Source organism: Yoonia sp. SS1-5 (assembly GCF_038443705.2).
Taxonomy (GTDB): domain Bacteria; phylum Pseudomonadota; class Alphaproteobacteria; order Rhodobacterales; family Rhodobacteraceae; genus Yoonia; species Yoonia rhodophyticola.
In genome coordinates, this window is sequence record NZ_CP151767.2 from 2160722 (window position 1) to 2217703 (window position 56982).

A 56982-nucleotide genomic window follows, 5' to 3' on the forward strand; every position below is an offset into this window, starting at 1 on the left:
TTGTTTGATCACGACCAGCCCATCGTGGGCTTTGATCTGCGCGGGGGCGAAGGCGGGTTCGCTACACTTGGGTTCCTGACACGGGACGGGACCGTCATTGATACCCATATCGTTGGGCCATTGGCCGAGAAATCCTATGCCTTTGCCCGCCGTGACCAGCAGGCTGATATCGCGGGGCTGATCATTACCAACGAAGATCCCGACGGCATCGCACTGGATACCGTATCTTTTGAATCGGTTGATCAATCGAGCTAGGGGCAGGACCCGTCCGTGCCAGGCAAACGCTAGGGTCAGTACCCATTCATTCCATGTCGCCAGCGCAGATTTCACGAAATGTCAGTGGTTCGGGACGCGCCGGCCATAGTTGCTCTACGGACAAGCGGCCCGCGCCGCTGAGATGAAGTGAAATCCGCGCCCAAAGGGTTTGGCCGATTTTGCCCGTGAGCAGCGTTACATCCCCTTGCAATAGAACCACTATTACGGCGGGGCTGCGCCTCGTCACAACCAAAATCAGTCAAACTGGCGACATGGAATGAATGGGTCCGGACCCTAACCTGCTTCCGCAATCACCCGGTCAAACATGGCGCATACCTCGTTCAGGTCGCCGGTTCCACTTTGAATCGCGTTCATCATGTCTTCGATTTCCTGCGAAATCACCTGAACCCGATCTGCGTCGCGTTCACCGATGGTCCGCAGCGCGGTGACCATCTCGGCTGACCTGTCCTGAATGACGGTGGGCGAGCATGCCTGCTGCGCCTGTACGCCAGTTCCCAGACCCAGCGCCATCACGCAAATCATTGCACTTCTTTTCATTTTTTTATTCCTGCTCTTGTTGTGCGGGATGGCTAGAAATCGACGGCCAGCCCTTTTTTTTCCCAATCACCATATCGTACCGGTTCCGGCCCGTCGCGCCCACCCAGTTCAACTGGAAGCGCGGCGCTGGCGGCGGTTTTGCGCCGCTCCTCGGCCTCGGCCAATGCCCGTTTGGCAGCGTCGGGAATGTCGTTTTTCTCATCGCTCATCGCGGCTGTCCTTGTGCGCTTATGCCCTTGTGATATACGCCCGCCCCAGCCACGTTCAAGGGATAGCATCATGCGCACAACCGGCCTGCCCGCCCGCAAAGCGGCCCATTCCCTGCTGATGCAGATCACAACAGAAGGCCGGTTGATGGCCGAACTGATCACCGCCGGCGCCCTGTCTGATCTGGCACCTGAGGACCGCGCCCGCGCCCAGCGTCTGGCGGCAGACACATTGCGCGGGCTGGATCGGGCGGACCGGATGCTGAAACCCTACCTGAAAAAGGCCCCGCCACCCCATGTGATGAACGCGCTGCGGCTAGGCACGACCGAACTTTGCGCGGGTGAGGCCGCCCATGGCGTGGTGAATGCGATTGTGGAAATCGTCAGCCGCAACAAACGAACCCAATCCATGAAGGGCCTGACAAACGCCGTCCTGCGCAAAATCGCCGCCGAAGGACCCGAGGGTTGGAACGCCCGCGCCGTCCCCCTTCTGCCGGGTTGGCTGCGACAGCCCTTGGTCGCCGCCTGGGGACGACAGACGGTCAGCGCAATGGAGGCCGCCCATTTCGCCAGCGCGCCGCTTGATCTGACGGCCAAGGCTGACCCGGACGCCGTCGCAAAGGCAACCGGTGGGGTCGTGCTGCCAAACGGTTCGATCCGGGTTGCGGATGCAGGGCAGGTATCGGAATTGGCGGGCTATGCCGATGGGTCATGGTGGGTACAGGACGCAGCCGCCGCCATGCCCGTCAAAATGCTGGGCGATGTGGCCGGGTTGAATATCGTCGATCTCTGCGCCGCGCCGGGCGGGAAGACGATGCAACTTGCCGCAGGTGGGGCGCAGGTCACGGCTGTCGATCTGTCCAAGCGCCGGATGGCGCGGGTTGCCGAGAACCTGCAGCGCACAGGCCTGCAGGCAGAATTGGTCGTCGCCGATGCGCTGGCATTTGACAGCGGACAAAGGGATGTCGTTGTGCTGGACGCGCCTTGCTCTGCCACCGGCACGATCCGGCGGCATCCCGACCTGCCCTACGCCAAGGACGGCGCGGAATTCGGGGATCTGATGGCACTGCAGGAACAGATGATCGACCATGCGGTTGGGCTGATCAAACCGGGTGGGCGGCTGTTGTATTGCACCTGTTCACTGTTGCCCGACGAAGGCGAGGTTCAGGTTGAAGACGCGCTGGCGCGGCATGCTAACCTGACCGTCGAAAGGGACGCCATCACGGGGCCCGGTATCGCGCCCGACTGGGTGACCGACGACGGGGGCCTGCGGCTGCGCCCCGACTACTGGTCTGATCAGGGTGGCATGGATGGGTTCTATATCGCGGTGCTGCGAAAGGCCGCGTGACTTGGCAGCCGACCTTTCTTATGTTTCCGCACAGGCAGAACAGGCAAGGGTGTGACGGCAGTGGCGCAACCAAACACATGGCACGCCCGCAGGGTCAATTTCATGAACCGGTTTCATGCCCGGCGCGCCGCCCGCCGCAAGGTCGATACCGCTTTCGCCATCCCGCCAGAGCCGCGCACAATCGGGCGCGTCGCCCGCGGGCGCCAATTGGTCGACGGGAAATTTCTGTTCTCGGGTCTGCTGGTCGAAGAGCCGGGCAGATCCATCTGGGACGTGGCCCCGCACCGATCTGATATCGGCAGGGAAATCCAAGGCTGCACCTGGCTGGATGATCTTGCAGCGATCGGCACTGAACCTGCCCGCGCATTGGCCCAGAGTTGGGTTTTTGATTGGATCACCCGCTATGGCGATGGCCGGGATGCGGGCTGGACCCCTGATCTGACCGGTCGACGCCTGATGCGGTGGATCAATCATGGCCCGTTTATCCTGCGTCGGCAGGATGAGGCCCAGCGGAAACGCTTTTTCACCAGCCTTGGTCAGCAAAGCCTTTTTCTGGCGCGCAGATGGCACACCGCCCCCGAGGGGCTGCCACGGCTCGAAGCGCAGGCCGGGGCTATTCACGCGGCATTGTTGCTCAACGGTATGGACGAACATGCCGACCGCCCCCTGGCTGCGATGCAACGGGATTGCGACATTCTGGTTGATGCGGATGGGGCCATTGCGAACCGCAATCCCGAAGACTTGCTGCAGCTATTCAGCCTTTTGGTCTGGACGACCCAGTCACTGGAACTGACCAGTCGCGCCGTGCCGGACATATTGACCGGCGCGATTGATCGGATTGCGCCAACCTTGCGCGCGCTGCGCCATACCGATGGCGGGCTCGCACGGTTTCATGGTGGTGGACGTGGGCCCGAAGGGCGGCTTGACGCCGCGCTGATGGCATCCAAAGCACGCCCGCTGGACAAGACCAAGCGACATATGGGGTATCTGCGGCTGGCCTTTGGACGGACAAGTCTGCTCGTTGATGCCGCCCAACCACCAACGGGACAGGCATCGGCCAATGCGCATGCAAGCACATTGGCGCTGGAACTGACATCGGGTCGCAGGCCCGTTATCGTCAATTGTGGGCCGGGCGCACTGTTTGGCGGGGATTGGCAACGCGCCAGCCGCGCAACGCCAAGCCACTCGACACTTGGGATCGACGGGGCGTCATCATCGGATTTGCAGGTCCAGCTTGGCGGTGCGGCCGGCACAGAACTGCTGGCCAAGGTACCTGCAAATGTCACGTGCGAATTTCCCAACGGCCACCGGCAACGGCGGGTGGAGTTGTCGCATGACGGGTATGTCCAGACCCACGGCATGTCCCATGGACGCATGCTGGATCTGTCATTCGACGGGCGCAAACTGCAGGGCGAAGATATTCTTGCCGCACTGGACGAGGTCGACAAGGCCCGGTTCGACGATGTGCTGGGCCGGTCAGGCGGGGAAGGGATCGCATTCTCGCTGCGGTTTCACCTGCATCCGGATGTCGCGCCCACATTTGACGCGGCCCGCCAAGAGATCGCCATTACCCTGCCGTCAGGCGAAGAATGGAGCTTTCATCACGATCAGACCGCAAAACTGGCCCTCGCGCCGTCGGTTTATCTGGAAAATGGCAGATTAAAGCCGCGACAGACGCAACAGGTGGTTTTATCCGGGCGCGCTTTGTCCTATGCGACGTCCGTCCGGTGGTCATTTACCAAGGTTCGCGACGCCTCTGACGGTGGTCGGGACCTTCTGCAAGAGGATCTGCTGGACGCGATTGACTGACCTCTTTGGGGAGATGGAATGACCAACCTCGCACCACTGCGCCGCGCGCTACTTTCTGTGTCTGACAAAACGGGGCTGGTTGATCTGGCCCGCGCCCTCGCGGAACGCGGGGTGGAATTGCTGTCCACCGGCGGATCGGCGCAGGCGCTGCGCGATGCTGGTCTGGATGTGCGCGACGTTGCTGACGTCACCGGATTTCCCGAAATGATGGACGGGCGGGTCAAGACGCTGCACCCGGTGGTCCATGGTGGCTTGCTTGCCCGCCGGGATATTGCCGCACATCGCGACGCAATGGCGGAACATGACATTGGCCCCATCGACCTGCTGGTCGTCAATCTTTACCCGTTCGAGGAAACCGTCGCCAAGGGCGGCACATTCGATGCATGTATCGAGAATATTGATATCGGCGGGCCTGCGATGATCCGCTCTGCGGCGAAAAACCACGCCTTTGTGACGGTTGTCACCGATGTGGAAGACTATGGCGATGTGATCGCATCGCTTGATGCAAATGACGGGCAAACAACCCTGGCGCTGCGGCAGCGTCTTGCCCAGACAGCCTATGCCCGCACAGCCGCCTATGACACAGCCGTCAGCACATGGATGGCAGGCGCAGTTGGGGCTGATACCCCGCGCCGCCGGTCATTCAGCGCGACATTCAAGCAAACCATGCGCTACGGCGAAAACAGCCATCAACGCGCAGCATTCTACACCGATGGAACCGGACGGCGCGGCGTTGCAACCGCCATTCAGCATCAGGGCAAAGAGCTGTCTTACAACAACATCAACGACACAGATGCCGCATTCGAGCTGGTCGCGGAATTCGACCCGGTGGACGGACCGGCCGTTGCAATCATCAAACACGCCAACCCTTGTGGGGTGGCACGCGGCGCCACATTGACCGAGGCGTACCGCAATGCGTTTGATTGTGATCGCACCAGTGCCTTTGGCGGCATCGTGGCGCTGAACCAGCCGCTGGACGAGGACACCGCCAAGGCCATTGTCGAGATCTTTACCGAGGTCGTGATCGCGCCGGGCGCATCGGCCGAGGCCCGTGCCGTCTTTGCGGCAAAAAAGAACCTGCGATTGCTGACCACTGATGGGCTGCCGGACCCAAGCGCGCCCGCCACGACCTATCGGCAGGTGGCCGGGGGTGTGCTGGTTCAGGACAAGGACACCGGATATGTGGGCATGAACGACCTGCGGGTTGTGACAAAGAAGACGCCCACCAACGCACAGATGGCCGATCTACTTTTCGCATGGAAAGTGGCCAAACACGTCAAATCCAACGCCATCGTCTACGTCAAGGACAAGGCAACCGTCGGGGTGGGTGCCGGGCAGATGTCGCGCCTGGACAGTGCCTTGATCGCCGCCAAAAAGGCAGAGCGTATGGCAGAGGCAATGGGGTTGCCCCAACCGCTGACGATCGGATCGGCCGTCGCCTCGGACGCGTTCTTTCCCTTTGCCGATGGATTGATGGAGGCCGCCGCAGCCGGTGCAACCTGCGTCATTCAACCTGGCGGCTCGATGCGTGATGACGAAGTCATCGCCGCCGCAGATGAGGCCGGCATCGCCATGGTCTTTACCGGCATGCGCCATTTCAAGCACTAGGTCGGCTGGCCAAGGCCGCCCCGACCCCGCAAAGATAGGAGATCATTCTTGCGTCTGACGTTCTGGACTGCCTTCTGGGTCTTCATGCTTGACCAGATTACCAAATATTATGTCGTTCACTGGCTGGGGCTGATCAACGATGCCGACGGCCGGATCGAGGTGCTTCCGCCTTTTCTGGAATTCCGGATGGCGTGGAACCGGGGGGTCAATTTCGGGCTGTTTTCGGATTTCGACATGCGCTGGGTTCTGATCGGCGTGGCCTTTGCGATCACATTGGGGGTGCTGTGGTGGCTGCAGCGAACCGGCGGCACCAAATGGGTATATATCGCGGCCGGCTTTCTGGTTGGCGGGGCCATGGGCAACGTCATCGACCGGCTGCTTTACGGGGCAGTTGCGGATTTTTTGAACATGTCCTGCTGCGGGATCAACAACCCTTATGCGTTCAACGTCGCCGATATCGCGATCTTTATCGGTGCGATTGGGCTGGCCTTTCTGGCTGATGACGGAAAAGGGAAAAGCACCCGCAAGAAGAGCGCGTGACCTCCCCGCACCTATCGGCTAAAGAAACAGGACGAGTTTTGAAGGAACTGCCTTGATGCGTGCGATCATTGTGTTTGGTCTGGCTTTAAGCCTGCTGGGAGCATGTGGAAATACGGACCGGCCATTGCGCGACCTGCAGGCGGCTGGCGGCGGCCCCGATGAATTTGCGGTGATCCCGCAGCGCCCGCTGGCCATTCCGACCACCGCCGCGCTGCCGCAGCCAACACCGGGCGGGACCAACCGGGCAGACCCGACACCCAAGGCAGATGCGATTGCAGCACTTGGCGGCGCTGCCAGCTTGCAGATTGCGGGCGGCGTTCCGGTGCAGGATCAAGGGCTGATCGCGCATACCAGCCGCTACGGGGTCGAACCGGGTATCCGTGCGACACTTGCCGCCGCGGACGAGGCCCGGTTGAACCGCAGACGGGCCACCAATGTATTCAACCCGCTGGGACGCGACCGCTATTTCGCGGCTTATGCAGGGCAGGTATTGGATGCCCCGGCCGAATTGGCCCGGTTGCGCGCGGCCGGTGTTGCGGTGTCGCAGGGACCAACCCCGCAGTAACGAAACTCACATCCACGTAAGTGCGGTTGAACCCGGGTCTTTCGGACGTAGGTTGATACCCAACGCAACCGGGAAAGAGCCTTCATGAAACGACTTCTTGCCGCGCTGGCCATTACGTTTACCCCCCTGAGCCTCTGGGCCGAGGATGTCACGACCTTCACCCTTGATAACGGGATGGAAGTTGTGGTGATCGAGGATCATCGCGCACCCGTCGTGGTGCATATGGTGTGGTATCGGGTGGGATCCGCGGATGAACCGGTTGGCGCCTCCGGCGTGGCGCATTTTCTGGAACATCTGTTGTTCAAACAAACCGACATTCTGGAGGCGGGCGAGTTTTCGGCCACGGTCGCGGCCAATGGCGGCAGCGACAACGCCTTCACCAGCTACGACTACACCGCGTATTTCCAGCGCATCGCCGCAGACCGGCTTGAACTGATGATGCAGATGGAAAGCAACCGGATGAACAATCTGGCGATTACGGCCGATGATATCGAAACCGAACGCAACGTGGTTCTGGAAGAACGCAACCAACGCACTGAAAACAACCCAAACGCACTGGCCCGCGAACAATTCCGCGCGGCGCTTTATCAAAACCACCGCTACGGCGTCCCCATCATCGGATGGAAGCATGAAATGGAGCAGCTGGCGCTAGAGGACGCGCTGGACTTTTACGATCTCTATTATTCGCCAAACAATGCGATCCTTGTGGTTGCGGGCGATGTCGAACCCGACGACGTCAAAGCACTTGCCGAAAAATATTACGGCCCAATCCCGGCAGAACCACAATTGCCCGAGCGCGTGCGCCCCGAAGAACCGCCGCAACGGGCCGAACGTCGGATCACATATGTCGACCCGCGGGTCAGCAACCCCTATGTCACGCGCAGCTATCTGGCACCCGAACGGGACCCCGGCGCGCAGGAAGACGCCGCAGCGCTGGTTTATCTGGCAGAGTTGCTGGGTGGGTCACCCTTTACCTCTGATCTGGGGCGGGCCTTGCAGTTCGACACGCAGACGGCTGTCTATACAAACGCCTCCTATGATGGCAGTTCGCTTGATGACACGTCCTTTTCGGTTGCCGTTGTACCTGCTGCGGGGGTCTCCCTATCCGCGGCCGAGGCGGCAATGGATCAGGTCATCGCCGACTTTATTGCAAACCCTATTGATCCGACCCGGTTGGAATCAATCCGGATGCAGTTGCGCGCCTCCGAGGTTTACGCGCTGGACAATGTGCAGGGTCTGGCGCGGCGCTATGGCACCGCATTGACGCAAAGCCTGACAGTCGAAGACGTGCAGGCCTGGCCGGATATCCTGCAGGCGGTCACCGAAGACGACATCAAGGCCGTTGCGCGCAAAGTATTCAACCGTGACCAGTCGGTAACCGGCTGGGTTGTCGCCACGCAGGAGGACGCATCATGATGCGACGTTTTCTGACCATCCTTTGCCTGACATTCACCGCGACCGCGGCCTTTGCAGAAATCGACATCAAGGAAGTCACCTCGCCCGGTGGCATCGACGCCTGGGTCGTTGAGGAACCCAGTATCCCGTTTGTGTCCATCGAAATCCGTTTTCGCGGCAGCGCATCGCTTGATCTGCCGGGCAAACGGGGTGCGACGAACCTGATGACCGGTCTGATCGAGGAAGGATCCGGCGACATGACCGCGCAGGAATTCCAGACCGCGCGCGAGGCATTGGCCGCGCGGTTCAGCTTCCGCGCGTTTGATGATACTTTGTCGATCTCGGCACGGTTCCTGACCGAAAATCAGGACGATGCGCTTGCCCTGCTGCGCCAGGCGCTGACAGCGCCCACATTCGAGCAGGACGCGCTGGACCGGGTCCGCGCGCAGGTGATCAGCGGCATCGCAAGTGACGAAAAGGACCCCAATGACATTGCAAACGCGGCTTTTGACGCGGCCGCATTTGGCGATCACCCCTATGGCAGCAGCCTCAACGGGACAGTTGACAGTGTAAACGCGCTGACGACAGAGGATATGTTCGTCGCGCATCGCAACGCGCTAACCCGCGACAGGCTGTTCGTATCCGTCGTTGGCGATGTCACCGCCGCCGAGGTGGGGCCGATGCTTGATGATCTGCTGGGCGCGTTACCGGCAACGGGCCCGGACCTGCCACCCGATGTCGATTTCGGCCTGTCCGGTGGCGTGACCGTCATCGACTACGACACCCCCCAATCTGTGGCCCTGTTTGGGCAGAAAGGTCTGAAACGCGATGATGAAGACTTTTTCGCGGCCTACATCCTCAATCAGGTGCTTGGGGCCGGCGGGTTCGAGTCGCGGCTGATGAACGAAGTCCGCGAAAAGCGTGGCCTGACCTATGGCATCCGCACGTTTCTTGTCCCGAAATTTCATACAGAGATGCTTTTGGGCTCGGTCGCCTCCTCGAACGCCACAATTGCCGAGGCGATTGAGGTAACCCGGGCGGAATGGGCGCGCATGGCAGAGAATGGCCTGACAGCCGAGGAACTGGCGACGGCCAAGACTTTTCTGACCGGCGAATACCCGTTGCGATTTGACGGCAATAGCGAGATTGCAGAGATCATGGTTGGCATGCAGATGATCGGATTGCCGCCTGAATATGTGGTGAACCGGAATGATTATGTCGAGGCGGTCACCCTGGATGATGTGAACCGGGTTGCGGCCGCGCTTTTGCAGCCGGATGACCTTCATTTCGTTGTGGTCGGCAAACCCGAAGGGTTGGACAGCACACAATAAGCCTCAGACTGTGGCCTCTTGGGCGGGCGACATGCCCGCCTTCAAGTCCCTGTCACGCTGCCCACGATCCCACGCCAGCACCGCCTGCACGGTTTGTGCCAGCGGGCGGGTCCACAGCCCGGCCTGTTGCGCCTTGGTGGTGGATACATTCAGCATATGCGCCAGCGCCGGTGCGTCCGGCACAATGAATGGCAGATCGGTCCAATGCCGCATCCCGGCATTCGTAAAGACGGCAAGCGGCTTGTATTGAATATCAACCGCTCGGCCAGTCGCAGCGCAGATGGTTTCCAACATCTTTTGCATGGTCATCGGCTGGCCTGTCAGGTGAAAGGCGCCGGTTTGCCCCTGTTCGGCAAGCCGGACCAGAAACGCACCGGCATCATTCACGTCGATCAATTGGATATCCCGATCCGGGGGGCCGGGCACGGCAAGCGGCCCGTCCTGATCACACCGCCTGACCCACCAGGTAAATCGGTCGGTGTAATCCTCTGGCCCGACGATCAACCCCAAACGGATCAATGCACAATTCCCCTCACTCCCCTCCTCCGCCGCAATCTCGCAAGACCGTTTGAGCCGCCCGTAGGACGCCCCATAGGGATCAGCGACGCAGCGCAAGGCAGGCTCAACCGCTGCGGCGAGGTCCAGATCATCCTGCGTTGCGGCGGATGCCGTTGCGGTTTCGTCAAACTGCGCAACCGACATATCATCATAAACCGAGATGGATGAGACAAAGACATATCGCACCGGTCCGGTCGCTTGCAGCAGCCGGGCAACCATATCAGGCGCATAGCCGCAGGTGTCGATCACGGCATCGAATTGGCCCCTAAGGTCCGGCACATCGCTTGTGCGGTCTGCGATCAGGGCTTGCGCACTGGTGGCCACATTCCGCCCGCTGCGCGTCATCACGGTCACCTGATGACCGCCAGCCACAGCGGCCCGCGCGGTTGCGCTACCCAGAAACCCGGTGCCGCCAACAATGAGTATCCGCATATTGTTCTCCCTATCTATGTAAGTATGTACTTACATAGATAGGCAGTCAAACTCGTTTTCCTGCTCGCAGAATCGCGGATTGTCATGCTATAACTTGTGGCATGATCACAGCTGACCCCCAGATAAAGCCTCGCCCCCTCATCCGGCAACTGGATGAGGCTGCCATAAACCGGATCGCCGCGGGCGAGGTATTGGAACGCCCGGCCTCTGCCGTCAAAGAGCTGGTCGAGAATGCCATTGATGCCGGCGCCACCCGGATCGAGGTTGTGATCGCCGATGGGGGCAAGACGCTGATCCGGGTCACTGATGATGGTTGCGGCATTTCGGCAGAGGATCTGCCATTGGCGCTATCCCGACATGCGACGTCGAAAATTGATGGCTCTGACCTGCTGAATATCAATTCCTTCGGGTTCCGGGGCGAGGCATTGCCATCGCTAGGGGCCGTTGGGCGGTTGCGCATCACCAGCCGGGTCAGTGGGGCGGATGCGGCCTGCATCAATGTTGCTGGCGGACAGGTCAGCGCGGTCAAGCCTGCGGCACTGACAACCGGCACCGTGGTTGAATTGCGCGATATCTTCTATGCCACACCCGCCCGTTTGAAATTCCTGCGCACGGATCGGGCCGAGGCACAGGCAATCGGCGACGTGGTCAAGCGCCTTGCCATGGCCGAGCCATTTATCAGCTTTATCTTGCGCGATGCGACAGGGGGTGACAGCCGAGTAGTCTTTCGGACCGACGCCGAAACAGGGGATTTGTTTGACGCGCTGCACGGTCGCCTTCGGCGGGTTCTGGGCAAGGATTTCGCGGAAAACGCGCTTGCCATTGATATGGAACGCGATGGATTTCACCTGACAGGATATGCAGCACTGCCCACATATTCGCGCGGCGCTGCCATCGCCCAGTTTCTATTCGTCAATGGCCGACCGGTCAGGGACAAGATGCTGCTGGGGGCCTTGCGGGCGGCTTATATGGATGTTCTGTCGCGGGACCGGCATCCGGTGGCCGCACTCTTCGTCACCTGCGATCCCACACTTGTTGATGTCAACGTACACCCGGCCAAGGCCGAGGTTCGGTTTAGGGAACCCGGGGTTGTTCGGGGTCTGATCGTGTCCGGCCTGCGCCATGCGCTGGCGGATGCCGGGCATCGGGCCTCAACAACTGTGGCCACAGCGACCCTGGGCGCAATGACGCCAGAGACTACGACACCGCGCAACTATCAGATGGAGCGGCCCAGCTTCAGCGCAATGTCAATGACGTTCCAGGCACAGGCCCCCGGTTTCGCCGAGGTCCCATCAGCCAGAATAGAGCCAGAGGCACCCGCCCCAACCAATCATCTGCCGCTTGGGGCCGCCCGCGCGCAGGTGCATGAGAACTATATCATCGCACAGACCGAAACCGGGATCGTGATTGTCGATCAGCACGCCGCACATGAACGGCTGGTCTATGAAAAGCTGAAACAGCAAATGACCGAAAACGGCGTTGCGGCCCAGGCGTTGCTGATCCCCGAAATCGTCGAACTATCGGCCACTGAAATTGCTCAACTGATGGAGATTGCAGACGACCTTGGGCGCTTGGGACTGACGCTGGAACCTTTTGGCGGAACAGCCATCGCTGTCCGCGAGACCCCCGCCATTCTGGGCGAGGTGAATGCCGCAAATATGTTGCGCGATATTCTGGACGAATTGGCCGATCAGGGGCACAGCGCCAGCCTGCAATCCAAGATCGAGGCGATCCTCAGCCGCGTGTCCTGCCATGGGTCCATTCGGTCAGGCCGCCGGATGCAGGGGGACGAGATGAATGCACTTTTGCGCGAGATGGAGGCGACGCCGCTATCGGGCCAGTGCAACCATGGCCGCCCAACCTATGTCGAACTCAAGCTGGCTGATATCGAGCGGCTGTTTGGCCGCACATGATCCAGATTGGCGAACAAAGCTTTGCGCTTGATGATCCCATGGTGATCGCGGCGTTGATCGGGGCAGTTTGCGTGCTGTTGATCTTGGTGCTGCTGATCATGACGGTCCGCCGTGCGGGCCGGTCTACAGATGCCGTGCAATATGTTGCCGGGCAGGTCGGACGCCTTGCACAGGATGTTCAGGCCCTTGGACAAGGACAACACCAGCTTGCCGGCAACATCCAGACCGTCAGCGACGCGCAAGCCAACGCGCAAATCCATGTGGTGCAGACGATGGAAACGCGACTGGCAGCAGTACAGGCGCAAATGGCGGAAAAACTGGCTGATAATGCGCTGCGGTCCGCCCGGTCACTGTCCGAGATGCAGGAACGGATGAAGGATACGCTGACTGGCTCCTCTGAAAAGACCACCAAAAGCCTGACTGCGTTGCAGGAACGCCTGGCCACGATCGACAAGGCGCAAACCAATATCGAAAAGCTGTCGGGTGATGTGCTGTCGCTGCAGGATATCTTGTCGAACAAGCAAACGCGGGGCGCATTTGGGGAAATCCAGTTGCAGGATATCGTGTCCAAGGCACTGCCGGCAGACAGCTTTACCTGGCAGGCAACGCTGTCGAACAACAAGCGGGCTGATTGCCTCATCCATTTGCCAAACCCGCCCGGACCCATTGTGATTGACGCCAAATTCCCGCTTGAGGCCTACGAGGCGCTTGTCACTGCAGACAGCAAAGCCGACAAGGACCGGGCCGCCACAGCGCTGGGTCAGGCTGTCCGCACCCATATCAAGAAGATTTCCGAAAGCTACCTGATCGAAGGTGAAACGGCGGATGGGGCATTGATGTTCCTACCGTCCGAGGCTGTCTATGCAGAACTACACAGCCGCCTGGCGCACATCGTCAGGGAAGGGTTTGCGGCCCGTGTCTGGATCGTGTCGCCCACCACCTGCATGGCCACGCTCAACACAATGCGGGCGATCCTGAAAGATGCCCGCATGCGTGAACAGACCGGCGCCATCCGCAAGGAACTGGCCCTGCTGGGCGGTGATGTGGACCGGTTGGTGACGCGGGTCGGCAATCTTGACCGGCATTTTGGACAGGCCGCCAAGGATATCGAGGATATCAAGATATCAGCTGAAAAGGCAGGCAAACGGGCGCATCGTCTTGATCAGTTCGACTTTGAAGAACTCGCCGCGGACGAGCCTGCCAAGGTGGTCCCACTGTCACAGCCCCGCAATTCGCAAAGCTAATCTGGCCCGGGTTATTGCGCCCCCCCCGGGGTGAGCCAAAGAAAAGGCCCCGACGCATGCGCCGGGGCCTTTGAATGCATTTCGGAAGGTTGCGATTACTCGGCAGCTTCTTCCTTGGCGATTTCCTTGCCGGTCTCCTGATCAACCATTTTCATGGCCAAACGGACCTTGCCGCGATCGTCAAAGCCCAGCAGTTTGACCCAGACTTCCTGACCTTCTTTGAGGACATCGGAAGGATGGTTCAGGCGGCGGTTTTCAATTTGGGACACGTGGACCAACCCGTCGCGCTTGCCAAAGAAGTTCACGAATGCCCCAAAGTCGACCAGCTTCACAACTGTGCCTTTGTAGATCACGCCTTCTTCGGGCTCGGCCACGATGGAATGGATCATGTCATAGGCTTTCTTGATCGCTTCGGCATCGTTAGAGGCCAGTTTGATCACGCCGTCATCATTGATGTCGACCTTGGCACCTGATGTTTCCACGATTTCGCGGATGACCTTACCACCGGACCCAATGACTTCCCGGATCTTGTCGGTCGGGATTTGCATCGTTTCGATCTTGGGCGCGTGGACACTGAATTCCTGTGCGCCAGTCAGGGCTTTGCCCATCTCGCCGAGGATATGCAGACGGCCAGCCTTGGCCTGATCCAATGCTTTGGACATGATCTCGGGCGTGATGCCTGCGATCTTGATGTCCATCTGCAAGGACGTAATACCATTTTCGGTACCCGCGACTTTGAAATCCATGTCGCCAAGGTGATCCTCATCACCCAGAATGTCAGACAGGATCGCGTAGTCGCCATCATCTTCCATCACAAGACCCATGGCCACACCAGCAACCGGGGCTTTCAACGGCACACCGGCATCCATCATGGACAAGGACCCACCGCAGACAGACGCCATTGAAGACGAGCCGTTTGATTCAGTGATCTCGGACACAACGCGGATGGTGTAGGGGAAGTCCGTTGCTGCTGGCAAAACCGCTTGCAGCGCACGCCAGGCCAATTTACCGTGACCAATCTCACGACGGCCAGGGCCGGATACACGACCAACTTCACCCACAGAATATGGCGGGAAGTTATAATGCAGCATGAAGTTTGACTTATACATGCCGGTCAGCGCGTCGATCATCTGCTCATCGTCGCCGGTGCCCAATGTGGTCACAACCAGACCTTGGGTTTCACCGCGTGTGAACAGGGCGGAACCGTGGGTTCGTGGCAAGATGCCAGTCTCAGAGACGATAGGGCGAATAGTGTCGAGCGCACGCCCGTCAATCCGCTTGCCGTTCTTAACCACATCGCCGCGCAGCACTGCTGATTCCAGCTTTTTCAAAGCGGCACCAAGGTTGCCGTCTTCCTGCTGTTCTTCGGTCAGGGCCTCAACAATGGCGGCCTTGGCGTCAGCGACTGCGGCAGTACGTTCCTGCTTGTCGGTGATCGCGTAAGCTGCACGCATTTTGTCCTCGCCGGCGGCTTTCACAGCGGCTGACAGCTCGGAATAATCAACAGGCTGGAAGTCAAATGGCTCTTTCGCGCATTCCTCGGCCAGATCAATGATCAGGTCGATGACCGGCTGAATGGCATCATGGGCGAATGTCACCGCGCCGAGCATTTCTTCCTCGGTCAGCTCATAAGCTTCTGATTCCACCATCATCACGGCGTCTTTGGTGCCGGCGACAACAAGGTCCAAACGCTGCTCTGGGTTCAGGCGCAGGTTATGCATGTCGTCGATTTCCGGGTTCAGCACATAGTCGCCATCGACAAAGCCGACGCGGCAGGCCGCAATCGGACCCATGAATGGGGCGCCAGAAATGGTCAGAGCTGCAGACGCCGCGATCATCGCGACCATATCAGGATCGTTGACCAGATCGTGGGACAGAACCGTACACATCACCAGCACTTCATTTTTGAAGCCGGGGACGAACAGGGGGCGGATCGGACGGTCAATCAGGCGCGCCGTTAGCGTCTCTTTTTCAGTTGGACGCGCTTCGCGCTTGAAAAAGCCGCCTGGGACTTTCCCGGCAGCATAGTATTTCTCTTGGTAGTGGACGGTCAGCGGAAAGAAGTCCTGACCGGGTTTCTGGGCGCGTGCGAATGTCACGTTGGCCATGACGCTGGTTTCGCCCAGCGTTGCGATGACAGAGCCATCGGCTTGGCGGGCAACCTTGCCCGTTTCCAGTGTGAGCGTTTCTTCGCCCCACTGCATCGATTTTTTCACTTCGTTGAACATCTATGTTTTCCTAGTTGGCCGTGCTGGCCTTTTGCGTAGGGGGCGTATTCCCCCTCATTCCGGTATCTTCTTTGTCAGGCGCTGGAATGCGGGCGCCGGCTTCTCAAGATTTGCGGGCAATATCTTAGATTTGTGGTTTTGGAAAGAGGCCAGCGCGGGTCATCTTTTGGTCGTGGCACCCGTCAAACTGCGAACGAGAACGCCTGGTCTTCACGATGTTGCGTGGCGTGCCGTAGGACGACGTCCCAATCCATGTTCGGGGCAGCCATCGTTCCGACAAATAGAATGGTTGCTGCGCCGATCTCGTGCGCAGAACATGATCAGGGAAATCCACAAAAGTCTGTCAAAGTGACAGATCCGCAACCGACCAGCAGACATTACGCGGCAAAGTCAGAAGCGATTTGCGAATATATGCTGCAGATCAGCTATCAAGAAGATCTTATCGCGTGTGCGCTGGCATCCTTCGATCTACGTGATGTCAGGACCCAGGTGAGAGGACTGGTTCAGCCACCACGCAATGGCAGCGCGACTTATCCACTTGCAACCGTTGCGGGTTGAAATTCATGCGGGTGCTGGCAGTGCCGCGTCCGTCGCAGCACAACGCAGCCTCTACAAACGCCAATCTTGATCTTATACGGCGGTCTTGAACGGCGCCGCGTGTAAGTCGAGACTGTCGTGATCCCCAAACCGGGCCAGATCATGCCCTATTTCGATGTCGAATTCATCGATCTGTTCGGTCATCCGGGTCACATTCTGGGTCAGCAGGCGATTGGCCGCAGTAACATCTTCCACCATGCCCGCGTTTTGCTGCGTGACGGCGTCAAGCTGGCTCACGCTGGTATTCACCTCTGACAGCGCCGTCGACTGCTCGGAAGAGCTGGCCGCAATGCCACTGACACTGTCGGTAATCGTGCCAACGCTTGCGATGATCTTTTTCAGCTCTTCGCCCGCGCCATTCACAAGCGCGACGCCGCCTGCGACATGTGCCGCACTTTGCGATATCAGATTCTTGATTTCGCCTGCCGCCTCTTGCGACCTATGCGCCAATCCGCGCACCTCTGATGCAACAACAGCAAACCCGCGTCCTGCATCACCGGCGCGCGCCGCCTCAACCCCGGCATTCAAAGCAAGCAGATTTGTCTGGAAGGAAATATCGTCGATAACGGAAATGATCTTTGATATCTCTGCAGATGATTTTTCGATCTGATCCATCGCCTTGATGGATTTACCGACAACTTCTTCGCTACTTTCTGCAGATACCTTTGTTTCGGCGGCCATGCGCTCTGCCTGCGCCGCACCCTCGGCAGAGGATTTCACCGTGACGGTCAATTCCTCAAGTGCAGCGGCTGTTTCTTCCAGCGTCGCGGCCTGCCCCGCTGTCCGGCTGGACAATTCATCAGAGGATTGGCTGACCTGCGCAATAATTTTTGTAACGTCTGATGACACGGCGGCCATCGTCCGGATCGTCCCACTGAGCCTGTCCGCCGCCCCATTGAACGACCGGTTGATGGCATCAATATCGGGGATACCACAATCCGCAAGCCGATGGTTCAGTTTACCGTCGCGCAGCGCATCAAGCCCGCTGCCGACCCGTTCAACCGCCTCTCGGCGGTCGGTGATATCAACCGCAAGTTTAAGGACACGCAGCACCTTGCCATCGGCATCCAGAATTGGGCCGTAAGACCCCTGAATCCAGATCACATCACCATTTTTCTTGATGCGCGGATACTGATCGGTAAAGAACTCCCCCGCGCTTAGTCTGTGCCAGAAATCCTTGTACGCCTCGGTATCAACCGTATCGGCGCCTACAAACATCGCGTGATGACGACCCGCGATCTCATCCAGCGAATATCCGAACGCATCCAGAAAATTGTCATTTGCGGTAATGATTGTGCCATCCGTCTCGAATTGGATGACGGCCTGCGTCCGATACAACATCTCCTCCAACGGAGATCGGGCATTTGGGTCGTTATGTCGGCTGGATTTCTTTCCCGAAAAAAACATGCTTTCTGCGCCCGCTATTGTGCTTCCAACGCGGTTCTAGGCCAAGTTCCTTGATATTCTATTGATACCCACCGCCGCGATCGCCTGGCACATGTTCAAAAAAAACACCCATGCCGCATGGCATGAGTGTTTTCGATGCACACCGTCACAATGGCGGCGCGTATGTCGTTATGTGAGTTAGCGGCGCAATCCAAGGCGTTTGATCAGGTCCTGATAACGGGCCTCATCCTTGGCGCGGGTGTAGTCCAGCAGTTTGCGGCGCTGTGCCACCATCTTCAACAGACCACGGCGACCGTGGTTGTCTTTCTTATGGGTCTTGAAATGCTCTGTCAGCGTCGCGATGCGCGAGGACAGGATTGCAACCTGTACTTCGGGGGAGCCGGTATCACCATCCTTGGTGCCGTATTCCTTGATCACGCGTGCTTTTTCTTCAGCAGTAATCGACATCGGGGTCTCCTTCGTGGTTTGTGTGGATGGCGCAGGCCGGGATGTCGTCCAGCAAGGCCCATGGAGGGTCTGGCAGATCAGATTCTCTGCGCAGTGGGCTGCGTTTAATAGCGACCGCCAAAAAAGAAAAGCCTTATGATGCGTTCAGGCTGATTTTCGTAAGATCAAGTTCCGTGAGATTGGCAAATGTGGCGACAGGCTCACCATCTGCCAACAGCACCAGACCTGCATCGGACAATGCGGTTGTGAGGCTGGGTGGTCTGTCCCCCTCATAGTCGACTTCGATACTGTCCTGTTGCGGGTCAAAATCCGCAACCATCGCATCTGCACCAGCGAGAAAGTCGAAATGATCCGCGCCACTGCCCCCATGATAGTGATCGCCGATGCCACCAATCAGAATGTCATCGCCTGCCGCGCCATTCAGAAAATCAACATCATCGTCGCCACGGTCAATGATCGTATCGTTTCCGGATCCGGCATGAATGGTATCGGCACCAGCCCCACCAATCAGCATATCGTCCCCGCGGGACCCCAACAACGCGTCATCACCATTGCCACCAATGATCAGATCATCGCCCTCGCCGCCATTCAGCAAGTCGTCGCCCGCCCCGCCAATCAGCTGGTCGTCACCGACATGACCGTTCAGTATATCATTCCCGTCACCACCATTGAGCAGATCGTCGCCGCGCCCGCCTTGCAGCGTGTCGTCGCCAGCACCCGTTGAAATATCATCATCACCATCTTCGCCATGAACATAATCATCGCCAGCGCCGGTCCGTATGATGTCATCGCCCTCACCGGAAAAGATGACCTCATCACCTTCGGCGCTGTCCAACAACTCGTCCAGCGGCACGACCTCGGTATCAGGCTCCTGCGGTGCGTCATCCTTTGCGTCCGACGATATCTTTTCATCCGCCTCGGCATCATCTGCCGTGAACATGATCGCGGAAAGGGCAACACCCATCAGTCCAAAAATCGCAAGCATTCTACAACACCACAGTTAAACGCATGGCCCCAACCGGCACCGGGGCGGAGTATACCACGCACTGTCTAAAGAAACCGTGTCTAACTCGGGGTTTGGTTAATGTGCCAGAGAATGGGCTGCTGTGCGTAGGTGACATAAAGCGGATGTCTGGGATGCCCGGCCTTGGTCAGCCCAAGAACATGAACAGGGCGGCCCAGCGCCCGCAAAAGACCGGCGACGGCAGGACCGCGACCCATATGGGCGCCATGTGTGCCCCAGGCCGCCAGGATCATATCCGCACCAGCAACCGCATCGCGAATGGATTGGTCATTTTCCGGCCCGACAGGGTCGGCAGCGCGGCGCATTTGTCGGGGGTCCGTCTCACGCCAGGCAAAAATATTCACGGCCTGAAATGCACCAAAACCCAATTGGGTGGCACGCCGCTGGCAGCGCTCGATTGTGGGGTCGTTGTCAATCTCGGTCGCGCGGGACGGGTTCAGCATGATATAAAGCAACTGCTGGCCTGCTGGGTCCCAGCGGCGGGTCAACGCATAGCGATACCGTTGGCAATCAGAATAGGTCGCGACGGATGAGGTGGTACCATCATGGTGTGTGCGGGTGATCATATCGGCGCCACGGCGTAGGATGGATCAAGATCCATCCTAGGTTACGAAAACACGGGTTGGTTGCATCTCACCGCCACGATAGGTGCCAACCGCAACGGCACGGCCGTCGTAAGAGGCCCAGACCTCGTCACCAAATTCCACCCCTGCCGCCACAACCGGGGCGGGGTTTCCGTTGCGCAGCTTTGCAACGCTTTCCGCCAGACACCGGACTTCGGGCAGATCGGCAAGGCCGACCTCCAAAGGTTGCAGATAGGCATCAAGGGCGGGATCTTTGGCCTGCTGTTCAACCGTGGCAAGGTCGATGCCCTCCGAGGCAACAAAGGGGCCGGACCATATTCGGCGCAATGTCACAACATGGCCGCAACAGCCCAGTGCGGCACCCAGATCGCGGGCGATTGAGCGCACATACCCGCCCTTGCCACAGGTCATTTCAAGAACAACATGATCGGGATCCGGACGATCAACCAATAGCAGTTCTTCCACCCAGAGCGGGCGGGCGGCAAGCGCCATGTCCTCACCCTCGCGGGCCTTTTTATAGGCGCGTTCACCATCGACCTTCACCGCCGAAAACTGTGGGGGAACCTGCATGATATCGCCCACGAAACCGGCAAGGGCGGCCTTGATCGCCGCGTCATCCGGGCGCAGATCGCTGGTGGCGATAACAGTGCCTTCCGCGTCATCGGTATTGGTGGCCTGCCCCAGACGAACGGTAAAGACATAGGCTTTCAAGGCGTCGGTGATATAGGGGACAGTCTTGGTGGCCTCGCCCAGCGCAACAGCCAACACCCCGGTCGCCTCGGGATCCAGCGTGCCCGCATGACCGGCCTTTTTGGCATCAAAGGCCCATTTGATCTTGTTGACGACGGCAGTCGACGTCATCCCCGCTGGTTTATCCACAACCAACCAGCCAGAAATATCGCGACCTTTGCGCTTGCGTGCCATTGACGTGCCTCTCTGCAAAACCTCGGGGTTGCTAGTCCCCGGCACGCGGCGGGTCAAGCACCACAATCAGGTGACCGACATCGCATGAGCGGCCTTAGGGTCAGGACCCTTCAATTCCACGCCGCCAGCGCTGACTTCACGAAATATCAGCGGTTTGGGACGCGCAGACCATAGTTGTTCTACGGACAAGCGGCCCACGCCGCTGAGATGAAGTGAAATCCGCGCCCAAGGGGTTTGACTGATTTCGGCCGTGATCAGCGTTACATCCCCTTGAAATAGAACCACTATTGCGGCGGGGCTGCGCCTCGTCACGACCAAAATCAGTCAAACTGGCGACGTGGAATTGAAGGGTCCTGACCCTCAGGGCATCCCATGCCAGACAAGTTCCAACCGGATGCCGCCGGGTTCGGTAAAGATCATGTGCTTGCGCGGGCCCTTGCCCATGAATTCAGGCATGAACGCGACGATAACCCCCGGTGTCCGGGAAATCCTGTCGGCCAGATCCATCAGGACCTGTTCTGTGGGGACACTCATCGCCAGATGATGCAATCCGATATGGGCGCGCCTGTCGAAATCGGCAGCGCCCGGATCGGTCTGCCACAGTGTCAGCCGCAATGCGCCATCAGTCACCGTCGTGCGGGGATAGCCCGGATCGCGGGCGGTCTCTGTCCAGCCAAGCACGTCCACAAAGAACCCGGTTGTCTCGTCAAGATCACGTACAGCCAGACCAAGATGGTTCAAGCCTTCTGTTTCAGCCATGCTGCACCCCCCGCCAGAAGATAACCTTGTCATCGCCGGGCGCCCAAAAGTCACGAATGCAGCCCTGTTGTTCAAAACCTTGCGCCAGATAGAATGCGCGGGGGCCCTCAAACGCAGCGGCACCGGACGTCTCGGCGATCAGAACACGCTGTCCCTTGCCCTGCAGGTCGCCCAGAAGTGCGGTCGTCAACGCGCCGCCGCACCCCGTCCCTTGCTGATCTGGGGCAACGGCGATCGCCAGCATGTTCCAGCTGCCGTCGGCAAATTGCGCAGGCACGGCATAGCAAAAGCCCACCGGCGTTTCATCAACAAACGCGGTCAGCCACAGATCGAGGCTGTCAGGGTCGGACAGAAACGGCGCGATCATATCTGCCAGCATCTCGGCGGGAAACAGGGCGGTCTGGTCAAGAACCGCGCACAGATCGGGAAGATCAGCAGCTTGTGTCGGGCGAACGGACATGTGCCTCATGTGCTCTCCAGAACTTCGAGGAATGCTTCACCAAACCGTTCGGCATATTTGTCGCCAAGAAGGCGGCTGAGGTGATCTATATCGGTCGCCGGAAGCCTGGCCACTTTCGCGATCAGCGAGGCCGAGCAACTCATGGGTTTGTCCGCACCATGTGGTCCACGGCTGAGCCGGGCCTGCGCCTCAAGCAGCTTGTCGTAGATCTGCGCCTCATTGCGGCCAGCCAACTTGCGGCGGGCCGGGTGAATGTCGTCAACAGCGCCTGCAATCACCTCGAGAAAGGCGCGTCCGTAGCTTTCAAGCTTTTTCGCACCCACACCGCCGATATTCGCCATCTCATCCAGATTGGCAGGGCGTTTCTCGGCCATCTCGATCAGGGTGCGATCGTTGAAAATAATATAGGCTGGCGCATTTGCCTGCTCTGCCAGATAGCGGCGCTTGGCCTTGAGGGCGGACAAGAGCGGCGCATCCTCTTCACTGACCAGCATGCGCACCTGCGGGCCGGATTTTGCGGCGCGGATCGTATCACGACGCAGGCTGATCGTGGCCTCACCGCGCAGGATCGGACGGGCCGCCGGGGTCATCCGCAAGGCGCCGTGCCGTTCGCGATCCGGACGGACAAGATCATGACCCATCATCTGCCGGAAAATCGCCTGCCACTGGCGTTTGTCATAATCCGTGCCAACACCAAAGGTGGGCAGCGCGTCATGCCCGCGCTGCTGGATCTTGTCGGTCATATTGCCCAGCAGAATATCAATCAGGTGACCTGCGCCAAACCACTCCTCTGTCCGCAGGGCTGCCGATAGGGCCATGCGGACCGGGGTTGTGCCGTCAAACACCTCGGCCGGCTTGTCACAAAGATCGCATTTGCCGCAGGGGCCGGGCGTCTCGCCAAAATATTCCAACAGGTTCTGCCGGCGGCAATGCAACGCCTCTGCCAGACCCAACAATGCGTTCAGGCGGCCATGATCAGCAGCCCGACGCTCTGCAGGGGCAAGCCCCTCGTCGATTTGCTGGCGGCGATAGCGAATGTCATCCGGGCCAAACAGGGTCAGGGTTTCGGCAGGTGCGCCATCGCGACCAGCGCGACCAATCTCTTGATAATAGGCCTCGATTGATTTGGGCAGGTCCGCATGGGCCACCCAGCGAATGTCGGGCTTGTCGATCCCCATCCCGAACGCAATCGTCGCACAAACGATCAGCCCGTCCTCTTGCTGAAAACGGCGTTCGACATCGCGCCTGTCCTCGGCGTCCATCCCGCCGTGATAGTGGCAGGCCGAATGCCCGGCCTCACCCAAAGCGCGGGCGAGCGTTTCGGTCTTCGCACGCGTGCCGCAATAGACAATGCCGGACTGTCCCTTGCGGGCCGCCGCAAAGTTCAGGATCTGATTGCGCGGGCCATCCTTGACCGCAAAGGCCAGATGAATGTTGGGCCGGTCGAAACCCTGCAGAAAAGTGGCCGGGGACTGGCCCGCAAATAGCTTTTGGACAATCTCGGCGCGGGTTTCGGCGTCAGCCGTGGCGGTAAAGGCCGCAAGCGGCACATCAAGGGCTTCGCAAAGCTCGCCGATGCGCAGGTAGTCGGGGCGAAAATCATGGCCCCACTGGCTGACGCAATGGGCCTCATCCACAGCAATCAGGCTGATATTGGCGCGATGCAGCATCTGGATCGTGCCGCCGGATGCCAAACGCTCTGGCGCCATATAAAGCAGCTTCAACGTCCCATCGTCGAGGGCCGCCCAGACGGCATCGGTTTCTTCTTCGGTATTGCCAGAGGTTAGCGCGCCTGCGGCGACGCCTGCCTCGCGCAGACCGCGGACCTGATCGCGCATCAACGCAATCAGCGGCGAAATTACAACGGTTACACCGCTGCGCAACAGTGCCGGAAGCTGGAAACACAGCGACTTGCCACCGCCCGTGGGCATGATCGCCAGCGTGTTCTGGCCGCCGGCAACCGCCTCGACAATTTCCTGCTGGCCGGGTCGGAAACTGTCAAAGCCAAAAACGTCACTCAACAGCGTGGCAGCGCGCATGGGTGGGACCTGTCATTATGATTATTCTGCTCTTGAGGGTCACAATCCCACGCTAAGAATCAGTAAACAAGTCCAAGCAGCCCCGCGCACGAAAAAAGGGCCGGTCCCTTATATGGGTCCGGCCCTTGAGCGGGAGGGAGGTTGGGTGGTTTAGTTAACGATGAATTCTTTCTGTGCGGCGACCTGTCCGTCGACCTTGAGAACAGCAATGACGTCGCGCTTGGCGGGCAGCACAGTGTTGACGCGGACGTCTGTGTTGGCGCCTGCATTCACCATTTCAGCGCCCAGCAATGCGCCCTGCTCACCAGTGTGGAAGTCGTAGATTTCAACAACACCGTTGTTGTCTGCGGTCACCAGACCCAGCTCCAGCACGGTGCCGGCATCCAATGTGCGGCCCTTCTGGAAATAGCTGTCAGCAGCGCCAGCAGTAGCAGTCACAGCAACAGCAGCGGCGGCGAGTACGATTGATTTGATAGACATGAGAGAGTTCCTTTTGAGAGATTTTTAAGATGTGAGAGATATTGAGAGAGGGATTGGGGGCCCGGACCGGCCCTTTGGACCAGCCCGGACAGGGGGGATTAGTTCACGACGAAGTCTTTTGCCGCTTTTTCCTGACCGTCGACACTGATCACGGCGATCACGTCACGCTTGGTCGGCAGGCCGGTTTTGACGCGGACATCTGTGTTGGCGCCAGCGCTCAGCTGCTCGGTGCCCAGCAGGGCGCCGCGCTCACCGCGGTGGTAGTCATAGATGGCGACCACGCCGTTACCTTCGGCTGTGATCAGGCCCAGATCCAGGGTGCTGCCTGCGTCCAGCGTGCGGCCCTTCTGGAAGTATGTGTCTGCAACACTTGCGCTTGCTGTGATGGAAGCGGCGGCTGCGGCGAGGATGAGTGTCTTGATTGTCATTGTCTTAGTCCTTTTTAAAGTTTGGTTTGTTGCGGTGCAGAGCGTGTCTGCTTGCGTTTCGATGAGGCTAAGATTGTCGCTGTTGCTGTGTTTTGGTAGGGCGTGGCCGATCACGAAAAAGGTGATGATTGTGAGGTGTTTTGGTGCTTGACACGCGTGATGCGGGCTCTAATCGCGCTTCATGTGCGTTTACGCACAAAACTGACATTGCATCTGTGCGCAAGCTGCCCTTGGGTTAAGCGCGGGGGTTGGCGAAAGGCTTCATCTGTTCACAGGTTACAGGGTTACCCAAAGGCGTGAGCGGCCAATATTTCCACCCGGTGCCGGGTCTGTGAGCGATCTGAAACCATTGAGGGGCCGTTTCGGCATATTCCAGCAGGGAATCAGCGGCCCAAAACGGGACAAAACGAGTCGGATGGGTGCGGGTGGCGATCAATGAGCCGACCAGAATCGCAATCAGTCCCGTCAGCCTCTTCAGAATGACGCGATGAATAGGGCCACTGAGTGGCATTTTCTGTTTTTCGGGCCCGCAGCAAGTTTTCGCCCGACGTAATCGGGTTCGCAGTGCCAGATATTCGCCTTCGACCTATGTCGTCGGTGGAAATTGTGGCTATATTTTTATTCATATTATGTATATGTATACCCTTGTCCGGGTGCATCCGAGTGATCGACATCTGGATAGCAGGCTTGCGCGCCCGAAACGTGAAAGGAACTGCCACATGAAAATCACGGCAATCAAAAGCCATGTGCTGCAATATGACCTGCCCGAGGAACTGGGCTATTCGCAGCAATATTATGCCAAACGCACCGCGCATCTTGTCGAGGTGCAGACCGATGAAGGGATCACCGGGTGGGGCGAATGCTTTGGCCCCGGCCCTATCGCGCTGGCCAATAAGGGTATTGTCGAAGGCGTCATTGCACCCATGGTCATCGGAATGGACCCGATGGATCGGGACGTGATCTGGCACAAGGTCTACAATCTGATGCGGGATCATGGGCAGAAAGGCATGCCGATGCAGTCGCTATCGGGCGTGGATATTGCGCTGTGGGATATTGCCGGCAAGATCTGCCAACAGCCCCTGCACAAACTGATCGGCGGAACCCATCGCAAGCATGTGCGTGCGTACGGCTATGGCATGATGCTAAAGCGCGAAAGCGTCGCAGACCATATCGCCCGTTTCAAGGACGAGGCGGCAGCCATCATCGCAATGGGCTTTACAGCGACCAAGATGAAAACAGGTCTTGGCCCAAAGGAAGATGTCAGGCTTTGCGCAGCCGTTGCCGAAGGTGTTGGCGACGCAAGGTTCATGGTGGACGCCAATCATTGCTACACAACGTCAGACGCATTCTATGTGGGCCGCGGGTTAGAGGAATTGGGCGCCTACTGGTTTGAAGAACCCGTCGCCCCCGAAGATCACGACGGCTACCGCGAATTGCGCGCGGGCCTCAAGGTCAACATCTCGGGCGGTGAGGCTGAATTCGGCCGCTGGGGCTGGCGCCAGATCCTTGAGAACCGGGGATTGGACATCGCGCAGCCAGAGGTCTGCGCCTTGGGGGGCATTACGGAATATCTGCGCGTGCTCGCCCTATGTCACGCTCACTTTACGCCCGTCGTGAACCATGTCTGGGGTTCTGCGGTTGCCGTGGCGACCAATCTGCACCTGCTTGCCGCAATGCCACCACTGCCCGGCGGCCTGCATCCGTGGGAACCAATGCTGGAATTTGACACGACCCATAACCTGTTTCGTGACAATCTTTTGGCCGAGCCGCTGGATATTCAGGGGCAGGTTGCCACCAATGATGGGTTCGTGACGGTCCCGCAGGGGCCGGGCATCGGGGTCACGCCTGATCCGGATTTCATCAAGCACTACGAAATCTGAACCCGCGGCCAATCACCGGGCGTCTGGGGCCGCGTCCAGTCTTGCAGCAAGACGGGCGGCGGCATCTGTCAGATGCGCTGTCATGGCCCGGCGCGCCTGCGCTGCATCGCCATCGGCAATCGCGTCGGATATGTCGCGATGAAGCGGCAGCGATTTGCGATTGCGCGCCGCATCCGGATTGGTCAACCGGATGCTCAGCAGCAATCCGGTGAAGATGGCGTTTTCCAAAGCGTCAAAATACCTGTTTCGGGCAGTGTGCAAAATGGCGATGTGAAATCTGGCATCCGCCACGACATATTCATTGTTCTGGCCAACGGTCTTTTCCATCTGGGCCAACGCGTCACGGATGGCCTGCATATCCCCGTCAGTGCGCCGTTGCGCCGCCAGCGCAGCTGCATCCGGCTCAACCGCCTGCCGCAACTCGATCAGGTCTTTCAATTGCCCGCCATCAAGCTGGACCCCCTGCTGCCATTGCAGGACAGCACGGTCCAGCAACTGCCAGTCTTTCGGATCCAGAACCCGGGTGCCGATCCGCGGCCGCACCTCAAGCATTCCCTTCGCGACAAGCATGCGCACAGCCTCGCGGACCACGGTCCGGCTGACCCCGAATTCTTCGCAAAGTAGCGGTTCCTCGGCCAGCGTTTGCCCGGGCGGGTAGACGCCACCCAGAATGCGCGTGCCAATCTGTTCGGCCACCTGTTCGGACAGGTTGCGACTAAGAAGCTTTGTTTGCGGTGACGGATTGATGTCGATTGTGCCTTGTATGTGGGGGTGTCGCGCATTTGCGCAGCTGCCCGGGGCGTTTGATACATCATATCTTTGCGGCGGCGGCGGTCAACGACGGCTGCGATCATGAAAATGGGCACCCCAGATGGGATGCCCAATCCGCTTTGGCGTTGTGGCCGCTTATTCCCAACCGACCTCGTTGAAAATTTGCTGTGCGGCGGGCAGGTTCTTGGCCACCGCACTTAGATCAACGGCATCCGGGCGGAAAAGCCCAAGTGCCGCAACCGACGCCGACAAACCAACCCCGGGGACGGCAGGGTATTCATCATTGCCCGCGCTGAAATATTGCTGCGCCTGATCCGAGGCGAGGTATTCCATGAACTTGATGGCGTTATCCTTGTTCGGGGCATGTGACGCGACGCCACCACCGGACAGGTTCATATGCGCGCCTTCGGCATTTTGTGCGGGGAAAATCCAGCCGATATTGTCCATGGCTTCTGGGTCCAGACCGTCCACATCCTTTCGGATCGCGCGGGCGAAGTAGTATGTGTTCGAGATGGAAATATCGCATTCACCCGACACAAGGCCGCGCAGCTGATCAGTATCGCCACCCTGCGGCGCCCGCGCGAAGTTATCCACCACGCCCTGCGCCCAGTTTTTGGCAGCCTCAGCGCCGTGGTTTTCGATGACTGCCGACAACAAGGTCTGCGAATACACATTCGACGATGACCGGTGACAGACCTGCCCCTGATAAGCCGGATCAGCAAGCGAAACATAATCCATCGGTGGGTTTGTCACGTCTGTCTTGTCGTAAAAGATGATCCGGGCGCGCTGGCTGAACCCAAACCACTGATTGTCTGCATCCTGCAACGATGCGGGAATGCGGGCTTCCAGGACATCGCTGTCAATGCTTTGCAAGACACCGGCATCCTTGGCCCGCTCCAACCGGGATGTATCGACCGTCAGCAGGATATCGGCGGGCGAATTCGCGCCCTCTGCCTGCATACGGGCGATCAGTTCATCGGCCTTGCCCTCAATCCGGTTGATCGTGATACCGGTCATATCCGTGAAATCAGAGTAAAGCCGCTCATCCGTGTCATAATGGCGGGACGAGTAGAGGTTCAGCTCGCCCTCAGCCAAGGCATTGGTTGCCAGAACCGCAACCGTACTCGCCAGAATCAGTCGGGCGCAGGTATTCGTTTTCATCGCGTTTTCCTTTTGCGAGTGTTTCACTCAGGAATGGGTTGTAACGTCCTTTTCCAGATTGTCCATATTTCCTGATTAAAATTGTCGGATTGACATAACTTATTATTTTACTCAGGATTAAGGGGCATTTCTAGCCACCCCAACACATTCACGGGGAAGCCCGAACATCGTCAGACTGAAAGGACTTCCCCTATGCCAAGACAAGATACTGACACGACAGCGCCACGGCCCGCAGACCAACTATCCGTGCCCAGCAAGTCCGAGATCATCGCGGCTTTGCAGCAGGATGCCGGGCGCGCTGGCCTGCGATTGGAATGGGTTCTGGACAGATGCGTCACCGCGAAGGCAGGCGGCGAATGATCGCGCAGATCGCGGCCACAGGCCCAAAAACACAACCATTGCGCCGCCCCTCATTTGATGCGCGGGACCTTGTCGGTGACGATGGTCAGGCGAATATCGTGCTGGGGGATCAGGTCTATGTCCTGCGGATCACACGCGCGGGCAAACTGATCCTGACGAAATGACAATCCCATTCGAAAACCGTGGCGGCGCGGCTGTTGGATTTGTCGCCGACCTTGATGCCGTGACTGCCGCGTCCGTGATCTATTTGCGGATGTGGTGCAACGGCCCCGATACACAGGCCTGCGTCAGCAACGATCTGGCTGCGACGCTGGGGGTGGGGCGGGGACGCAAAGCTGTTCAGGCGTTTGATGAGCTTTGCAGAATATGCGCCCGACACGGGCGCCGCCCATTGATGCGACATGCGGTGACCTGCAAATGTGTGGGCGCGGATGAAGCATGCTTTGGCAATTTCGTCGCCATTGCTGCAGAGGGTGATCGCGATGACGCGATGCTGATGGCGACCTTGCTTGTCCGGCCGGATGTGGCGCCGCTTGTGGTCTCACTTGCCGCCGAATTCGGCCTGGCCCTGATGCAAATGAACCTGTCAGCCCCGCGCGAGATTGCTGGCCATCGTGACGTTCCGGTCGCCTACCACTGATCGGATATCGGGCATGAACAGCGTGCCTTTCAATCGGTCACGCGCGACTTAAATATGCGGTAGCGTATAAACCGCCACCGGAGATCCGATGCCCAAAACCCCCAGCCCCTGCATTGATGTCTGCAAATACAAGCGGGCCGGCCATTGCATAGGCTGTTCCATGACGAAGGCCCAGAAGTCGCTTTTCAAACAGTTGAGGAAAAACGGCCATCGGGACGGTTTCATCACGATGCTGATCGCACAACAAAACCAGATGGGTGGCTTTGGCGGCTGGCCCGGCGCTTATGCGAAAAAGTGCCGCAAGAAGGGTGTCAAACCGCCGATTGATCTGGCCCCGTAAACTGCCAGCAGCGTTGCACCGGCGCCGCAATCCTTGCAATTTCCCCGGTCCGAACACATTCCGCGCCGATGCAACTGTTAAGGTTCTGCGCAATTTCTGCTTCTTTGTTCAGACAAACCTGGACTACCCTGTGCCAGAGGACGGCTGATGAGACCTGCAACACGTAAATATATGACCCACCCAAGCGCTGCGCCATTGGGCAAGGCCAGCACGCGGGGCGCGTAACGTGGCAATCGGCGAAGCAGGCAGCATCACGACAAATTCTCCGACCGAGAACGCGCCAATCACCATCAATCTGACCCAGCCACTGACCGATCCGGTCTTTGCGCTGACCGCCACCAATAATGGCGGCAATCAGTTCACATTGCGCGTCACCGATGAAACGCTGGATGCAGACGGCAACACAATCGCCTTCACCTTCATCATCGAAGAATGGGAATATCACGACGGTCCGCACCCCGCGACCGAGACAATCAACTGGATCGCGGTTGAAGAGGGCATTCATACACTGCCCGACGGCCGGATCATCGAAGCGGGGACCGTCTCTGCCGACAACACCAACAGCCCCGTGACCTTGCAGGGTGATTTCGCCGCGCCGCCCGTGGTGCTGACATCGGTGATGTCAGAAAACGATACAACAACCGTCGACAGTGATCCGTTGAACATTACCGCAGATGGCTTTGTCGTACGCCTGCAAGAGGAAGAAGGCCAAGACGGTGTCCACGCGGATGAAACCGTTGGCTGGATTGCGATACAGGCGGGCGGAAATGCAGAATCCGGAACGGCAAACACGTTTGACAGTGTTGACGAGAATACCGATATCCTTGGCCTTGGCGCGACATTCACAGATGGTGTGGTTGTGGCCGAGACCCAGACAATCAATGGCGGCGACACCGCGACCGTTGTCATTGACGGGCAGACCAGCGACACCGTCGGCGTGTTCATCGAGGAAGAACAATCCAGAGACGCCGAAACAAACCATATTGATGAAACGGTCGGTATCGTCGCCTTCGAGGACGGCCTTATCCCATGTCTGACCGCCGGAACACGCATCCAGACCCCGTCAGGGCCGCGCCTGATTGACGACCTTCAGGCAGGCGACAGCATCACACTGCATGGTGAGCCAGGCACCAAGGATATCCTGCGGATATTCCGCCGCGATCTGGACCTTGCAGACCTGCGCCGTCACCCACATTTTCGCCCCGTCCGCATAAAGGCCGGCGCATTGAACGGCACCCTGCCACAGCGCGACTTGCTGGTATCGCGGCAGCATCGGATGCTTGTATCCTCCAAGATCGCAAAGCGGATGTTTGGCAGATTCGAGGTCTTGATCCCCGCCATCAAGCTGGTCGGCCTGCCGGGCATTTTCGTGGATGAGACGGTGAGGTCAGTGACCTATTATCACCTTCTGTGTGATGCGCATGTGGTCATTTACGCCGAAGGCGCCCCAACCGAGAGCCTTTATACAGGCAAACAGGCGCTCAAGGCGCTATTGCCGGAAATACAAACCGAGATCTTGTCGATCTTTCCTGAAATCGCTGACGAGACCCACCTGCCGCAACCCGCGCGCCGCTGCCAATCGGCGTTCAGCAAAAGACACTGGTGCGGCGGCATCTGAAAAATGCCACCCACCTGCTAAGCGCATACGAAAAATAGCGGGCACCCGCCCCGGTCACCGCAAATGCACCCGAAGGAACCACGCGAATTTCTCATGTGTCTGACCGCGTGCGATGCACAGGTCTTCGGTCAGCGTGTCGCCATGTTCGGCCGCCAGCGCGCCACACCCGGCCAACGTTGCCGCCAGGGTCTCTTGCGCATCAAGCATCGCTTTGATCATGTCCTTGTCGCTTGCACGGCCATCATGTTCGGCAACCTTGGACCGTTTGATCATACCTGCAAGCGTTGCTTCTGCATGCCCGTCAATGGCCTTGATCCGCTCGGCCAGGTCATCCTGGGCCGCAAAATGATCCTCATAGATTTGCTGAAAGAGTTCATGCAATGGCGCAAAGGCCATGCCTGTGACGTTCCAGTGGAAATTCTGCGCAAGCATGGTTGTCACTACGGTTTCAGCCACCGACTGATTAAGCGCGTCTGCAATGGCGGATCGGGCGTCTGTATCAAGGGACATTGCTGTCTGGGTCATTCCAACTCTCCAAATTATCTGTGTGCATTCTGGCTGGCGATGGCTGGCTAATCGCCAAGATAATCCGCCGCGCGCCATCGGCAAGGCCGTTTTGGAACTATTCTAAATCCTGACAAATGATGCCGAGATGCCGTTGATCAGGAAGGCAATGTTGCGTTGATCCTGCTTGGGGATCCGCGACCGGATCAGAAAAGCGAAGCTGTCATGATCGTTGTCGGCGGCGACAATTGCGCGCATCAGCCATGCTTCATCGAACGAGATTTCGGCCACACCCGGCCGGAACATGATCGGTTGCGTTCCTGTTGACTGTCGGACGCATCTGAAAAATGCGCGGGCAAAGACATCGCCCGGGACCGTCGGCTGATTGGCAAGCCGCGCACAGGTTTCAAAAAGGTCAGCATGGGACGCGGATCGGCATTCCAACGCCACATGGCGCAGCCTGTTCAAGCAATCGCGCCACGCCAATGATCGCGCCGGCGTTGCCGGAAATGCCGTTTCACCATAGAGCCGCGCAGCAGAGGCCATCATATCACTCACGCCTATCAATAGCCGGGAATCGTTTGCCCCAACATATTCCCGACTATAACTATAAGGATTGTGGCGATAGATAAAGTCCCATTGCGCGGGACGATCAATGCCACCCGACGCGGGGTGCGGTGGGGATGATATCATCTGGCCGCTGCCTGATCATGTCGCGCAGTTCCGATTTGACCGCCGCACGCCCCTGATCGTCAAACAGATTGTGCATTTCGCCGGGGTCCTCCTGCATATCATACAATTCGCCCGTATCCGTCCGCAGGTCGATGGACATCCGGTAACGGCCACTGCGGACCGTCATCAGATCCATATCGACCGCACTGCGCAACGCGTCGACCTCGTATTCTGACAGCGCAAAGTCGCGCGAGCCCGTGCCTTGCCACAATCCCCGCCAGGATTGGCCATGGGTCGCGGGGGCAGCAATGGCGCATAAATCCGCAGCGGTCGCCAGAATGTCGATCGTATTGATCGGGTCCTGCACCACCTTCCCCGCAGGGATGCCGGGCCCCATCGCCAGACATGGCACCCGAAGCAGCCCGTCATACATCATGGGTCCCTTCAAAAGGAGGCCATGATCCCCCAACCATTCCCCATGGTCGCTGGTGAATATGATATAGGTATTGTCCAGCTCGCCCTTGGCTTTCAGCGCATCCAGAATGCGCCCGACCTGATGGTCAACCGCCGAGATCATGCCGAAATAGATTGCGGTGATATCGCGCAGGGCCTGTTCGGTCAGATCGCCCTTTTGGCCCCAATCAACCCCACCTGCATTATGTTCCGACCCTTGTTTGATCGGCTTTGCCCGATCCTCGACAAAGGCCCGATGCCACCAAGGCCGGTGATCAAGATCAAGCGTGCTATTGGCGGCAATCGTCACATCCTCGCCGGCATACATGTCGCACCAGGGCCGTGGCGCAAGAAAGGGCGGGTGCGGATCGGGAAATGACACCCAGGCCATCAGCGGATCGTCGCCCTTATTTTCGATCATCTCGACAGCGCGATCCCCAATCCACGGTGAGGAATGCCATTTCTGATCCAGCGCCGACCGCCAGGCCTGAAAATGCGCGCTTTCGGGCTTTAAAGTATCCTTGGCGTGGTCCCAGCGGGCTTGCCCCTGCCCGTCCTGATCCAGCCAGTATTCGTAATGCAGGGCCTCTGGCGGGGCATACCACTGGGTATGGTGATGCGGGCGCAGCATCATCTGGACATGCGAAAAACCGAAATAGTCGCCGGTCCAGTCGGGGCCAAAATCCTTGGCGCTTTTATAGCATTCAGGTCGTCCGGTGGGCTCAAATGTCTGCTGGCTGGACAAGTGCGCCTTGCCGATAAAGTGAGTCTGATATCCGGCGCGGGTGAAAACCCCGCCCAACCCATCGGGACCCACACTTTCATCAAGATCACGACCATTGTCACGGACCCCGTGGCTGTAGGGAAGCTTTCCCGTCAGGATCGACGCGCGCGCCGCCTGGCACATCGGGTGCGGCGTGATGCATTTGGTAAAGCGCACGCCATCCCGTCCGATTCGGTCAATATGCGGTGTTTTCACGCCGCGCCCTTCCGCCCCGATACAGTCACCACGTTGCTGATCGGTCGTAATCAATATGAAATTTGGGCGTTTTTGCATCTGTCTCAGTTCCCATTGCGTCAAGAAAAATAGGCTAGAAAGGCAAAATCGACTATGGATCAAGAATAAATGATGTACAATAGGCAAAAATAATGTACGATTTTAAGTGAATAACGGGAGAGAGATCATGAAACGACTAATCGCCTTAAGTATGACCGGCCTTTTGGCTGCCTCTGCTGTCACCGCCCAGACCACGTTGGAAGTGACCGCATGGAAAGGCAACGAGGCCGAACCTGCCGGAATGGATGAGATCGTGGCCAAGTTCGAGGCCGCCCATCCTGATATTGACGTCGAACTGTCCTATATCAGCCGGTCGGATACTGACGTCGTGATCCCGCCCCGTCTTCAAAGCGGCAATCCACCGGATGTGATGATGGCAGATATGCCGCTGACCAAGGTCTGGGGTGATGCGGGACTGCTGGTTGACTGGGGAACGGATGCGGAATGGTACGGGCGTGTTCCTGCCGGGCTGCAGGATGCCATCACCATCAACGGGGCCGCCTATGTCATGCCCTTGGAAGTGATTGGCATGGGGCTTTATACTAACATGGATTTGCTGGCGCAGGTCGGCATTGATGCCGCCCCAACCAGTCTTGATGATCTCAAAGCTGCCTGCGGCGCCCTTGCGGATGCAGGGATCAAGCCGATGCTGATGACCGGCGGTTTTCCGTCCGTTCTGTTTGTGATCGCCAACGGGCTTGAGGCCGCAACCACGCCTGTCGCCGATCTGGGCAATGGCACTGCGCAATTTGTGGATGACCCGGGCTTCAGCGGTGCCCTTGATACCGTGCGGGACCTTGCCGATGCGCGCTGCTTTGACGCCAAGGAAATGGCCGGCGTCGATCCGTGGAGCACCGCATTAAGCGAGTTCAAGGCAGGCAACTTTGCGATGCTGCCCCAAGGTGCGTGGAATATCGGCAGTTTCCGCGAAGATCCCGCACTGAACTTTGTGTTCGGCCCGGTTCCGACCGCGTCGGGCACCGGCGTTACCGCTGATCTGTTTGGCTTTGGCTGGGTGATTGCATCAGAATCTGAAAATCAGGCCGCGGCAAAAACATTCGTCGAATTCTGGTCGCAACCTGAAAACCTGCAGCCGCTGCTGGATGCCGAGGCCGCCTATTCGCCTTTTGATGACGGCGCCAGCGGCACGCCAGCGCTTGCGGCCGGTTATGACGCCGCGCGGGCTGCGGGCGGTATCCGGAACTATCCGTTTTCCGTCGGCCAATGGCCCGGGGCGCTGGATGGCGAGATGCAGAACAGCATGACCGGCTTCCTGCTTGATCTGGAGCAGGACAATGGTGACATCCTCGTCCGCTGGGACGAAACTGTCGAAGACAACCTCTAAGCTCTCATTTGCCCCCGGTCACGCACTGGCCGGGGGTTTGCCGTCAGACATCACCTGAAAGCCAGTCCCATGTCTCCGAAGATGACCCGATTTCTCTTCATGCTTCCGGCCCTGATTGTTCTTGGGGTATTCTTTGTCTACCCGATCCTGCTGACATTCTATTACAGCTTCACCGACTTCACCGGGGTGGGGCAGCCGGAATATGCAGGCCTGAAAAACTACGACCGGATCGTATCCCGCAGCCGCTATCCCGAGGCCCTGAAAATCACGGTGCTGTTTACGGTCATCGTGGTGACCATTCAGACCACCGCGGGCCTGTTCATCGCCACGCTGTTGCAGCGTCTTCCGGCGGTGCGGAACTTTGCCCGGGCGGCCCTGTTCACACCGGCAATGATGTCCTTTGTGATTGTCGGCTACGTATGGCAATTCATCTATTCCCCTTTCAATGGGGGGTTGAATGCATTGTTGACCTCTGTCGGGCTGGAAAGCCTGGCCCGCGGTTGGCTGGGCGATCCGAACACCGCCCTGATTGCCATCGCCATCGCCCATGTCTGGATGTTCACGGGCTATACCACCGCGATCTTTCTGGCGGGCTTTGCCAATATCCCCGGCGATATCGACGAGGCCGGGCGTCTTGATGGCGCCAGTTCCTGGCAGCGTTTCCGATATCTTGAACTGCCCCTGCTGGCCCCCAGCGTGACCATCAACGTGATGTTGTCGACCATCGGCACGCTCAAGACCTTCGAGCTGCCCTTTATCATGACACGTGGCGGACCGGATGGGGCGACCCGGACCCTCAGCCTTGAGATCATCGAGAACCTGTTCGGGGCCTACAAGTTCGGCTTTGCCTCGGCCCTGTCGATTGTAATGCTGGTGATCGTCGTGATCGTGGCCTTCGTCCAGAACAAGTATCTGCGCAGCAGGGAGGATGTGACATGAACCTGACATCGCGAAAATTGGGGCAATGGATCGGCGGCGCCTTTGTCATCCTGCTCGTTCTGGTCATGCTGACCCCTGTCTTTTACATGATCATGATGTCGTTCCGGACCGGCGAGGAAATTGCCGCCGATCCGCTTGGCCTGCCATCGGGGCTGTTTCTGGGCAATTACGCCAATACGCTGGCCTCGATGGACTATGTGCGATCAGTCATCAACTCTATCGGCATTACGCTTTCGGTCACGGTTCTTGTGGCATTTGTCGGATCACTGGCCGCCTACCCGCTGGCCCGAAACACCACCGCACTGGGCCGGGCCTTTATCATGCTGGTCGCCCTTGGGCTTGCCACACCGGCCTTTGTGACGATTACGCCAATCTATGTGATCTTCCGCGAATTGGGCCTGCTGGATAGCTATATCGGGATCATCCTGGCCTTCACCGCGTTGAACCTGCCGCTTGCCGTTTTCTTCTATGTCGGTTTCATCGGGGCTGTCCCGCGCGAGCTTGAGGAAGCCGCCAAGCTGGACAATTGCAATGACTTTCAGATCTTCTGGTATGTCATCCGGCCCTTGCTTGGCCCCGCAACGGCCACGCTGTCGCTGTTTGTCATGCTGATGGTCTGGAACGACTTTACCTACCCGCTGCTATTGCTGACGGATCCGGACAAGTTCACCGTGATGATTTCGGTCTATCGCTTTGTCGGCAACCACAACATCGAACCTGATCTGCTATTCCCGGCCGCCGTTTTGGGATCACTGCCGCTGCTGATCATCTTTATCATCTTCCAGCGCCGGATCGTGGCTGGTGTGACTGCAGGGGCCGTCAAATGAACCTTGAAAACCGGCATATTATCGTCACCGGCGCGGGCGCCGGGATTGGGCTGGGGATTGCCCGGCAATGCATTGCAGCAAAGGCGCGGGTCACCGGTTTTGACATCTCTGATACCGCCGCAGACCAACTTGCGCAGATCGGTGCGGATTTCGTGCCTGTCGATGTCAGCGAGGCCAGCGGATTTGCGGCGGCGATCCGATCAGCGACCGAAAATGCGGGTCAGTTGGACGGGCTGGTCAATAATGCAGGGGTGACGATCCAGGCACCCCTTGCCAAGTTGAGCACCGACCAGATGGAAAAGATGTGGGGCATCAATCAACGATCCGTCCTTGTGGGCTGCCAGACGGCGGCCGGATTGCTGGGGCGCGGTGGCGCAATCGTCAATATCGCATCGAACCACGCGCGCTGCACTGATGCAGGCTCCGAGGCTTATGCAGGCACCAAGGGCGCGATTGTTGCCATGACCCGCGCCATGGCCTGGTCGCTTGGGCCGCAAGGTATTCGCGTCAACGCCCTATGCCCGGGAATGACCCGAACCGAAATCGTCGAGGACGCTATGCGCGATCCTGCCCTGGACGCCAAGTTTCGCGGCTGGGGCGCCGATAACGAGGTGAGCACCGTAGACGAGATTGGCAAGGTCGCCGTTTTCTTGCTTTCGGATGCGGCCATGGCCCTGAACGGCAGCGACGTCGTTGCCGATCGCGGCATGTCAGCGCGTCTTGGCGCCAATTTTTGAACAGGGGGACAGGATGTCAGAACTAACCTTGAAAAATGTCGTCAAACGATACGGCCAGGTCCAGGTGATCCATGGCGTGGACCTGCAGGTCAATGACGGCGAATTCTGTGTCTTCGTAGGCCCCTCGGGCTGCGGGAAATCCACGCTTTTGCGCATGATCGCGGGGCTGGAGGAAACAACCGAGGGTCAGATGACCATTGGGCCGCGCGATGTCACCCAGCTTGACGCCGCCAAACGCGGTGTGGCGATGGTATTTCAGACCTACGCGCTTTATCCGCATATGTCCGTCCGCGACAATATGAGCTTTGGCCTGAAAATGGGTGGGATGGGCAAATCCGAGATTGATGACAAGGTGAATGGGGCCGCCAAGATCCTGAAACTTGACAGCTATATGGATCGCAAGCCCAAGGCCCTGTCGGGCGGGCAGCGTCAGCGGGTTGCCATCGGACGCGCCATTGTGCGCGAACCCGAAGTGTTCCTGTTTGACGAACCATTGTCGAACCTGGACGCCGAATTGCGGGTTGAAATGCGTGTTGAAATCGCGCGGCTGCACAAGAAGCTTGGCGCCACGATGATCTATGTGACCCATGACCAGGTTGAGGCCATGACCATGGCAGACAAGATCGTCGTGCTGCGCGACGGCGTGATTGAACAGGTCGGCGCGCCCGTCCAGCTCTATGATGACCCCGACAACCTGTTTGTGGCAGGGTTCATCGGCAGCCCCCGGATGAACTTCTTTACCGGAACAGTGACGCAGGTCACAGGTGGGACCGCTATCGTCACCCTGCCACGGCTTGGCGGATTGGAGGTTCCCGTGCAACTTGCCAATCCCCCCAGCGAAGGCACCGCCGTCACCGCCGGGCTACGGCCCGAGCATTTCGAGCCCGACGGGCAATTGCGCGCAGAACTGCCCGTTGATGTGATCGAAAATCTGGGTGGCGTTTCTTACGCCTATTCCGCCTCCGACACCGATGACGCGCCCATCATCGTCGAATGGCGGGGCAAGGAACGCCCGACGGGCGGTGCGCAGATGCGCGTCGGTTTTGATGCTTCTTCGGTCCTGCTATTTGATACTGCATCCGAACGCCGCTTGCGCTAGGGCGCAATTGCGGGTTTCTGTGCCAAAACCAGACGCCGGACGTCTTAACGGTAAGCAATTGCGGGATGATGTATCAAATTTTGAACATAGCGTGTGAAATGCCGCCAGCCCGCTTGACCCCACTACCGGAAAGGAGGACGATCCGCCCATGACAAGTCACGGACCACTCGCATTGGCGGCAGATGAAGAAACTGCCGAAACGACCTCCAGCTCGATCTATTCCCGGATCCGGCACGATATCCTTTCAGGTGTCTTGCAGGCAAATTCGCGGTTGAAAATCTCCGAGCTTGCCCGCCGGCACGACACCTCGACCAACCCGGTGCGCGAAGCCTTGCAGCAGTTGCGCGGTGAGGGGTTGGTGCTATTTACCCCAAATCAGGGGGCGCGGGTCCGACCCATCGACATGGAATTTGTGCGCGACGTGGCCGAGGTGGGTTACCAGCTCGAACCCTATCTGTTGCGGCTTTATGTCGAGACGGCCAGCACCGACGACATCGCCGAGCTGGACAAGATACAGGCCGAGATCGGAGAGCTGAACTTTACCGATCGCGAGCGCCACACAATGCTGGACCGGCGGTTTCACGAAACCATGTATGAACGGCACTATAATCGTGTGGCGTTTGGCGTCTGGAACCAGCATCGCGAGATCATGGGGTCGATCAGTACCCGCATCCCTATCGCCATGGGCCGTCAGGAGGCCATCCTGCGCGAGCATCGTAGCCTGATTGACGCCATCAAGCGGCAGGATGTCGATGGCGCGATTGCTGTACTCAGCCAGCATATCGGTGATGCCGGGCGGCATCTGGTTGACCAGCTCCGGATTGAGCAGACCCGCGCCACCCGCAACCGCAGTGCCTGAGAAGGCCTGCTGCCAACCCCCCAGCCCGCCGCGACCGGCGGCCCAGACCCGGCGACTGCCCCGCACGGATAGGTCGGGACGGCGTGACCCCGATGTGGTGCACGTGCCCGGTGGGCGCGCCCTGTTAGGAACCGCCCGCCCCCTGATCGTTCCGGATGCCGAGGGCCCGCTGACCCATAAACGCGTGCGTGATCTTTGGTGGGAACGGGGGGCTGTCAGCATTGCTGCCTACCGGGCATTTGTGGATGCTACGGGGCATGTCACACTGGCCGAACAGTTCGGCTGGTCCTTTGTCTTTCACACCCACCTGCCCGGTGGCGCCGCGGGGACAGAGGGTATCGACGGGCTTGAATGGTGGCGCAAAATTAACGGGGCCAGCTGGGCCAGACCCTTCGGGCCGGATGTCACCGACATTGATGAAACCCTGCCTGCCACGCATATCGCCTGGGACGACGCCCGGGCCTATGCCGCATGGATGGGCGGCCGCTTGCCCAAAGAGGCGGAATGGGAACATGCCGCCCGCGGCGGGCTGGGCGATGTCCGTTATCCGTGGGGCGATGACGATCCGGACGACACCACGTTCCTGCCCTGCAATATCTGGCAAGGGCATTTCCCGATGCAGGATACCGGCGCCGATGGTTTTGCCGGGCCGGCGCCGGTGCTGGCGCTGGCGCCAAACGGGTATGGATTGCACCACATGGTTGGCAACGTCTGGGAATGGACGGCAGAGCCATTCCGGCTGCGATCCCAAAGCCGCGACGCCCGCCGCCGCATGGCCGAGGCGAAGGGACAAAAACTGCTGAAGGGCGGATCATATCTGTGCCACGAAAGCTATTGCCACCGCTACCGTATCGCTGCGCGGTCGGGAAACACGCCCGACAGTACAAGCGGGCATACCGGGTTTCGCGTGGTCTATGACCGACCGCCGACCTGACACTCAATTTGGGTGATGGTTATGCTGCTCGGCCCTGTCGCGCCCGTCAATATAGCTGCCCACGGGCGGATGATGCCCAGGCCCGGCCAGCCAGTCACCTTCGGCGTGCATCCAATCGAACAGCCTGGCCTTCAGATCCGCCTGAACCGCCGCGATCTGTGGCTGCCCTGCAAGATTATGGCGCTCTTGCGGGTCGGTCTCCAGATCATACAGCTCTTCGATGTCATGCGGGCTCCACGCGTATTTGTAGCGCGCACCGCGAATGCCGCGAAAGCGGAACTGGCGCCCTTGATAGGCATCATAGACATATGTCGCGTGATCTGCCGTTGTTTCCCAATAACTGCGGGCGAACTCATCCGTGCGTAGCAAGTCAGTGCCGCCGCTGCGCGCAATCATGGTGGGAAAAAGGTCGCGGAAACTGACAAACGCATCCGAGGTCGCCCCGCCCGTATCGCCAGGCGCGCGGATCAGCATCGGAATACGCATCACTTCATCATAAAAGAACGGTCCCTTGTCGAACCAGCCATGCGCGCCCAGCATTTCGCCATGATCGGCAGTGAATGCGATGGCGGTACTGTCGTCCAGCCCATGCGCGGATACCGCATCTGTCAACCGTCCGAACATGGCGTCGATATAGGAACAAAAGCCCCAATAATGCTGCGCAGTGCGGCGCCAATCCTCTGCCGTCATATGTGACGTGTCCTGACAGGGCCAATAGGATGCAGATTGCGCCACGGGCTTGCCCACCTCCGAGAATTGCGGACACCAGTTATCCGGTACGAAATCCGACGGCAGATCATCATAAAGTGCCACATATTCTGCGGGGACATGGTGGGGGAAATGAGGCCCATGCAGACAGACCACCAGGCAGAACGGCTGATCCTTTTTGGCGAGATCGGCCAGTTTGTGGATGGCCGCATCAACGCGCCTTTCATCCAGCGGGATACCGTCTGTGATCGTGCCGTAATAGGGGGATTTACGTGGTTCGGCGAACCGCACGTCGCTGGTATTCATCAGGGCCAGATCACCACCATCGCTGAGAATGACATCGTCAATACCGCGATCATGGATCGTGCCGTCGCCCAGATGCCACTTGCCAATGAACGTGACGTGATAGCCGTCATCGCGCAATCGTTCCAGATAGGTGGTCTGGGCGGGGTGCAGCTTGCCATGCGGGTAAAAGGACGTTCCCTGCACATTATCCATGGTGCCGTTCTGGTGCGGCAGCTTGCCGGTAAACAGACTGCCACGGGCGGGTGTGCACAGGGGAACTGTCGTGAAGGCATTGACGAAATTCGTTGCGGTTTTTTCGAATGCTTTCAGATGGGGCAGCTTGGCGGGATGCCCCGGCGCGTTCAACGTGTCCCAACGCCATTGGTCGGTCACAAAAAGAACCATGTTCTTGCGATCTGTCATGCACGTATCCCCTGATTTTGATCGTCGCCCAGCATATGGCAATTCATCTCAATTACCATATCGCGCTCTATTTTTCAAAAATAATGTATGATTTTATAATTTTCATGCTACGGTAAGGCAACGATGGATTCGAATTGGGAGGCGAATCGTGGAAAGCTCATCCGCAAGCGACGTCGAAACAGCGGCAATCACACCGCTGCCATCAACGTCCCGCGACGCGCAAATCGCCAAAATCGAAACCATTCTGGCACGTGTCGGGGTGCGCAATCAGCTTTTGATCCGTGTCGAAACAAATGACGGGCTGATCGGTTGGGGCGAATCCGGTCTGTCGTCACGCGAACAGGCCGTGGCTGCGGTTGTTGCGGATTTTGCCCGCTTTCTGATCGGACAGGACTCGCGCCAGATCGGGCGCATCTGGCAGGAAGCCTACCGCAGTCAGTATTTCGAAGGCGGGCGGGTGCTGACGGCTGCGATCTCGGCCATCGACATCGCGCTGCATGACATTCTGGGCAAGCGCCTTGGTGTGCCGGTCTATCAGCTGCTGGGCGGCAAGCAGCGCGATGTTGTGCCCAGTTTTGCAAGCTTCATGGCCGCTGATGTTGATCAGGCGCTGGCAGATACCCGCACCCTTGTGAATGACGGCTGGGATTGCGTGCGCATCTATCCGGCAGGGTTCGACAGCGGCAGCACGTTCAATCCGCGTACCACCCTGGACAAGACCGTCAAAATCCTGACCGTGATGCGCCAGGAATTCGGCCGCAACCTGACCATCGGGATCGACCTGCACCACCGGTATACCCCGGCTGAAATTGCCAGTTTCTGCAACATGCTGCCTGCTGGCACGCTGGATTTTCTCGAAGAGCCGATCCGCTGCGAAACACCTGAAGCTTACGAAATGCTGCGCCGCATGACGAATATCCCCTTCGCGGTAGGCGAGGAATTTGCGTCAAAATGGCAGGCGGGTCCTTACCTCGATAAGGCGCTGACCCAGTATATGCGCCTGGATATCTGCAACATTGGCGGTTTCACCGAGGCGATGAAAGTCGCCGGCTGGAGCGAGCGTCACTATATCGACCTGATGCCGCATAACCCGCTTGGCCCGATCTGCACCGCGGCAAGTGTGCATATGTCCGCGGCAGTTCCAAATTTCAGCTGGCTTGAGACGCGTCAATCAAGCGTCGAAAACCTCGGTTTTCATGACCAAGCCCTTTTTCCGGTTCAAGTCGCGCTGGAGGGCGCGGTTTACGTCGTGCCGGACACGCCCGGCCTGGGGGTCGACGTCGACGAAGATGCACTGCGGAACGCAAATGCATCACATGTTGAATGCCCCCATCTCAGCCGGCCTGATGGATCAGTGACCAACTGGTGATCAACAACAAGACGACCGACAAGTGGAGGAGGAAAGACAATGAATATGGTGAAGTCGACAAAGAGATATCTGGTGTCCAGCGTTGCCGCCCTGGGCCTGTGCGCCTTGGGTGCGCTGCCTGCCTTTGCAGAGGATTACGCGCAAGCACCGTTCTTTGATGCGGCAGTGGAGTCAGGTGACTTGCCCCCGGTGGACGAACGTCTGCCCGCCAATCCGCTGGTGCTTGAGACGCTTGGTTCTATCGGGGAATATGGCGGCACGATGCGCCGGGCCATTCTGGGCGGCGGTGACCAGCACAACATCGTGCGGACCATCGCGCATGAAAATCTGGTCCGCTGGTCCGCCGACTGGACCGAGGTCAAACCCAACATCGCCGAAAGCTGGGAAGTCTCGGAAGATGCGACCACATTTACCTTCACGCTCCGCGAAGGGATGCGTTGGTCGGATGGCGCGCCCTTCACTGCGGATGACGTCATGTTCTGGTACGAGATTTTCTCGGACGAGCGGCTGACACCATCCAAGCACCCGATCTATGTTGGCCCCGAAGGCCCGGTAGCGGTGACCAAGGTTGATGACACAACTGTCGAATTCAAGTTCGGGTCCCCAAATGGGCTGTTCATCAACAACATGGCCTATGGTTTTGGCTACTATCCGGTCAACTACCCCAAGCATTATCTGTCGCAATTCCACATTGATCATAACCCTGACGGCATTCAGGCATTGATTGATGCCGAACCGGCAGCCGCTGGCTGGGTGTCACTGTTCAACCTCAAGGCCGGCCCAATGCACACCCCCGCATTCTGGCAAAACCCTGACCGGCCCACATTGCACCCCTGGAAGCTGCAAAATGCCTATGGCGCATCCGACCGTGTCGTGGCCGAGCGCAACCCGTATTTCTGGAAAGTCGATGCGGACGGCAATCAGCTGCCCTATTTTGACGCAATCACATGGGATCAGGTCGAGGACCCCGAGACGATCCTGCTGAAGGCGTTCAATGGCGAAATCGACTACATGAACCGCCATCTGGGTCGCCCGGCAAACCGCGCCGTGCTGACCGACAATATGGAGCGGGGCCAATACGGGTTCTTTGACACCAACGATCTGCCATCCAACGGCGCGATCCTGATGCTGAACCTCAACAACCCGGACCCGGTCAAGAACGCCATCGTGAACGATCTGAACTTCCGCATCGGCCTGAGCCATGCGGTGAACAGGCAGGAAATCATCGACCTGATCTATTTCGGGTCCGGCCGCGCGGCGCAGACCGCACCACAGCCGGTATCGCCCCTTTATGATGAGGAAATGGCAACACAGTTTACCGAGTATAATCCCGATCTGGCGGCCGAATATCTCGACAAGGCGGGCCTGACGGAAATGGACGCCGACGGGTATCGTCTTGATCCCAATGGCGAGCGCTTCACCCTCGTCTTCCTGACGGCTGACGTGTTTGGTGCGCAATTCCCCGATGTGCTGGAACTTGTGGCCTCTTACGCCCGCGATGTGGGCATCGACATCCAGATCCGCGTCAGCGACCGTGCCCGCCTGCAAGAGATTGCGGCCAGCGCAGAACATGACGCCTATATCTGGAACTGTGCCGGTGGACAGTCCGACGCCTATACCTCGCCGGAATGCTATCTGCCATTTGGCACGGCCGTCTACTGGGCCCCTGAATGGGCCAAGTGGGGTGTTGACCCCAGCACCGGTATCGAACCCCCACAGCACATCAAGGACCTCTTCGTCGCCTATGACGAGGTCAAGGCCGCTGCCACGCCGGAACAGCGTCAGGCCGAAATGGAAGAACTTCTGGAAATGTCCAAGGCACTGTTACTGACCGTTGGTCTGGTGCAAAGCGATCCTGCCTTTGGTGTGGCGCGTAACAACGTGCGCAACCACCCCAATCCGCTGCCGATCTCCGGCCAGCTTTGGTATCCGTCGCCTTACGTTAGCCAGATGTACTACGAGGGTGGCAAATCACTGCCGTAAGCTCTCTCTCCCGTCGCGACCGGGGTTTGCCTCCCAGGCTTCGGTCGCGGCACCTAATACGCTTTGTGATCCCACCCCGTCAGATCAGCATCAAAGCCACCTCACCCCGCCCGTAAACGCAGAAAGGACAGCCGATGATCGGATATTTCTATCGCCGCATCCTTTATATGATCCCGACTGTGTTTCTGGTCTCTATCGTGACCTTCATCATCATCCAGCTGCCGCCCGGGGACTATCTCGATACGCTCGCCGCAGAGCTGAGCGATAGCGGCGGTCTGGATACCGGCACGTTGCAGGCGCTGCGTGATCAGTATGGGCTGGGGCAGCCCATGTATATCCAATACTGGAAATGGATCACCGGTATCCTGTTTCAGGGCGATTTCGGCCTGTCATTTGAAAAGAACCTGCCGGTCAATGAACTGATCTGGGATCGGCTGGGCTGGACCTTTGCGATTTCGCTGCTGACGTTGCTGTTCATCTGGGCGGTGGCCCTGCCAATTGGCATCTATTCAGCGGTGCGCAAATATTCGGTCGGGGATTACGCGGCCACGTTCTTTGGGTTCATCGGGCTGGCTGTCCCCAACTTTCTGCTGGCTCTGGTGATGATGTATGTGGCGTTCAAGTATTTCGGCCAAAGTGTCGGCGGGCTGGTCAGCCCGGAATATATCGACGCGCCCTGGGCCTGGGACAAGTTCGTCGATCTGATGAAACATATCTGGATGCCGATTGTCGTGGTGGGCACATCAGGTGCGGCTGCGTTGATCCGCATCATGCGCGCCAACCTTCTGGACGAGCTTTATCGCCCCTATGTCGTCACCGCCCGGGCCAAGGGGATGTCCGAGTTTCAGCTATTGATGAAATACCCTGTCCGGGTCGCGCTTAATCCGTTCATCTCGACCATCGGATGGATTCTGCCCACCCTTGTGTCGGGCGAGATCATTGTGGCGGTTGTGATGAACCTGCCGACCACTGGCCCGATGCTGCTGCGCGCGCTGCTGGTGCAGGACATGTATCTGGCAGGCTCGCTGATCCTGATTGTCAGCCTGCTGACCGTTCTGGGCACCCTGATTTCCGACCTGCTGCTGGCCTGGATTGATCCAAGGATACGCTACCAATGAGTACGCACGCCACAGACCTGCCCGAGCCACAAGATGATGTGCGGATGCCCGCCCTGCTGGGGCCAACCGCCCTGATGTGGCGCAAGTTCAAACGACATCGTGTGGCCTATATCAGCCTGTGGGTGGTCGTTTTCATCTACGTTCTGGCCCTTTTCGGAGAGTTCTTCACCACGACCGATATTGATGAAACCAACGTGCGGGCCCCCTTTGCGCCCCCGATGGGTGTTTCACTATTCGTCGAGGATGAAGACGGAACATCGACATTTCAGTTGCATGCCAAGGGTCTGAAACTGGAACTGGATCGCGAGGCGATGCGCCGCACCTTCGTGCAAGACCCCGAAAAGATCATACCGCTTGGCTTTTTCGTACAGGGATACGAATATGAGCTGCTGGGCCTCATCCCGATGACGACCCACTTTTTCGGCCCGAAAGATCCGCGTGATCGGGTCTATTTCTGGGGCGCTGACAGGCTGGGCCGGGATATCTACAGCCGGATCATCATGGGAACGCGCATTTCGATGTCCATCGGGCTGGTTGGTGTGGCGTTTTCGCTGTTCATCGGCGTCTCGCTTGGCGGCATTTCGGGCTATTACGGGGGATGGATCGACAACGCCATTCAGCGGCTGATCGAATTCATCCGGTCTATCCCGACAATCCCGCTCTGGATGGGGCTGGCGGCTGCGATCCCGTTGGGCTGGCCACCGTTGCGCACTTATTTCGTGGTGACCTTGATTGTCTCGATGATCGGCTGGACCGGGCTCGCCCGGGAAGTCAGGGGCAAATTCTTGAGCCTGCGCAACGAGGATTTCATCGTTGCAGCACGGCTGGACGGATTGACCGACTGGGAAGTGATCTGGAAACATATGGTGCCCAGCTTTTCCAGCCATATCATCGCATCGCTGACACTTGCCGTGCCTTTGATGATTTTGGCCGAAACCTCGCTGTCCTTTCTGGGGATCGGATTGCAGCCCCCCATCGTCAGCTGGGGAACCTTGCTGAAAGAGGCGCAGAATATCCGGACAATTATTCAGGCCCCGTGGCTGCTGATCGCCCCCGGCACGATGATTGTTGTTGCAGTGCTGGCACTGAACTTTCTAGGGGACGGACTTCGTGATGCCGCAGACCCAAATGCACACTGATCCGCTGGTCGAAATCCGCAACCTGCAGACCCACTTCTTTACCGATGACGGGGTAGTCAAAGCCGTCGACGGGGTAGATCTGGATGTATACCCGAACCGCACCCTCTGCATTCTGGGGGAAAGCGGGTGCGGAAAATCAATCATGGCCCGATCCATCCTGCGCATTGTCGACGCGCCGGGGCGGATCGTGGATGGGGCAATCACCTATCGCAACGCCGATGGGCAAACCATTGATCTGGCCAAGGCCCGGCACGGGTCGCGGGAACTGCGCGCAATCCGTGGTCAGGATATCGCGATGATTTTTCAGGAACCGATGTCCTCGCTCGGGCCGATCCAGAAGATCGGCAAACAGATTACTGAAACGATCCTGCTGCACCGTCCAATGTCCAAGGCCGAAGCAAAGGAAACAGCGATCGAGATGCTTGACCGGGTGGGCATACCCAAACCAGCCGAGCGGTTCGAGGCCTATCCGTTCGAGCTGTCGGGCGGGATGCGTCAACGGGCGATGATCGCCATGGCGCTGTGCTGCCAGCCACGCCTGCTGATCGCCGATGAACCAACAACCGCGCTGGACGTCACGACACAGGCTCAAATCCTCGATCTGATCGCCGAACTGAAGGACGAATTTCAGATGGGCGTTATGCTGATCACCCACGATCTTGGGGTTGTGGCCGAGGTGGCCGAAGACGTGGCAGTGATGTATATGGGCACCGTTGTCGAAAGAGGCGACGTCTATTCGATCTTCGAGAACCCGCAGCACCCCTACACACAAGCCTTGCTGAAGTCAGTCCCCCGTATGGGCATGACCCGGCAACATCGCCTGCCTGCCATTCGGGGCATGGTCCCGCACCCGTTGGCCCGCCCGTCCGGCTGCACCTTCCGTACCAGATGCGACCATTTCATGCCCGGTATTTGCGACAAGGCCACACCGCCCATGACGCCCGCAGGTGACAGTGCTGCTGCGTGTTTCCTGCATAGCGAAAGCGCGGCTCATGAGTGATCCCATTCTACAGGTCCGCGATCTGGACATGCATTTTCCCATCGGTGGCGGGCTGTTCGGCAAACCGACCGATGTGGTGCGTGCGGTCGATGATATCTCTTTCGATGTGATCCGGGGCGAATCCTTTGGCGTTGTGGGCGAGTCCGGCAGTGGAAAGACCACACTGGGCCGGTGCATCATGCAGATTTTGGAACCCACCGCAGGATCCATCCGGTTTCATGGGCGCGACAAGGATGCGGTTGAACTGGTGGGCGGCGAAAAGGAACAGCTGCGCGGCATCTGGCGGGCAATCCGCATGGTGTTTCAGGACCCGCAATCATCCTTGAACCCCCGTCTGCGGGTGATCGAACTGGTGGGCCAATGCCTGCGCAAATCCGAAGGGTTAAAGGGGCAGGCTCTGGCCGATCGGGTATCCGCCCTCCTGGAGCAGGTTGGCCTGCGCAAGGAATTCCTGCTGCGCTACCCCAACGCATTCTCGGGCGGGCAACGGCAGCGGCTGGGGATCGCCCGCGCATTGGCCACAAACCCCGAACTGATCATCGCCGACGAGGCCGTATCGGCATTGGATGTGTCCATTCAGGCGCAGACGCTGAACCTGTTGCAGGACCTGCAATCAGAATTCGACCTGACGTATGTCTTCATCGCCCATGATCTGGCCGTTGTGGAACATTTCTGCGACCGGATTGCAGTGATGTATCTGGGCCAGGTGGTCGAGCTTTCGACAACCGAAGAGTTGTTTCGCGCCCCCAAACACCCCTATACTCGCGCCCTGCTTGAGGCCGTGCCAATCCCTGATCCACGCGCCCGCAGGGGCAAGCGTCAGCCGGTGGCGATCAGTGACGGATCCGTCAGCAAGACAGGCTGCCGTTTCGCATCACGCTGCCCGCATGCAACCGATTTGTGCCACTCCACCAGCCCGCCGAAAAAAACCATCAACGGGGCCGATATCCTGTGCCATTTCGCCGGAGAGATTTAAGAAATGAAAGACGCCATGACGACAGCTACATTCGCAAAGAAAATGTATATCGCCGGTGAATTGACCGATGGTCAGGGCACGGTGGATGTGTTGAACCCGGCCAATGACCAACTTGTGGCCAGCGTCCCCACGGCGGGCATTGACGATGCAGATCGCGCCCTGGCTGCAGCGCGTGATGCGTTTCCAATGTGGTCACGGACGTCTATCGCAGAACGGCAGATGTGGATGCACAAGTTGCGCGATGCCGTGATCGCCAATGAAGACCATTTGCGTGACTGCATGCACCACGAGATGGGAAAACCATGGGGCAACACGCAAGAGGATTTCGACAGTCTCAAGAATTCGCTCGAATTCTACGCCGATGAGATCGCCCGCATTCATGACACCGCTGTAGCTGACCGGGCGGGCACGCATACGCATCGGCTTGTCCACGAACCGGCAGGCGTCGCCCTGGCGTTTCTGGCATGGAACTTTCCGCTGCTGAACCTGGCGTTCAAGATCGGCCCAGCCATGGCCGCAGGCTGCCCGATCATCATCCGCCCGTCAGAACAGACCCCCATCTCGGCCTATGCTGTCGGCGAACTCTGCGCGCAGACCGGTTTGCCGCCGGGCGTCGTGCAAATTCTGTGCACCGATGGATATGACGTGGCCGACCATCTGTCTGCCTCCCCCGTTCCGGCCCTGATCACGCTGATCGGCTCGACCAAGACCGGCCAGCATATCATGCGAACGGGCGCGACCAGCATCAAGAAATATTCGATGGAACTGGGGGGCAACGCCCCCGTTCTGATCTTTCCCGATGCCGATCTGGATGTGGCTGCTGACATTGTCTGCGGGGTCAAATTCAACAATGCGGGCCAGATCTGCGTCTCGCCCAACCGGGTCTTTGTCCATCAGGACGTGCTGGAGGAATTTACCGCCCAGGCAGTTGCAAAAGCGCAAAATGCGGGTGTCGGCTGGGACAAGACCGCTGACATCCTGACCGGGCCGGTGATTGATGGCCGGGCGTGGGCGCGGCTGAAGGGGCTGATTGACGGGGCCGCCGCCGGGGGCGCGCAGGTTCTTGCCGGTGGCGACCGCCCCGGCGATTTGCCGGATGGGCATTTTCTGGCCCCAACCGTGCTTGGCAACGTTACCGAAGATATGGATGTCTACCGGCAGGAAACATTTGGCCCGATTGTCAGCATCATTCCGTTTGATGATGATACGGATCTGGATCGCATGGCGAATGATTGCGACGAAGGCGGGCTGACCGCCTATATCTTTACCCGCGACCTGGCATTGGCCGAGGATTGGGCCGCCCGTCTGCGATATGGCGAAGTCCAGATCAACGGGGTGAAATACGATATTGACCTGCCACATGGCGGTATCGGTCAATCGGGCATCGGGCATGATTGTTCGACGCTCGCATTGCATGATTATCTGGTCATCAAACGCATCACACGGGCGCTGCCTGCCTAAACGCGGCGCCTGACCTGGCATTGCATCTGGCCACCTTGCCTGCATGATAGGCAAACCAACCGGATGGGGCGAACGCGTCAGATGATCACAACACAAGATCAGGTCACCGTGGCCTTCACCCTGGCAGGGCAAGTGGGGGCCCGTGACTTTCCGGATTGGATCGCCCGGCACGCCGCAAAACTGGGCATAGCCTATGACATTGCCGAAAGCACACAGCGCAGCCTGAGCCTGCGGGCCACGGGCGCCGCCGAGATGGTGGATGCCTTTGCGCTTGCCTGCAGCCTGGGTCCACAAAGCGTCGAGATTGAGGCTTTGACCTTCGCTGATACATCCGCTGATTTGCGAAGTGACGGATTTTTCAGCGGTTGACGGCACATCACCCAACCCAAGGTGGAAAGCGTCCTGATATCGCTCAGAAAGCTTGATCTTGGACTTTTTCACCTTCTAAACTCATTGCCGGGTCTAAGAGGACATTGTGTGGACTGGGTTGCTGTCGGATTGTGCGAGGATGTTCCCGCGGGCACTGTTGTGCCGCGGCGCGTCCTCGGCACAGATCTGGCAATCTGGCGCAGTGCAACCGGCAAATTTCACGCCTGGGGGGATCGTTGCCCGCATCGCGGCATGCGGCTGTCACACGGTTTTGTCCGGGGCGAGGTTTTGTCCTGCATCTACCATGGATGGCAATACGGCACGGATGGTGCCTGCGGCTATATTCCCGCCCATCCGAACCTGACCCCGCCCAAGACGATTTGCGCGCAAACCTATCCATGCAATCAGCATGATGACGCGATATGGGTCACGTTGTCCGGAACAGACCAACCCCTGCCAGATGTTGGCGGGTGCCGCCCTGTCCGGTCCCTCGACTTCGCAGTTCCGGCGGCGGACATCGCGGCATGGTTTGGGCAATCACTTGCACCGGTCATTACGGTTGCAGCACCGCATGACCTGCATATCGCATTGCAGCCCAGCACGGACAACGCGTGTATGGTCCATGCATTCGCCCCGGCGGATCAGGATCGCAAAGCCGTTTCACGATATCTGGAACAGATACGGGCCGATATCGAGGAGGCCGCATGAACGACGCCGCCGATCATCACTGGTATCCGGTTGGATTGCTGTCCGACATTACTACGCCCCGCCAGACGTTACTGCTTGGGCAGGACATCACGGTTCAGGGGGACGGCACCGGTTATCAAGTGATCAATGCGGCTGGTCAGGCCATGCCGACCATCCAGCGATTTGGGCATTTGTGGACAAGCCCCGGCCAACCGAACCGTGATCTTTTCACGATCCCCGAGACGGATGCGCCCGGTCGCAGATTGGTTGATGTGGGTTCTGTGCGGGTAAAGTGTTCGCCCCTGCGGGCGGTCGAGAACTTTCTCGACATCGCGCATTTCCCCTTTGTGCACACCGATATCCTTGGCGCAGAACCACATACCGAGGTTGCCCGGTATCAGGTCGATATCCGCGAAGAGGTGGACGAGGTCTGGGCCACGAAGGTCAAGTTCTTTCAGCCGCAGGCCGCCAAATCCGCCGAAGGCGGGATCACGACCGAATATATGTACCGGGTGCCCGCACCAACCTGCGCGGTCTTGTACAAGACCTGCCCGCCGCGCCCGGGCGAATGGGATGTGATCACCCTGTTCGTTCAGCCCCTGACCGAAGAATGGTGCGAGGTCTGGCCATGGATGGCGCTGTATGATGACCAATCCACCATGGCCGAGATGATCAGCTTTCAACAGCTGATCTTCATGCAGGACCGATCGATCCTGGAAAACCAGATACCGCGCAAGCTGCCGCTTGATCCGGGGCTTGAGGTGCCGACACAGGCTGACATGACATCGGTTGCGTATCGGCGCTGGCTGAAACGGATTGGGTACACATATGGGGCGCAGTTGGTGGCCGCATGATCCTGTATGACTATGTGCTGAGTGCCAGCTGCTACAAGCTGCGTTTGATGGCCGCCCTTTTGGGGCAGCCGTTGACATTGCGCGCGGTGAATTTTCATCCGGGCCGGGAACATAAATCACCCCAGATGCTGGCATTGAACCCGCAGGGAACCCTACCGATCCTGCAAGATGGCGATCTGGTATTGACCCAAAGTGCGGACATGCTGCGCCACCTCACCCGTGATCACCCGGACTGGCGGGGCGCCGACGATCCGTGGCTGTCTTTTGCTGCCGACCTGAACGCAAGCCTCGGCCTGGCCCGGCTACACGACATCCTGTGCTATCCGGCAGATATCTACGCCGTCCGGCGGGCGGGCGTGCAGCAATTGCGGCAGCTTGAGGCGCATCTGGCCGAACAGCGGTTTGATGGGCTGACGTTTCTGACAGGGTCAAGGCCGACCATCGCCGATATCGCCTGTTTCCCCAATACCGCGCTGGCCCCTGATGGGGGCGTCAGTCTTGATGTCTATCCGTCCATCCGCCTGTGGATGCGGGCCATCCGGTCGCTGCCCGGTTTCATCGAAATGCCGGGCATTCACCGCCTGCACGAGTTGGAGCGCCCGTCATGACGGCGGTATTACTGAAAGGCTGCGCGGCGGTTGTGACATCGGCCTATGACCCGGTGCTGTGGGACCATGATATTTTGTGCCAAGACGGGGCGATTACAGCCATCGGCCCCGATCTTGCCCGGGCGGCACCAGCAGGGGCCGAGATCATCAATGGGGCAGGGCTTTTTGTCTATCCGGGGTTGGTCAACACGCATCATCACTTCTTTCAGTGCTTCGTGCGTAACCGGGCCGCGCTGGACTGGACCAGATACAGCGTGATCGAATGGCTTGACCGGATTTATCCGATCTTTGCGCGACTGACCGAGGATTGCTTTTACCACAGCGCCGTTGTTGCGATGGCAGAACTGATCAAGCATGGCTGTACCACGGCCTTTGACCACCAATACTGCTTTCCAAAACATGCAGGCTCGCGGATCATTGATCGGCAGTTCGAGGCGGCCGACCTGATGGGGATGCGGTTTCACGCGGGCCGGGGCGGAAACACCCTGCCCAAATCCGAAGGCAGCACCATTCCGGACGAAATGCGCGAAACAACCGACGCATTCATTGCGGATTGCGCCCGTGTGATCGACGCCTATCACGACCCGGCCCCCCTTGCGATGCGGCAGGTTGCGGTCGCGCCCTGCCAGCCGGTCAATTGTTACCGCGAAACATTTGTGGAATCCGTCGCCCTTGCCCACGACAAAGGTGTGATCCTGCACAGCCATGTGGGCGAAGGCGAAAGCCCTGTCATCGAACAGGTCCATGGGATGCGCACGGTCGATTACTGCGAAAGCCTTGGCTTTGCCGGGCCGGATACGTTTTATGCCCATTGCTGGGAGCTGTCGCGCGAAGAGCTGCAAAAGATGGCCGCGGCCGGCACCGGCGTCGCGCATTGCTCTGAACCTGTCTATCTGGTGGGGGCGGAGATCACCGATATTCCGGCAATGGATGCGCTGGGACTGCGCGTGGGTCTGGGATGTGATGGCGCTGCGTCAAACGACAATTCCAACCTGATGCACTGCGTACATTCGGCTTATATGCTGCAGTGCCTGGCATCTGCGTCCCGGCAGGATCCGGTTCCGCCGCCTGCTGCCTTTCTTGCCTACGCAACCGAAGGCGGTGCATCGCTATTGGGGCGCACGGATATCGGGGCGCTGCGTCCCGGCATGGCGGCGGACCTCTTTGCGATTGATACGCGCAAGCTTGACTATGTGGGCACCCGCCACGATCCGATCAGCCTGATTGCCAAGGTCGGGATTGGCGCACCGGTCGACCTGACAATGATCAACGGACGCGTCGTCTGGCAAAACGGCGCATTTCCACATCTGGACGAGGGCGCGCTGTTTGCCGCCGCCGAAAAGACACTTCACACCATATTGCCACAAACAGGGGGACTATAAATGTCATACACCACCAAACGCCGCACGTTTCTGAAAGGATCGCTTGCCGCGACAACCGCCATTGCATTGCCGATGCGGGCAATGGCCGACGACACGCTGAAAATGGGGGTGGTATTACCCTCACCCGAGGCGGATGTGGGCTGGTCGCATACCTTGATGGACGGCGTCCGGACCGTACAAGAGGCCTACGGCGACAAGATCGAAGTCACCGTGCTTGAAAACATCGCCGAAGGGCCAGATGCGGACCGGATCGCCAATGGGCTGGTTGCGGATGGTAACACCGTCCTGCTGCTGGGGTCCTTCGGGTATCAGAATGGCGGCGTCCAGATCGCCAAGCGCCGGCGCGATGTGTCGATCATTCACGCATCCGGCTTTCTGACAGAGCCGAATTTCGCACCATTCACCGCGAAATATTGGCAGGGCACCTATCTGATGGGGATGGCCGCCGCATCGCTGAGCCAATCCAAGAAGCTTGGCTGCGTCGGCGCATTTGCAATCCCCGAACTGATCACCTCGATCAATGCCTTCATGCTGGGCGCCAAATCTGTCGACCCCGAGATCGAAATGAGCGTCGTCTGGGTCAATAGCTGGTTTGACCCGGCCTCTGAACAGGACGCGGCCAAGGCCCTGATCTCGCAAGGGGCTGACGTGATCTTTTCCAATGCACAAGACACCCCGTCCGTGATCGCCGTGGCGGAAGAGGCCGGGGTTTATGCATGGAACCTCAACTCGTCCATGAAGTCATACGCCCCATCGAAATATCTGGGCGTTGTCGGCACCGACTGGGGCCCGCATTTCAAACGCCTCGTTGATGCCCATGTCGCGGGGGAGTTCCCGGGCGAAAACTTCTGGCTGGGGATGGAGGACGACATTGTCTACACCGCCGACTGGAACCCCGATATCCCCGCCGATATTGTGGCAAGCATCGAAGCCCGACAGGCCGAAATCCAGGCCGGCACATTCGACGTCTTCAAGGGGCCACTGACCGATCAGGCGGGCGCAGAGCGGGTCGCTGACGGTGTCACCATGACGGATGATGAAATACTCAGCATGGATTGGCACGTCACCGGCGTGACAACCCCGCTGCCTTCATGACCGAACCGGCCCTATTGACCCTGTCAGGCGTGTCAAAACGCTATGGCACGGTTCAGGCCAACAAGGCGATCGACCTGGCTGTCAGGCCCGGGTCGATCCACGCCGTTCTAGGTGAGAACGGCGCTGGCAAGTCCACATTGATGAAACTGATCTACGGCGTCGAACACCCCGATGAAGGCACCATCGCCTG

General features: G+C 58.8%; 58 protein-coding genes (2 of these 58 only partly in view). 37 read left to right on the forward strand and 21 right to left on the reverse strand.

Annotated features, from left to right (window positions below; all coding sequences use genetic code 11):
• On the forward strand, positions 1-255 hold the 3' end of the coding sequence (locus AABB31_RS12275) for a hypothetical protein (protein WP_373634795.1). 321 nt of this gene lie to the left of the window's left edge; only the last 255 of its 576 coding nucleotides appear in the window; the start codon falls outside the window, past its left edge; its stop codon occupies positions 253-255.
• 294 nt (positions 256-549) lie between these two features.
• Here AABB31_RS12275 and AABB31_RS12280 read toward each other — a convergent pair whose 3' ends face one another.
• Complete coding sequence (locus AABB31_RS12280) at positions 550-813, reverse strand: hypothetical protein (RefSeq protein WP_342077861.1); 264 nt, start codon at positions 811-813, stop codon at positions 550-552.
• 32 nt (positions 814-845) lie between these two features.
• Complete coding sequence (locus AABB31_RS12285; protein WP_373634796.1) at positions 846-1022, reverse strand: DUF1674 domain-containing protein; 177 nt, start codon at positions 1020-1022, stop codon at positions 846-848.
• Positions 1023-1092: 70 nt separating this feature from the next.
• On the opposite strand from AABB31_RS12285, the gene AABB31_RS12290 reads away from it, so the two are divergent.
• The 7 genes from AABB31_RS12290 to AABB31_RS12320 all read left to right on the forward strand — a co-directional run bounded on the left by AABB31_RS12290 (position 1093) and on the right by AABB31_RS12320 (position 9615).
• Positions 1093-2367, forward strand: coding sequence for an RsmB/NOP family class I SAM-dependent RNA methyltransferase (locus AABB31_RS12290; RefSeq protein WP_342077859.1), 1275 nt, complete (start codon positions 1093-1095; stop codon positions 2365-2367).
• A 102-nt stretch (positions 2368-2469) separates the two neighbouring features.
• Entirely contained in the window at positions 2470-4176 is a 1707-nt protein-coding gene (locus tag AABB31_RS12295) for a heparinase II/III family protein (protein WP_373634797.1), read from the forward strand.
• A gap of 18 nt (positions 4177-4194) precedes the next feature.
• Positions 4195-5784, forward strand: coding sequence for a bifunctional phosphoribosylaminoimidazolecarboxamide formyltransferase/IMP cyclohydrolase (gene purH / locus AABB31_RS12300; protein ID WP_373634798.1), 1590 nt, complete (start codon positions 4195-4197; stop codon positions 5782-5784).
• Between the two features lie 48 nt (positions 5785-5832).
• Entirely contained in the window at positions 5833-6324 is a 492-nt protein-coding gene (lspA, locus tag AABB31_RS12305) for a signal peptidase II (RefSeq protein WP_342077856.1), read from the forward strand.
• A gap of 55 nt (positions 6325-6379) precedes the next feature.
• Complete coding sequence (locus tag AABB31_RS12310; protein ID WP_342077855.1) at positions 6380-6889, forward strand: DUF3035 domain-containing protein; 510 nt, start codon at positions 6380-6382, stop codon at positions 6887-6889.
• An 84-nt stretch (positions 6890-6973) separates the two neighbouring features.
• Positions 6974-8305: a pitrilysin family protein gene (locus tag AABB31_RS12315; RefSeq protein WP_342077854.1), complete on the forward strand. Its 1332-nt coding sequence runs from the start codon at positions 6974-6976 to the stop codon at positions 8303-8305.
• Positions 8305-9615, forward strand: coding sequence for a pitrilysin family protein (locus AABB31_RS12320; protein ID WP_342078837.1), 1311 nt, complete (start codon positions 8305-8307; stop codon positions 9613-9615). Before AABB31_RS12315 ends, AABB31_RS12320 begins: the two co-directional genes overlap by 1 nt.
• A 3-nt stretch (positions 9616-9618) precedes the next feature.
• Here the strand turns inward: AABB31_RS12320 and AABB31_RS12325 are convergent, their stop codons facing one another.
• Positions 9619-10605 carry an NAD-dependent epimerase/dehydratase family protein gene (locus AABB31_RS12325; protein ID WP_373634799.1) on the reverse strand — a complete coding sequence of 329 codons (987 nt, stop codon included), beginning with the start codon at positions 10603-10605 and terminating at the stop codon, positions 9619-9621.
• A 101-nt stretch (positions 10606-10706) separates the two neighbouring features.
• On the opposite strand from AABB31_RS12325, the gene mutL reads away from it, so the two are divergent.
• Together mutL and AABB31_RS12335 are read left to right on the forward strand one after the other, a co-directional pair.
• Complete coding sequence (mutL, locus tag AABB31_RS12330) at positions 10707-12518, forward strand: DNA mismatch repair endonuclease MutL (protein WP_342077851.1); 1812 nt, start codon at positions 10707-10709, stop codon at positions 12516-12518.
• A complete protein-coding gene (locus AABB31_RS12335) occupies positions 12515-13762 on the forward strand; it encodes a DNA recombination protein RmuC (RefSeq protein WP_342077850.1) in 1248 nt (415 codons plus the stop codon). Before mutL ends, AABB31_RS12335 begins: the two co-directional genes overlap by 4 nt.
• 95 nt (positions 13763-13857) lie before the next feature.
• Here AABB31_RS12335 and pnp read toward each other — a convergent pair whose 3' ends face one another.
• The 12 genes from pnp to AABB31_RS12395 form a co-directional block, all read right to left on the reverse strand.
• Complete coding sequence (pnp, locus tag AABB31_RS12340; protein ID WP_342077849.1) at positions 13858-15990, reverse strand: polyribonucleotide nucleotidyltransferase; 2133 nt, start codon at positions 15988-15990, stop codon at positions 13858-13860.
• 630 nt (positions 15991-16620) lie between these two features.
• Positions 16621-17928: a methyl-accepting chemotaxis protein gene (locus tag AABB31_RS12345; RefSeq protein ID WP_373634800.1), complete on the reverse strand. Its 1308-nt coding sequence runs from the start codon at positions 17926-17928 to the stop codon at positions 16621-16623.
• Between the two features lie 243 nt (positions 17929-18171).
• Entirely contained in the window at positions 18172-18441 is a 270-nt protein-coding gene (rpsO, locus tag AABB31_RS12350) for a 30S ribosomal protein S15 (RefSeq protein WP_342077846.1), read from the reverse strand.
• A 133-nt stretch (positions 18442-18574) separates the two neighbouring features.
• Positions 18575-19426 carry a calcium-binding protein gene (locus AABB31_RS12355; RefSeq protein ID WP_342077845.1) on the reverse strand — a complete coding sequence of 284 codons (852 nt, stop codon included), beginning with the start codon at positions 19424-19426 and terminating at the stop codon, positions 18575-18577.
• A gap of 80 nt (positions 19427-19506) precedes the next feature.
• Positions 19507-20031, reverse strand: coding sequence for a DUF1643 domain-containing protein (locus AABB31_RS12360; protein ID WP_342077844.1), 525 nt, complete (start codon positions 20029-20031; stop codon positions 19507-19509).
• A gap of 36 nt (positions 20032-20067) precedes the next feature.
• A complete protein-coding gene (truB, locus tag AABB31_RS12365; protein ID WP_342077843.1) occupies positions 20068-20973 on the reverse strand; it encodes a tRNA pseudouridine(55) synthase TruB in 906 nt (301 codons plus the stop codon).
• Between the two features lie 360 nt (positions 20974-21333).
• Positions 21334-21732, reverse strand: a complete 399-nt coding sequence (locus tag AABB31_RS12370; protein WP_342077842.1) for a VOC family protein — start codon at positions 21730-21732, stop codon at positions 21334-21336.
• Positions 21725-22192, reverse strand: coding sequence for a GNAT family N-acetyltransferase (locus AABB31_RS12375; protein ID WP_342077841.1), 468 nt, complete (start codon positions 22190-22192; stop codon positions 21725-21727). The genes AABB31_RS12370 and AABB31_RS12375 overlap by 8 nt, the downstream gene beginning before the upstream one ends.
• 5 nt (positions 22193-22197) lie before the next feature.
• Positions 22198-24231, reverse strand: coding sequence for a DNA helicase RecQ (gene recQ, locus AABB31_RS12380; RefSeq protein ID WP_373634801.1), 2034 nt, complete (start codon positions 24229-24231; stop codon positions 22198-22200).
• A 150-nt stretch (positions 24232-24381) separates the two neighbouring features.
• Positions 24382-24711 carry a hypothetical protein gene (locus AABB31_RS12385; RefSeq protein ID WP_342076628.1) on the reverse strand — a complete coding sequence of 110 codons (330 nt, stop codon included), beginning with the start codon at positions 24709-24711 and terminating at the stop codon, positions 24382-24384.
• A 98-nt stretch (positions 24712-24809) separates the two neighbouring features.
• Complete coding sequence (locus AABB31_RS12390) at positions 24810-25139, reverse strand: hypothetical protein (RefSeq protein WP_373634802.1); 330 nt, start codon at positions 25137-25139, stop codon at positions 24810-24812.
• Between the two features lie 235 nt (positions 25140-25374).
• Positions 25375-25650 carry a hypothetical protein gene (locus AABB31_RS12395; protein ID WP_342077839.1) on the reverse strand — a complete coding sequence of 92 codons (276 nt, stop codon included), beginning with the start codon at positions 25648-25650 and terminating at the stop codon, positions 25375-25377.
• A 208-nt stretch (positions 25651-25858) separates the two neighbouring features.
• On the opposite strand from AABB31_RS12395, the gene AABB31_RS12400 reads away from it, so the two are divergent.
• Complete coding sequence (locus AABB31_RS12400) at positions 25859-27019, forward strand: mandelate racemase/muconate lactonizing enzyme family protein (protein ID WP_342077838.1); 1161 nt, start codon at positions 25859-25861, stop codon at positions 27017-27019.
• Between the two features lie 12 nt (positions 27020-27031).
• Here the strand turns inward: AABB31_RS12400 and AABB31_RS12405 are convergent, their stop codons facing one another.
• Positions 27032-27715, reverse strand: a complete 684-nt coding sequence (locus AABB31_RS12405) for a FadR/GntR family transcriptional regulator (RefSeq protein ID WP_342077837.1) — start codon at positions 27713-27715, stop codon at positions 27032-27034.
• A gap of 210 nt (positions 27716-27925) precedes the next feature.
• On the reverse strand, positions 27926-28951 hold the full coding sequence (locus tag AABB31_RS12410) for an extracellular solute-binding protein (RefSeq protein WP_342077836.1): 1026 nt from the start codon (positions 28949-28951) through the stop codon (positions 27926-27928).
• A 192-nt stretch (positions 28952-29143) separates the two neighbouring features.
• Between AABB31_RS12410 and AABB31_RS12415 the strand changes: the two genes are divergently transcribed.
• From AABB31_RS12415 to AABB31_RS12435, 5 genes are all read left to right on the forward strand, one after another.
• Positions 29144-29311 carry a hypothetical protein gene (locus AABB31_RS12415; RefSeq protein WP_342077835.1) on the forward strand — a complete coding sequence of 56 codons (168 nt, stop codon included), beginning with the start codon at positions 29144-29146 and terminating at the stop codon, positions 29309-29311.
• Entirely contained in the window at positions 29308-29475 is a 168-nt protein-coding gene (gene hemP / locus AABB31_RS12420; RefSeq protein WP_342077834.1) for a hemin uptake protein HemP, read from the forward strand. Before AABB31_RS12415 ends, hemP begins: the two co-directional genes overlap by 4 nt.
• A complete protein-coding gene (locus tag AABB31_RS12425) occupies positions 29472-29951 on the forward strand; it encodes a hypothetical protein (protein ID WP_342077833.1) in 480 nt (159 codons plus the stop codon). Before hemP ends, AABB31_RS12425 begins: the two co-directional genes overlap by 4 nt.
• A gap of 88 nt (positions 29952-30039) precedes the next feature.
• On the forward strand, positions 30040-30291 hold the full coding sequence (locus AABB31_RS12430) for a DUF1289 domain-containing protein (protein WP_342077832.1): 252 nt from the start codon (positions 30040-30042) through the stop codon (positions 30289-30291).
• A 226-nt stretch (positions 30292-30517) separates the two neighbouring features.
• The gene (locus tag AABB31_RS12435) at positions 30518-31909 is read left to right on the forward strand and encodes a Hint domain-containing protein (RefSeq protein WP_373634803.1); all 1392 of its coding nucleotides are present in this window, start codon (positions 30518-30520) and stop codon (positions 31907-31909) included.
• Between the two features lie 54 nt (positions 31910-31963).
• Here AABB31_RS12435 and AABB31_RS12440 read toward each other — a convergent pair whose 3' ends face one another.
• The 3 genes from AABB31_RS12440 to AABB31_RS12450 all read right to left on the reverse strand — a co-directional run bounded on the left by AABB31_RS12440 (position 31964) and on the right by AABB31_RS12450 (position 34595).
• A complete protein-coding gene (locus tag AABB31_RS12440; RefSeq protein ID WP_342077830.1) occupies positions 31964-32434 on the reverse strand; it encodes a DNA starvation/stationary phase protection protein in 471 nt (156 codons plus the stop codon).
• Between the two features lie 102 nt (positions 32435-32536).
• A complete protein-coding gene (locus AABB31_RS12445) occupies positions 32537-32962 on the reverse strand; it encodes a hypothetical protein (protein ID WP_342077829.1) in 426 nt (141 codons plus the stop codon).
• A 103-nt stretch (positions 32963-33065) separates the two neighbouring features.
• Positions 33066-34595 (reverse strand): sulfatase, encoded by a 1530-nt coding sequence (locus tag AABB31_RS12450; protein WP_373634804.1) that lies wholly within the window; start codon positions 34593-34595, stop codon positions 33066-33068.
• A 127-nt stretch (positions 34596-34722) separates the two neighbouring features.
• Between AABB31_RS12450 and AABB31_RS12455 the strand changes: the two genes are divergently transcribed.
• The 7 genes from AABB31_RS12455 (at position 34723) to AABB31_RS12485 (ending at position 41335) form a co-directional block, all read left to right on the forward strand.
• Positions 34723-35940 (forward strand): extracellular solute-binding protein, encoded by a 1218-nt coding sequence (locus AABB31_RS12455; protein WP_342077826.1) that lies wholly within the window; start codon positions 34723-34725, stop codon positions 35938-35940.
• 81 nt (positions 35941-36021) lie between these two features.
• Entirely contained in the window at positions 36022-36879 is an 858-nt protein-coding gene (locus tag AABB31_RS12460) for a sugar ABC transporter permease (RefSeq protein WP_342077825.1), read from the forward strand.
• On the forward strand, positions 36876-37706 hold the full coding sequence (locus AABB31_RS12465; protein WP_342077824.1) for a carbohydrate ABC transporter permease: 831 nt from the start codon (positions 36876-36878) through the stop codon (positions 37704-37706). Before AABB31_RS12460 ends, AABB31_RS12465 begins: the two co-directional genes overlap by 4 nt.
• On the forward strand, positions 37703-38443 hold the full coding sequence (locus AABB31_RS12470) for an SDR family oxidoreductase (RefSeq protein ID WP_342077823.1): 741 nt from the start codon (positions 37703-37705) through the stop codon (positions 38441-38443). The genes AABB31_RS12465 and AABB31_RS12470 overlap by 4 nt, the downstream gene beginning before the upstream one ends.
• 13 nt (positions 38444-38456) lie before the next feature.
• Positions 38457-39542 (forward strand): ABC transporter ATP-binding protein, encoded by a 1086-nt coding sequence (locus AABB31_RS12475; RefSeq protein WP_373634805.1) that lies wholly within the window; start codon positions 38457-38459, stop codon positions 39540-39542.
• A 148-nt stretch (positions 39543-39690) separates the two neighbouring features.
• The gene (locus AABB31_RS12480) at positions 39691-40401 is read left to right on the forward strand and encodes a GntR family transcriptional regulator (protein WP_373634806.1); all 711 of its coding nucleotides are present in this window, start codon (positions 39691-39693) and stop codon (positions 40399-40401) included.
• The gene (locus AABB31_RS12485) at positions 40394-41335 is read left to right on the forward strand and encodes a formylglycine-generating enzyme family protein (protein WP_373634807.1); all 942 of its coding nucleotides are present in this window, start codon (positions 40394-40396) and stop codon (positions 41333-41335) included. Before AABB31_RS12480 ends, AABB31_RS12485 begins: the two co-directional genes overlap by 8 nt.
• A gap of 3 nt (positions 41336-41338) precedes the next feature.
• Here the strand turns inward: AABB31_RS12485 and AABB31_RS12490 are convergent, their stop codons facing one another.
• The gene (locus AABB31_RS12490; protein WP_342077819.1) at positions 41339-42751 is read right to left on the reverse strand and encodes a sulfatase-like hydrolase/transferase; all 1413 of its coding nucleotides are present in this window, start codon (positions 42749-42751) and stop codon (positions 41339-41341) included.
• A gap of 148 nt (positions 42752-42899) precedes the next feature.
• On the opposite strand from AABB31_RS12490, the gene AABB31_RS12495 reads away from it, so the two are divergent.
• From AABB31_RS12495 to AABB31_RS12560, 14 genes are all read left to right on the forward strand, one after another.
• Complete coding sequence (locus tag AABB31_RS12495; RefSeq protein WP_342077818.1) at positions 42900-44120, forward strand: mandelate racemase/muconate lactonizing enzyme family protein; 1221 nt, start codon at positions 42900-42902, stop codon at positions 44118-44120.
• A gap of 39 nt (positions 44121-44159) precedes the next feature.
• Positions 44160-46103: an ABC transporter substrate-binding protein gene (locus tag AABB31_RS12500; protein WP_342077817.1), complete on the forward strand. Its 1944-nt coding sequence runs from the start codon at positions 44160-44162 to the stop codon at positions 46101-46103.
• Between the two features lie 134 nt (positions 46104-46237).
• The gene (locus AABB31_RS12505; protein WP_373634808.1) at positions 46238-47221 is read left to right on the forward strand and encodes an ABC transporter permease; all 984 of its coding nucleotides are present in this window, start codon (positions 46238-46240) and stop codon (positions 47219-47221) included.
• A complete protein-coding gene (locus tag AABB31_RS12510; RefSeq protein ID WP_342077814.1) occupies positions 47218-48360 on the forward strand; it encodes an ABC transporter permease in 1143 nt (380 codons plus the stop codon). Before AABB31_RS12505 ends, AABB31_RS12510 begins: the two co-directional genes overlap by 4 nt.
• Positions 48335-49360 carry an ABC transporter ATP-binding protein gene (locus AABB31_RS12515; RefSeq protein ID WP_342077813.1) on the forward strand — a complete coding sequence of 342 codons (1026 nt, stop codon included), beginning with the start codon at positions 48335-48337 and terminating at the stop codon, positions 49358-49360. Before AABB31_RS12510 ends, AABB31_RS12515 begins: the two co-directional genes overlap by 26 nt.
• Positions 49353-50336, forward strand: coding sequence for an ABC transporter ATP-binding protein (locus AABB31_RS12520; RefSeq protein WP_342077812.1), 984 nt, complete (start codon positions 49353-49355; stop codon positions 50334-50336). The genes AABB31_RS12515 and AABB31_RS12520 overlap by 8 nt, the downstream gene beginning before the upstream one ends.
• Before the next feature lie 15 nt (positions 50337-50351).
• On the forward strand, positions 50352-51797 hold the full coding sequence (locus tag AABB31_RS12525) for an aldehyde dehydrogenase family protein (RefSeq protein ID WP_373634809.1): 1446 nt from the start codon (positions 50352-50354) through the stop codon (positions 51795-51797).
• 81 nt (positions 51798-51878) lie between these two features.
• Complete coding sequence (locus AABB31_RS12530) at positions 51879-52166, forward strand: hypothetical protein (RefSeq protein WP_342077809.1); 288 nt, start codon at positions 51879-51881, stop codon at positions 52164-52166.
• A gap of 108 nt (positions 52167-52274) precedes the next feature.
• Positions 52275-52874 (forward strand): Rieske (2Fe-2S) protein, encoded by a 600-nt coding sequence (locus tag AABB31_RS12535; RefSeq protein WP_342077808.1) that lies wholly within the window; start codon positions 52275-52277, stop codon positions 52872-52874.
• On the forward strand, positions 52871-53707 hold the full coding sequence (locus AABB31_RS12540) for an aromatic ring-hydroxylating dioxygenase subunit alpha (RefSeq protein ID WP_373634810.1): 837 nt from the start codon (positions 52871-52873) through the stop codon (positions 53705-53707). The genes AABB31_RS12535 and AABB31_RS12540 overlap by 4 nt, the downstream gene beginning before the upstream one ends.
• Positions 53704-54315, forward strand: a complete 612-nt coding sequence (locus AABB31_RS12545) for a glutathione S-transferase N-terminal domain-containing protein (RefSeq protein WP_342077807.1) — start codon at positions 53704-53706, stop codon at positions 54313-54315. Before AABB31_RS12540 ends, AABB31_RS12545 begins: the two co-directional genes overlap by 4 nt.
• Positions 54312-55697 carry an amidohydrolase gene (locus AABB31_RS12550; RefSeq protein WP_373634811.1) on the forward strand — a complete coding sequence of 462 codons (1386 nt, stop codon included), beginning with the start codon at positions 54312-54314 and terminating at the stop codon, positions 55695-55697. The genes AABB31_RS12545 and AABB31_RS12550 overlap by 4 nt, the downstream gene beginning before the upstream one ends.
• Complete coding sequence (locus AABB31_RS12555) at positions 55698-56792, forward strand: BMP family ABC transporter substrate-binding protein (RefSeq protein WP_342077805.1); 1095 nt, start codon at positions 55698-55700, stop codon at positions 56790-56792.
• Positions 56789-56982: the 5' portion of an ABC transporter ATP-binding protein gene (locus AABB31_RS12560; protein ID WP_342077804.1), read on the forward strand. Its footprint extends 1306 nt past the window's final position; 194 of the gene's 1500 nt are visible here — the first part of the coding sequence; the start codon lies at positions 56789-56791; the stop codon falls past the right edge of the window. Before AABB31_RS12555 ends, AABB31_RS12560 begins: the two co-directional genes overlap by 4 nt.

What these genes read in the sequence shown, in the direction of transcription:
- AABB31_RS12460 (WP_342077825.1), top strand. Translation starts at nt 36,022, where the DNA reads ATGACCCGATTTCTCTTCATGCTTCCGGCCCTGATTGTTCTTGGGGTA.
- AABB31_RS12310 (WP_342077855.1), top strand. Translation starts at nt 6,380, where the DNA reads ATGCGTGCGATCATTGTGTTTGGTCTGGCTTTAAGCCTGCTGGGAGCA.
- AABB31_RS12505 (WP_373634808.1), top strand. Translation starts at nt 46,238, where the DNA reads ATGATCGGATATTTCTATCGCCGCATCCTTTATATGATCCCGACTGTG.
- AABB31_RS12515 (WP_342077813.1), top strand. Translation starts at nt 48,335, where the DNA reads ATGCCGCAGACCCAAATGCACACTGATCCGCTGGTCGAAATCCGCAAC.
- rpsO (WP_342077846.1), bottom strand. Translation starts at nt 18,441, where the DNA reads ATGTCGATTACTGCTGAAGAAAAAGCACGCGTGATCAAGGAATACGGC.
- AABB31_RS12395 (WP_342077839.1), bottom strand. Translation starts at nt 25,650, where the DNA reads ATGCCACTCAGTGGCCCTATTCATCGCGTCATTCTGAAGAGGCTGACG.
- AABB31_RS12375 (WP_342077841.1), bottom strand. Translation starts at nt 22,192, where the DNA reads ATGTCCGTTCGCCCGACACAAGCTGCTGATCTTCCCGATCTGTGCGCG.
- AABB31_RS12455 (WP_342077826.1), top strand. Translation starts at nt 34,723, where the DNA reads ATGAAACGACTAATCGCCTTAAGTATGACCGGCCTTTTGGCTGCCTCT.
- AABB31_RS12500 (WP_342077817.1), top strand. Translation starts at nt 44,160, where the DNA reads ATGAATATGGTGAAGTCGACAAAGAGATATCTGGTGTCCAGCGTTGCC.
- AABB31_RS12480 (WP_373634806.1), top strand. Translation starts at nt 39,691, where the DNA reads ATGACAAGTCACGGACCACTCGCATTGGCGGCAGATGAAGAAACTGCC.
- AABB31_RS12415 (WP_342077835.1), top strand. Translation starts at nt 29,144, where the DNA reads ATGCCAAGACAAGATACTGACACGACAGCGCCACGGCCCGCAGACCAA.
- AABB31_RS12290 (WP_342077859.1), top strand. Translation starts at nt 1,093, where the DNA reads ATGCGCACAACCGGCCTGCCCGCCCGCAAAGCGGCCCATTCCCTGCTG.
- AABB31_RS12385 (WP_342076628.1), bottom strand. Translation starts at nt 24,711, where the DNA reads ATGTCTATCAAATCAATCGTACTCGCCGCCGCTGCTGTTGCTGTGACT.
- AABB31_RS12465 (WP_342077824.1), top strand. Translation starts at nt 36,876, where the DNA reads ATGAACCTGACATCGCGAAAATTGGGGCAATGGATCGGCGGCGCCTTT.
- AABB31_RS12555 (WP_342077805.1), top strand. Translation starts at nt 55,698, where the DNA reads ATGTCATACACCACCAAACGCCGCACGTTTCTGAAAGGATCGCTTGCC.
- AABB31_RS12295 (WP_373634797.1), top strand. Translation starts at nt 2,470, where the DNA reads ATGAACCGGTTTCATGCCCGGCGCGCCGCCCGCCGCAAGGTCGATACC.
- AABB31_RS12440 (WP_342077830.1), bottom strand. Translation starts at nt 32,434, where the DNA reads ATGACCCAGACAGCAATGTCCCTTGATACAGACGCCCGATCCGCCATT.
- AABB31_RS12325 (WP_373634799.1), bottom strand. Translation starts at nt 10,605, where the DNA reads ATGCGGATACTCATTGTTGGCGGCACCGGGTTTCTGGGTAGCGCAACC.
- AABB31_RS12510 (WP_342077814.1), top strand. Translation starts at nt 47,218, where the DNA reads ATGAGTACGCACGCCACAGACCTGCCCGAGCCACAAGATGATGTGCGG.
- AABB31_RS12400 (WP_342077838.1), top strand. Translation starts at nt 25,859, where the DNA reads ATGAAAATCACGGCAATCAAAAGCCATGTGCTGCAATATGACCTGCCC.
- purH (WP_373634798.1), top strand. Translation starts at nt 4,195, where the DNA reads ATGACCAACCTCGCACCACTGCGCCGCGCGCTACTTTCTGTGTCTGAC.
- hemP (WP_342077834.1), top strand. Translation starts at nt 29,308, where the DNA reads ATGATCGCGCAGATCGCGGCCACAGGCCCAAAAACACAACCATTGCGC.
- AABB31_RS12315 (WP_342077854.1), top strand. Translation starts at nt 6,974, where the DNA reads ATGAAACGACTTCTTGCCGCGCTGGCCATTACGTTTACCCCCCTGAGC.
- AABB31_RS12370 (WP_342077842.1), bottom strand. Translation starts at nt 21,732, where the DNA reads ATGGCTGAAACAGAAGGCTTGAACCATCTTGGTCTGGCTGTACGTGAT.
- AABB31_RS12390 (WP_373634802.1), bottom strand. Translation starts at nt 25,139, where the DNA reads ATGACAATCAAGACACTCATCCTCGCCGCAGCCGCCGCTTCCATCACA.
- AABB31_RS12360 (WP_342077844.1), bottom strand. Translation starts at nt 20,031, where the DNA reads ATGATCACCCGCACACACCATGATGGTACCACCTCATCCGTCGCGACC.
- mutL (WP_342077851.1), top strand. Translation starts at nt 10,707, where the DNA reads ATGATCACAGCTGACCCCCAGATAAAGCCTCGCCCCCTCATCCGGCAA.
- AABB31_RS12425 (WP_342077833.1), top strand. Translation starts at nt 29,472, where the DNA reads ATGACAATCCCATTCGAAAACCGTGGCGGCGCGGCTGTTGGATTTGTC.
- AABB31_RS12285 (WP_373634796.1), bottom strand. Translation starts at nt 1,022, where the DNA reads ATGAGCGATGAGAAAAACGACATTCCCGACGCTGCCAAACGGGCATTG.
- pnp (WP_342077849.1), bottom strand. Translation starts at nt 15,990, where the DNA reads ATGTTCAACGAAGTGAAAAAATCGATGCAGTGGGGCGAAGAAACGCTC.
- AABB31_RS12320 (WP_342078837.1), top strand. Translation starts at nt 8,305, where the DNA reads ATGCGACGTTTTCTGACCATCCTTTGCCTGACATTCACCGCGACCGCG.
- AABB31_RS12530 (WP_342077809.1), top strand. Translation starts at nt 51,879, where the DNA reads ATGATCACAACACAAGATCAGGTCACCGTGGCCTTCACCCTGGCAGGG.
- AABB31_RS12280 (WP_342077861.1), bottom strand. Translation starts at nt 813, where the DNA reads ATGAAAAGAAGTGCAATGATTTGCGTGATGGCGCTGGGTCTGGGAACT.
- AABB31_RS12430 (WP_342077832.1), top strand. Translation starts at nt 30,040, where the DNA reads ATGCCCAAAACCCCCAGCCCCTGCATTGATGTCTGCAAATACAAGCGG.
- AABB31_RS12475 (WP_373634805.1), top strand. Translation starts at nt 38,457, where the DNA reads ATGTCAGAACTAACCTTGAAAAATGTCGTCAAACGATACGGCCAGGTC.
- AABB31_RS12470 (WP_342077823.1), top strand. Translation starts at nt 37,703, where the DNA reads ATGAACCTTGAAAACCGGCATATTATCGTCACCGGCGCGGGCGCCGGG.
- AABB31_RS12410 (WP_342077836.1), bottom strand. Translation starts at nt 28,951, where the DNA reads ATGAAAACGAATACCTGCGCCCGACTGATTCTGGCGAGTACGGTTGCG.
- AABB31_RS12525 (WP_373634809.1), top strand. Translation starts at nt 50,352, where the DNA reads ATGACGACAGCTACATTCGCAAAGAAAATGTATATCGCCGGTGAATTG.
- recQ (WP_373634801.1), bottom strand. Translation starts at nt 24,231, where the DNA reads ATGCGCGCTGCCACGCTGTTGAGTGACGTTTTTGGCTTTGACAGTTTC.
- AABB31_RS12490 (WP_342077819.1), bottom strand. Translation starts at nt 42,751, where the DNA reads ATGACAGATCGCAAGAACATGGTTCTTTTTGTGACCGACCAATGGCGT.
- AABB31_RS12545 (WP_342077807.1), top strand. Translation starts at nt 53,704, where the DNA reads ATGATCCTGTATGACTATGTGCTGAGTGCCAGCTGCTACAAGCTGCGT.
- AABB31_RS12445 (WP_342077829.1), bottom strand. Translation starts at nt 32,962, where the DNA reads ATGATGGCCTCTGCTGCGCGGCTCTATGGTGAAACGGCATTTCCGGCA.
- AABB31_RS12355 (WP_342077845.1), bottom strand. Translation starts at nt 19,426, where the DNA reads ATGCTTGCGATTTTTGGACTGATGGGTGTTGCCCTTTCCGCGATCATG.
- AABB31_RS12520 (WP_342077812.1), top strand. Translation starts at nt 49,353, where the DNA reads ATGAGTGATCCCATTCTACAGGTCCGCGATCTGGACATGCATTTTCCC.
- AABB31_RS12540 (WP_373634810.1), top strand. Translation starts at nt 52,871, where the DNA reads ATGAACGACGCCGCCGATCATCACTGGTATCCGGTTGGATTGCTGTCC.
- AABB31_RS12335 (WP_342077850.1), top strand. Translation starts at nt 12,515, where the DNA reads ATGATCCAGATTGGCGAACAAAGCTTTGCGCTTGATGATCCCATGGTG.
- AABB31_RS12450 (WP_373634804.1), bottom strand. Translation starts at nt 34,595, where the DNA reads ATGCAAAAACGCCCAAATTTCATATTGATTACGACCGATCAGCAACGT.
- truB (WP_342077843.1), bottom strand. Translation starts at nt 20,973, where the DNA reads ATGGCACGCAAGCGCAAAGGTCGCGATATTTCTGGCTGGTTGGTTGTG.
- AABB31_RS12345 (WP_373634800.1), bottom strand. Translation starts at nt 17,928, where the DNA reads ATGTTGTATCGGACGCAGGCCGTCATCCAATTCGAGACGGATGGCACA.
- AABB31_RS12550 (WP_373634811.1), top strand. Translation starts at nt 54,312, where the DNA reads ATGACGGCGGTATTACTGAAAGGCTGCGCGGCGGTTGTGACATCGGCC.